The organism is Paenibacillus sp. NAIST15-1, from assembly GCF_001894745.1.
GTDB lineage: Bacteria > Bacillota > Bacilli > Paenibacillales > Paenibacillaceae > Paenibacillus_B > Paenibacillus_B suaedae.
In genome coordinates this window covers 57672-115342 of the sequence record NZ_BBYF01000018.1, presented here as the reverse complement: position 1 = coordinate 115342, position 57671 = coordinate 57672, and the positions used below count along the sequence as shown (strand labels likewise).

Genomic DNA, 57671 nt, shown 5'->3' with positions numbered 1-57671 from the left:
GATAAGAAACCAGAGGATTTCCTTGGCGGTATTGATATCATTCGTGTGAAGGATGCTTCGACCGGTGCGACCCTAGCTACCACAAATGAGAAGCAGGCGCTTACGGTTCAGTTGGCAAAAGCGTTGGGCAAGGATGAAGAAGTAACGTTAGAGCTTGAATATAAAACGAAAATTCCATTTGGTTCACAGCGCTTGTCCTACTATAAGGACATCATTAATGGGGCGCATTGGTTCCCGGTTATGTCTGTGTACGATGAAGCAGCACATAAGTGGAATAAGACCCCATATAGTAAGACATTCGAAACGGATTACTATGAGGTTGCCGACTATACGGTTGCAATGGATGTTCCAGACAAGCTGCAAATCGCGATGCCTGGACAAATGTCGGAGAAGTCTGGTGAAGCTGGCCGCAAAATCGTAACGACGAAATCGGACAAGACGCGCGAGCTCGTGTTCTTCTCCAGTGAGAAGTTCCATAAAGCCAGCAAAACCAAGAATGGCTTAACGATTGAATATGTATATTACAACGACAACAATGATCCGGCGAAGACAGCGGTTATCAATAAATATATTGATGAGGCATTTAAAGCGATTGAATTTTTTGGCGATAAATTCGGCAAGTACGAGTACCCCGATTTTCGGATCGTGGAATCCCATGTAGAAGGTGTTGCTGTTGAATTTGCTCGCCTTATTCAAATGGGGCGGGTAAGTCCAAATGCTGTTCCTGAAAAGGATTCCGTCTTTGTTCATGAGATTGCGCACCAGTGGTTCCATTCCATCATCGGCAACGATTCTGAAACCGAGTCGTTCTTGGATGAAGGGTTTGCTGATTTTTCCAGGGTGTATTACTATGATGCCCAGGGCGACAAAATGAATGGATTTGATAGTGCCCGCATCGAAACATTCTCATTGGATCGGGCTATCAATTCTCCGAATGACAAGGCTGGAGATTCCCCGGATGCGCTGTACTATAAAAAAGGTCGCCTTGCGATCTATGAATTGTATCGTACTGTTGGGCAAGAGAAGTTCGATGCCTTTATGAAGGAATATTTCAATCGCTATGCGTATCGAAACGCAACCGTAGCGGGACTGCTTCAAACGATTGAGGATCAGTTTGGCAAGGCTGTTCGTGATCGAATGGATGATAACTTAAACAAGCCTAATTATGAGCTCAAGCCGGAATACCAGATGACGGAAGCTGAAATGGCGGAGTATATGCGATTGTCGCTTGTGGGAATATATGATGGGATCGATCAGTCCTATCCTAAGTTGCCGAAAGAGACAATGTACAAGGTGCTTAACAAGGCGATGCATGGAGAACCGCTAGCGATCATATACAGTAGTCCTGTGAGCGCAGAAGCGAAAAAGCAGCAAGAGCAATTTTTCGAGAATATTTCCAATGTGTTGGACATGAGCGGCGTTAAGCCTGTGATCTTGAGTGAGAAGCAGGCTGTGAAAAAACAGTTGGAGACTTCTCTGGCAAAGAGCAATGTCATTGTAATCGGTAATCCGAAGTCCAATTCATTTATCCAAGCATTGAAGCCAGCGATTATTGCAAAGGCTGAACAAGCGGGCTTCCCTTGGAAGGAAGTAATGAACACAAAAGGGCTGCTGGGTGGCTACGGAATTATGCATCCGTACAATAAAGATCGTCTAGTGGTGCATTATTTCTGGACAGATGATCATATGACGCAGAAGTCAGCAGAGCAGTTGTTAGCGGGAATTGGCATGCAGAGCTTGTCGGTTATGAGCAATTTCCAACAGCATATTGTGAAAAAGGCCGACGGCTCTATTTATAAAGATAAGCATGTTGAAAATCCGATTGCCAAGTTTTTTGAACAAGCCGAGTAATCAACAGTAAGGAATAGCATATTGGATTAATCAATCCAAGACAAATGAAGCAAGAATGTAAGACTTGGGCTGCAGAATAATTCTGCAGTCTTTTTTTATTTATCATTATCTTCATGAATATTGTGTTAGATTATATTACATACAATTTGTATAACTTGACGCATTTCATGCATTTTATAACATAACCCATTGATTTGCACAATTTACCTTTATATAATTCCTCTAACAACAAGATTTTGTGTAATAAAATATAACATATAAATAGCGAGGAGTGTAGAGAAAATGAGGATGAACAGAGACAAGAGCCTTAATCGGAGTAGGAGCAGACGTTTTGCTTCGGCGACTGGTGTGCTTGGTGCTGGATTTGCATGTTTTAGCCTATTTCCGGATGCTGTCAATGCCGCGGGGGAGGCTTCTGTGCAATCACTGGAATCTGGTCTGAACGCACTGTGGGTAATGCTGTCGGCTATACTGGTGCTGCTTATGCAAGCGGGATTCATCCTGCTGGAAGCAGGGTCTGCACGAATGAAGAACGCAGGTCATATTGCCGTAAAAACGGTCATTACGGTTGGGCTTGGCTCTCTTGTATTTTGGGCAGTCGGCTATGGCTTGATTTTTGGTATGAATGGCAATTCGTTTATTGGTTGGGGTGATTTCTTTTTTACTCCTGCTTCCTCTACAGGGTTACCACCTTCCGTATTTTTTACCTTCCAATTAGCCTTTGCTGCTGTGTCACTCTCGATTGTGTGGGGTGGATTTGCCGAGCGCGCGCGATTGTCCGCTTACATTTGGTTTGCGATTCTGTTCACGGCATTGATTTACCCAGTGGTTGCTCACTGGATATGGGGAGGTGGCTGGCTTGCGATGCATGGGAAGCAGGATTTTGCCGGTTCTACGGTTGTGCATTTAACAGGGGCTATGGCTGCGCTGGCTGCGACATTGCTTTTGAAGCCGCGCATGAACAAATACGATTCAGACGGTTCGTCCAAGAAAATAAAAGGTCATAACCAAGTATATATAACGCTCGGTGTGCTTCTGCTGTGGGTGGGGTGGTTCGGTTTTAATGCAGGAAGTACGTTGTCGATCGGTGATGGATTTTTTGGATATGTCGCCATGAACACACAGCTTGGAGCTGCAGCGGGGGCTGTTGCGGCACTTGCTATTAGTTGGCTGCGCAGCGGCAAGGCAGATGTGCCTACCCTCTTGAATGGAATGCTGGCGGGCTTGGTTGCGATCACAGCTTCGTGTGCATTCGTGGAGCCTTGGGCGGCCATCGTAATTGGTTTGACGGCTGGTATTCTAGTGTACTACAGTGCGCTCTGGTTCGATCGTCTGCGAGTTGATGACCCAGTCTCAGCCTTGTCGGTACATGGGGTAGCAGGGGTATGGGGCACGCTGTCCAATGGGATATTCGCCACTTCAGCATTGGCGGAGAAGGTTGGTGTAGGCCAGGGAGGCTGGCTGGATACAGGCAGTCTGCATCAGTTATGGGTGCAAGCCTATGGGATTCTAGCGGCGGGCGGATTTGCATTTGTCTCTTCTTACGTGCTGTTGTATGCAGGGAAACGGTTGTTTGGCTTGCGTGTCAATGCGGAGCAAGAGCGTATCGGCTTGGATGTAAGTGAACATGGCGAGTATGGCTATCCTGAACATTTTGAACATGTTGATCAAGACATGCAAGAATCGCTCAGAACGGAGTCAGAAGAGGAAAGCGGGAAGCAGTATTCCGAAGGATTGAATGAAAGAATCTCTTGATCTAAAGGGGACTGAGTGCGAATAAAACTCTGTTGAACGTGGGGAGGAAGCTTAAAGAATCTCCCCTGAAGGGGGCTATCTTTACAACAGGTGTTTGCCCACAAAAAACAGCGACCAGGCTCATTTTGAGAACCCGGTCGCTAATCCTGCTGTGTTCAGCGTTCTTTCTGCTTCTATGTCGTTGCTTTTTCACCTTTGGAAGCATTATTGCGCAAATGTAGATAAACCGTATGTTTTGTGATTTTCAGCGCATTTGCCACAAGGGTGACCGCATCCCTTAGGTTGAATACGCCCCGTTCATGCAGCAGTCCGATAATATGCTTGTTCCGGTTCGCATAAGAGATGTTCGGAGAAGCATCAACCTCTTCGATCGTTCGCTCAATCGTTTCTTGAATCATATCCTCCACGGATGAAGCAAAATGCTCGGACTGCTCCCTTGCTTCCATATCCGGTTGCGGCAGGAAGGTTTGCAGCACATCAGCAAAAGATTCGTCAATATTCATGTTGATGCAAAGCAAGCCGATAATCTTGCCGCTATCACCCCGAATCGCGATCGTGCTGGACTTCATCTGACGATTATTCTTGCTTCTCGTAAAATAGCTGAGCGACTGCTTCCCATGGGATTGTTCAATTTCTTGCAGCATTTGCAAAGCAATATTGGTAATAGGCGCTCCCAGTTCCCTGCCTGTATGATGCCCATTTGCGATTTTGACGACCGAATGCTGATAATCTTCCAAACTATGAAGAACAATTTCCGAAGCAGGCCCCAAATAGTTGGCTAATCCCTCTACTACTGCATCGTATGATTCCAAAATTAAATGATCTCGCTCTGTAAATCTTGTATTCATTGCATCAAGTCCTTCCCTAGACAACCCGAATTTGACTAGAAGATTTCTTTGTCATTCGAGAAATATTATATTGCTTGATACAACACAATAATGAAGCTCTGACAATCTTACAATCAAAAATAGTTGATGGAATAAAATGAAGTTGATTATATCAACAATTAGTAATGATAAATTACTATTATCATAACGCGAACTTCAACCGCAATCAATCCCTGATTCATCTCTACTTTCCAAAATCATCCGTTAGACATTCGCTATGAGTTGTAGCTAAGTTACGATATGAAATAGGGAGACGTGCCGCACTTATAAAGATAGTAAAGCGTTTTCCTTTTCCATTCTGTTTCCGTATTTCTTGAATTATTAGTCATAGCAAACTGCTTAACAAAGGTAAATTGCGGCAATTCCAGAAAGTATGTATAAAAGAATTGTGTAAATATAGAAAAGTTGATACAATCAAATTGAAGTTGATAGACTCAATTATTTTTGAGTTTATTAACTAATAATCATTCATTCATTTAATATGTATTTCAATCAATCTTGTCGCAGTATAAATGTACTTTTAATGTTTTGTAAGCGGTTACTACACTTTGTACCCATGAAGGAGGAGCGTCACGTATGGACATCGTAATCGGTACAGCCCTACTATTGCTTGTATTGTCCCTTTTCTCCCTTTTCAGCTTCAAAGCACCTAACGGCATGAAGGCAATGGGAGCCCTAGCAAATGCGGCAGTTGCCAGTTTTTTGGTAGAAGCATTTCAAAGTTATGTAGGTGGCGATTTGTTCGGCTTCAGTCTTGCCAAGGAGGTTGGGCTCGCTTCCGGCAGTATGGGCGGTGTGGCCGCAGCTGCATTGGTAGCGCTTGCAATGGGCGTGTCCCCTGTCTATGCTCTGCTGCTTGGGGCAGCTTGTGCGGGATCAGGATTGCTGCCTGGTTTCATTGCTGGTTATCTCGTATCATTCCTTGTCAAACTGATTGAAAAGAAAGTCCCGGATGGACTTGATCTCATCGTCTGCATCATCGTTGCTGCACCGCTCGTTAGATTTGTAGCAAACATAGCAACACCAGTAGTCAATGCGACATTGCTTAATATTGGCGGCATCATTACGACGGCGGCTAATGATAATCCAATCGTGATGGGTATCGTGCTTGGTGGAGTCATAACCGTCGTGGCAACCGCACCGCTCAGCTCGATGGCACTTACTGCCATGCTGGGACTTACGGGCTTACCGATGGCCATCGGAGCCTTGTCCGTCATGGGATCATCCTTTATGAACTTCGTCTTTTTCCATCGTATGAAGTTCGGTGACCGAAAAGACACAATTGCGGTGGCGATTGAACCATTAACGCAAGCAGACATCATATCAGCCAATCCGATTCCGGTGTATGTAACCAACTTTCTAGGAGGGGCGATGGCTGGGGTCGTCGTGGCATTGTTCAATCTGACGAATAATGCGACAGGTACGGCAACCCCAATTGCGGGACTCATGGTCATGTACGGCTTCAACGACCCGCTTACGGTAACGATTGCGGCAGCCCTTTGTGCCCTTTGCGGCATCACGGCTGGTCTCATCGGGTCGCGAATCTTCAAAAACTACAAGATTCGCACAGTCGCCGAGATTCGCGGCACCGCGCCGGCTCCTAAGCCTGCAGCCACGGCGGGCGCTGAAGTAGCGTAAACCAGAACAAGATATAACGAAGTTAGTAGCATCAATCATTCATCAATTCTGTGTAAGAGGAGGATTGTTATGCCGTTCACATCTGTATTTGATATTATCGGCCCTATCATGATCGGTCCATCCAGTTCGCATACGGCAGGAGCCAACCGAATTGGACGTGCAGCCCGCAATCTGTTCGGACGGCTGCCAGAATCCGTCACGGTTACCTTATACGGTTCATTTGCGAAAACATACAAAGGGCATGGGACAGATATGGCAATCGTAAGCGGAATCCTGGACTTTGACACGTCAGACGAGCGAATTCCGAATGCCCTCAGCATCGCAGAAGAGCAGGGTGTTCGCATTACTTTCGTGACATCAGAGGAGGAGAGTGAGCATCCGAATACGGCACGCCTCACGTTGCGGGACAAGCGCGGAGCGATCGAAGTCGTCGGTGTGTCAATCGGTGGAGGCAGCATGGAAATCCGCGAAGTCAAGCAATTGGATCCGAACCCAGCTGGCAGAATCCCGGCCATGCTTGTCCTGCATGAGGACAAGCATGGTGCCGTGGCGAATGTAACCTCGCTGCTTGCACAGCATCATATTAACATCGGATATATGGAAGTGTCCCGTTCAGGTAAAGGCGAGAGCGCCTTGATGGCCATCGAGCTTGACCAAGCGGTTGATGTGACTGTAATCAATCGTATGCATTCGCTCCCTCATATTAAAGAAATATGGCAAGTGCAAACCTACCAGCGCACGAGCGCGGAAGGAGGACAATCATGTTCCATAGCGTAGCCGAGCTTGTCCGGTTGGCCGAAGAAAAGCAGTGTAAAATATCCCGCGCCATGCTGGAGAGAGAAGTAGCGCTTCGGCAGGTGTTGTTCCAGGTGTTTTGTTCGCCGTCAAGGAGAAGCTGAACCCTACGCGGGAGCAAATGCTTGAATTTCTATTTACGACAGGCGCATTTGGATTTGTTATTGCGAACAATGCCTTCATCGCGGGTGCGGCGGGCGGCTGCCAAGCGGAGGTTGGGTCCGCAACGGGAATGGCTGCTGCGGCAGTCGTGGAAATGGCAAGCGGAACACCACAGCAATCGGCAGATGCGATGGCGATTGCACTCAAGAATATGCTGGGATTAGTATGCGACCCGGTAGCAGGACTTGTAGAAGTCCCTTGCGTGAAGCGGAACGGAGTCGGTGCTTCGTCGGCGGTCGTTGCCGCGGATATGGCTTTAGCCGGCATCCAAAGCAGAATACCGGCCGATGAGGTGATTATGGCCATGTATGAAGTTGGACGTTCCATGCCAAGCTCCTTCCGCGAAACTGCCGAAGGCGGTCTGGCCAACACGCCGACAGGCCGCAAGCTGGAACAGCTCGTGCTGGACCAATAACGCGAACGCCAAAGTTCCCTTGATGCTTGTTTGGCTTATATGCCATGAGATGGAGTTCAACGTTACGTCAATTTAGGCAAAGGCAGGCAATCGCCTGCCTTTTTTCTGTCTTCGCATTTTAGTTCAGTTCCCCTATCATTACATATCGCTTAAGATTGCTCCCAACTTTCATTTCAGAATTTGTTCAGCGCCATTGAGTAGGATAGAAGGAAGTCGTTCGTGTGGGTAAAATTACCAAGTGGACGACTCAAACTTATTTATGGAAAGGAGAGGGAGCGATTTGAGGAGGACACTAAGAAGGGCACAGGCGTCAATATGGGCGCTGCTGCTCATCTTGAACATAGTGCTCCTGCCTGTTTCGGCGCATGCGAACGCAGATGGTAACGACTCACAAGGAATTCAATTGCGATTAAGCAGCAGTAAGGACACTGTGCTCACAGGAGCAACCTTTACCTACACAATTGATTACAGTCTATCGAGCACGACAGAGGACTATTCTAATGCGGAAATTGTGCTTCCCTTGCCTGAGGGCATCGTATTCGAGGAAGTGCAGGGATCTGAACATGTCGTAAGCAAACATGAGAATGTGGGCGGCGTGGATAAGGTAACGTTTACATTCAAAAATCCTACCCCATCCGGCGCGACGGGAAAACTGCAGGTGAAGGCCCATTTCCCTAACCACACAACGCCTGACGGGACTGCCGGAACGGCAACGGCAACATTCATCCACCATTCCGGAAGCTTGCAGGTAGAATCGAACCCTGTAACAGTTACAGGGAAGGCATCTGCGGAATGGATACTTACGAAGGAGCGAATCGTACCTGTTGAAGGTGTGAAGCCGCAGCCAGGAACGGAAGTTGTCTACGAAATTACGCTGAAGGACAACAAGAATCCGGCAGACAAAGACGGCAATCTCAACATTGACCATGTAGTGATTACCGACGTTCTGCCGCCTGAAGCCGAATTCTCCAAGGCGGCCCCCGCGCCTGATTCCATACAGGGACAGACTCTGACATGGAAGATTGATGCGAAGGAGCTAAATAAGGAGAAAATAACGGATCGTTCCAAAAGCATACTCGTTACGGTTTTGTATCCTAAAGATAAGGTGATTGATCTGAGCAGCGGCAACACGAAAGCGGTGGTGAATACGGCCAAAGCATCTTATCAACCTTTGGGAGATGCGGCCAAGGAACTGACTGCGAAGGCTGAACACGACTTTATCAAGCAGCCTGGCGGAGGAATATGGATTTACAAGCAAATCTGGAGCGGTCAGGAGAAGGAATTGTCGGAAGGCCAGGAAGTCAGCTTTTATATTGGCGGAATAGGCAATGCTGCCAATGTCCCTCTGGATAAAGCCGTCATGACAGATATGACACCGAAGGGCATGAAATTGCAGTATATCCGTATTCCAGCCTTTGACGGTGCAGATAAAGATAAGTACGAAATTCAGTACACGTCGAAAAGCACGCCTGATGAGAGCGACTGGAAACTCTGGAAGGAATTAAACTTTAAGACACAACACAAGCTGTTGGCAGCAGATCTGAACGCTGACATTCAAGGCATTCGCCTTGTTTTGGGAGATGTACCCGTTGCGTTCCGTCCGCATGATGTTTTAGAACTTCGTTACCAATTAACCTCTTATGATCGTGTCAAACATGATGATTATAAGTATGGCGATTTCCCTCGATTGACAGAAAAGTACCCGAACGATGACTTTACTTATCTGGACAAAAATAACGGCCTTCCTACGAACGAAGAAGCCAAGCAGCACCCGAAGCAGTGGAAACAAACGATTAACTATGCAAGCATGGAATACAGCTTCAATGGTGAGAAGACCGAGTATTTGACGGGGGTTAAGGTATTGGCGGTGGATAAGCGTCCGCTGCTGGAAGTGGATAAATCGGTTGTGAGTGGAAAAAGTACTTCCCCAGGAGGCACGGTAACTTATAGGATCGTTGTAACCAATGCCAGTCCGATTGATGTTCCGTTTCGCGATCCGGTTGTAACGGATCTGCTGCCGAAAGAATTGGAATATGTGCCGGACAGCTTGAAGCTAGGGTCGCTTAACGGCAAGCAGGTGCCTGCCCCTACGTTCTCAGAAGCCAAGAAGGATCAGCAAGGGCGTACGCCGATTACATGGGCGTGGGGTACAGAAGGCAGCAACTCCTTGACGCTGCAGAAGGGCGAAGCGCTCACCTTTACCTTCGAAGCGAGAGTGAAGCTGGATACCCCGACGGGCGAAGTTTACAATGAAGTTGAGGTCACATCAGAACGGCACAACTATATTAACGGGCTGACCAACTTCAAGAACCAGCGCTATAAGCAAGAAAACGGCAAGTGGTATGTATACAACGGAGATAAAATTGATGTGAACGGCATCGATAGCTTGGTCTCCGAAAAATGGGTTCAAGGGGATTTGGATAACGGGCAATGGTCTAAGTATCCAGATACCGGAAATGTTGCGCCAGGCGGAGAACTTAAGTATAAGATCTCTGTAACGAACCGGGGATCAATTGGCGTCAAAAACCTTTTGATCGTAGATGCCCTTCCGCATATCGGTGATCACGGGGTCATCGACAAATCGCCGCGAGGCAGCAAGTGGACCCCGATTCTGAAGGAGCCGATATCGCCTCCGAACGGTGTAACGGTATATTACAGCTTCGATGAAGAGATATCGATGACAGGTGGCAACTGGGATAAAGAGCCTCCGCAAGATATATCGAAGGTGCGAGCCTTAAAGTTCGAATTCGCTGGTGATGTCATACTGGCTCCTGGCCAATCCAAGGAATTGACATGGACAATGCGTGCGCCTGTTGACACGCCTGCAAGCGATGATCAGATCGCATGGAATTCCTTCGGATACACCGCGACTCCGGTCATTAGCGATAAGGCTATGCTCCCGGCAGAGCCGCTCAAGGTCGGCATTAAGATAAAGGGCGATCCAAAGGGAGAGATTGGGGATTACGTCTGGTACGATGAAAATGGCAATGGGATTCAGGATGAAGCACCGGATCATGGTGTTAACGGCGTTCGCGTCGACTTGCATCGCGAGAGTGACGGTAAGGTAATACAAAGCACTGTAACCGGCAATAATCACGAAGGTCAGCCTGGATACTATTTGTTTACTGGCTTGGATGCGGGCAAATACTACGTTACGTTCCACTTGCCGGAAGGCTATGATGCATTTACGGTGAAAGATGCGATAACGAATCCAGGGAAGAACTCCAAGGCGAATGTGGAAGGCAGAACAGATATCATTACACTGGAGCAGGGCGGCAAAAACCATAACATTGACGCAGGCCTAATTAAGAAGGATATTCCATCTATTCCGGGCAAGGGAGCCATCGGCAAATATGTATGGATCGACACGAACGGCAATGGGATTCAAGATGAGAATGGTACTGGATTAAATGGGGTTGTGGTCGAATTATATAACCACAATAATGAGAAGCTGACTACGACTGTCACTCATTCCGTGTATTACAGCTCGGTGACAAATTCGGTCTATGATCCGACTGTCACGGGATCGGTCTACGATCCTGCCGTGACCGATTACGTGTATCAGTCTGGTTACTACTTATTTAATGATTTGGATCTCAGTACTTATAAGATTCGATTCATTGCCCCAGAGGGGTATTCGTTCACGAAACGGTATCAGGGAGATGATCGCGTACTCGATTCTGATGCGGATCCGAATGGCTGGTCAGACAACATCGTACTTACGGCGGAACGACCACGGGATCTTACGATTGATGCGGGACTTATTATAAGAACGGTCAATCCAGATCCGGAACCGGGAACGGGGGGGCCTACTAATCCTGGAGGTGGAGGTTCTACCAATCCTGGAACGCCTGTAGAGCCAGGCAAACCGGGCAATCAGGAACGGCCGACGATTCCAGGTACAATCGTAGAAACCAAACCTGGGAATCCAGATGGCGATACGAATCCCGAACCAGGCGAAGCGACAGAGCCGGATAGCGATACGAAGCCAGATAAGGGTCAAGGTACTGATAAAGAGCCGGTTGAAGGAACGAATGAGGATGAAGCGGACGGTACCGATTTGGGTGGGAAGCAGGACGTTGATCGGCAGCCGAACCGCCCGAACGTCTTACCTCAGACTGGTGAGCAAGCGCCGATTGAACCAATCATCGGTTTGTTCTTGTGCGTCGCTGCTATCATAATGTGGAGATTAAGCAAAAGAGGGGCAGCAGATCGTTAACGAATCAGCCGTCGAGGAGTAAAGCTCCTTGACGGCTTTTGTTTGTGCATTGACGGACAAACATGCGTACAAATTTTCAAAATCATGCGATAAAAAAGTTGCTTTGTATTCAAATTTGAATATAATGAATTATGTTCGCGTTATTCAAATTTGAATATAGAGGTGGTAAGGATGGGTTCTTCTTCTCGTGCTCGCATAACGGTTATTGGTCTTCTGCTCGGGCTATTGATTGTGTCGCTGGATCAGACGATAATATCGACAGCCGTGCCGACGATTGTTGCCAAGCTTGGCGGCTTCGAACAGTATGTATGGTTGTTCTCGGCTTATCTGATTGCAAGCGTGGCGTGTATGCCGTTGTTCGGCAAGTTATCTGATATGTACGGACGCAAGCGATTCTTTATGCTCGGGATCATCGTATTCATGGTAGGCTCGGCACTATGTGGAATGGCAAGTTCGATGCAGGAATTAATTTGGTATCGTGCGATTCAGGGTATTGGCGGCGGTGCGCTTATGCCCGTTGTATTTACGATTCTGTTCGATATTTTTCCAGAGGGAAAACGAGCTAAGATGACAGGAATGTTCGGGGCAGTATTTGGTCTATCCAGTGTGTTTGGGCCCATGGCTGGAGCTTTTTTCTCCGACCACCTGCACTGGCGCTGGATCTTCTACGTGAATCTTCCATTAGGATTGATTGCGCTTCTACTTGTTATGCTTGGCTATCAGGAGACACTAAGCTTCAAGAAGCAGCAGATTGATTGGCTGGGAACATTCACGCTGGTTGCTGCAATATTGTGCTTCATGTTCGGATTGGAGATGGGGGGCAAGGATTATGCATGGTCTTCCCCGACGATCATCTCGCTTTTTGCAGGGGCATTCCTTATGTTTGTTCTATTTATCATTGTCGAGTTGAAGGTACAAGAGCCAGTCGTCCCGCTTGGTTTGTTCAAGAGTAAGCTGTTTACCGCGAGCATGGGGGCAGGGCTGCTAATTGGAATGCTGTTGATGGCAGGAGCGACCTTCATTCCGTTATTCATTCAAGGAGTTGTGGGCGGATCCGCGACGAATGCCAGTACAGTGCTGACGCCGATGATGCTGGCACTCGTCTGCAGCACCGTTACGGCAGGATTTCTGCTGAGAAAGATGTCGTTCCGCAATATTATGCTCATCTCGGGAACATTGCTGCTGCTGTCTGTTGTGCTTTTATCACAGGTAACGCCTGACACCTCCATGTCTACGATGGTTGTATATATGATCATGATGGGCTTGGGGATAGGTGCTTCCTTCCCCGTTACCTCGATCGCGGCACAGCATAAGGTGGATTATCAGCAGCGGGGCACAGTCAATTCGCTAGTGAGGTTCTTCCAAACACTTGGCAATACGCTCGGAATCAGTATATTAGGGAGTATACAGACCTCCTATTTACGGGATCGTTTCAGCGGTGTTCTGACTGATCCAAAGCTTGTGGAGCAGCTTGGCAATCCGCAGGTACTGCTGCAGGATCAAGTACGTTCATCCATTCCGGAACCAATTTTGAAACAGTTGACCAGTGTGCTGTCTGATTCCATTGCCCATGTTTATGCGTGGTCCATTCCGATCGCGGTGCTTTCCCTTTTGTTCATTTTGCTTATGGGACGTGTTACAATGGTGTCTAAACACTCTCATGGGAGTGCGGCAGCCGCAGAGCAAGGTGGAGAACCTGCGTGATTGCGAATGGCTGTCGTTTCATGAAGGAAGAGGTGGAACGCATGTCGATGAAGCTGGCCATACTTGGTTTGCTTATGGAGCAAGATCGCCATCCTTATGAGATGAGTCAGGCTATGAAAGAACGCGAAATGCATAATTATATGAAAATTCAATACGGGTCGCTGTATTATGCCATTGACCAGTTAAACAAAGGCGAATTTATAGAAAAGGCTGAATTCGTTAGCGGTGGCTCTCGCCCGGATAAGACGATTTATCGCATTACGGAAAAAGGAAAGCGTGAGCTTGAAGAACTGCTCATTGAAGAAATGAAAAAGCTGCCTCATTTGAATCATCCCTTTTATGCGGCGCTATCCTTTGTGAAGTATGCGGATCAGTCAATAGTTATGGAGATTATTCAGAATCGCATTTCTTATTATGAGCAGGAAGCAGAACGAATGTGGGCCCTGTATGAAGAGCATATCTCATACGCTCCCCGTTCTGTTCTTTATATGTTGTATGGAGGCTATAAATATACAGTAACGGAACTGAATTGGCTGAAAAGCCTTCACGAGGATGCGCTGGCTGGCAAATTAGGCAGTAAAGGCGAACCCTTGCCAGTACAGAAGCTGCATTAATGGAAGTTGTCGAAAGAACGTCTCGGAATGTCGGGGATGTTCTTTTTTTGTTGAATATGAATAAAAGCGAAATGAGCAGGACATCCTTCCCACTAAGGGAGGGGTAACCATATGTTTACAATATCGACTACAAGTTCGGAACGGAAGGGAAACATGACATCGAGATCGGATAAGCGCGCTATCGTATTCACAAGGTTGTCGTTAGGTATTGCAGGAGCGATGCTATGTGTAGCAGCGGGTATGCTTATAGCTCCAATGTCTGTCCAAGCGTGGACGACAGAGACGGGTGCATATCAACAAGGGGCGTTAACACAAGCATCGTTGTCCACCCATGCTTCCTCACAGGTGCAGCAAACGCAGAAATTGACCTGGACCTCGAACGCCACAACTGAAGCACTGCCGCTCGTGTATGTGCAGCCTTTGCCGACAGTAAAGCAGAAGGTGAAGGAAGAGCAGGAACGTCCACATGTTGCGGTTGCAGCGGCCAAACTGACATTCACGGCTGCTGAGCTTGCTCCTCAACAAGAGCGCATCATTCGCTCGGTAAAGGTAGTTGCTACTGGCTATACGGCAGGAGCTGAATCAACTGGCAAGGAGCCGGGGCATCCAGAGTACGGGATTACCTATTCCGGTGTTAAAGTGCGTCGAGACTATGTGTCCACGATCGCAGCGGATTTATCCGTATTTCCATTAGGAAGCATCCTCTATATTCCGGGATATGGATATGGGATTGTAACGGATATTGGTGGCAAAATTAAGGGCAAGAAGCTTGATCTATTCTTCCATACAAAGAAGCAGGTATACGGGCAGTGGGGCAAGAAAGAAGTGGAAGTCAAGCTAATTAAACGCGGCAATGGAAAAGTATCGGAACAAATGCTGGATGAATTGAATGCAGCTGTCTTTAAAAATAAAGGGATTCCGGAGTCCATGCTCTAATTGGGGCTTTGTTTCATGATGAGCGCTAGGGGTGTGCATTCGAATAATCGAGTGCTGCGCTAAGCATAATATCTCCTGTAGGAACGCAAGTTTCTGAATTTGACCCGCCGAAACGCGGAGATGCAGGAGGTGAATGGAAATGCCGAAGAACAACAAAGCGAACCGCATGCAACCTGCTAACGCGAAGTACACTTCTGGTGAGTTTGCAGCCCAAAGCAACGCTGCTGACATTGAGTTTGGCCAAGAGGTTGCTCCTACAGCAGGTGCTGTAAAAGGAACAGAAAAAGGCATCGTGCAAAAAGTGCAGGAAGCTGATCAACAACAATAATACACCAAGATGCAGTGGCGAGTTATAGACTCAGCCAAGCATCGTAACGAATGGCTGCCCTTGCTTGGGCAGTCATTTTCATTTCATTTGGGATTTATAAATAGCATTAGTAATTGATTTCCAGCTCCTCGGTCTCGAGACTGAGACAAACTTCCTTCCTCCGTCGCTGGTAGATGGACATGATTTCTCTTACAATTACTACATCATGAATGAAATGACTGTAGAGAAATGGAGGGAACCGTATGAATAATCAGCGTGGCAGATGGTCGGGAGGGTTGTTTCTAATTGCGATCGGCGCTTTCTTCATGCTTAACCAACTCGGTTATATTGATATGGATTTTGGGGAATTGATACGCACATTTTGGCCGGTGATCCTCATCTTAACGGGATTCAATGCGCTTATACAGGGGGCGTTCTGGGGGCTTATCCTTTTAGCCATCGGTGGCTACTTCCAGTTATCGAATTTAGGAGTTCTGACGGTGGATATTGGTTCAGCTATGAGGATGCTCGTTCCATTTATCCTCATTATGGTCGGTGTAGGGATGTTGATTCGTCCGCGAAAAAATCGGCATAGAGACAAGTATCGTGATCGTAAGCGTTGGGATGAAGGGTACTGGCATGAACATGGTGGACAACATGATCGACCGTATAGTGAACCACGTCCGCTTGATGATGACTTTGATCAGACCTTTAATAAGCATTTTAACAAAGACGGTGTATCCGATGTTCCTCCGCCTCCGGGATATGATGAGACTGGTTCGGCAGTAGGCGGGGATAGCGACAGACGCTATAAAGAACCGTTTGGACGCAATCAAAGCCAATCATCTGATTATGATCCGTTTTCGTATAAGGGATCAGTACCACCGCCACCACCGCCGCCTCCGCCAATGGGCTCGGGATCGAAGTTCGACACGGTGAACAAGTCAGGCTTTATCGGTGATATTCATTTAGGCTCTGATTATTGGGAATTGAAGCCGATGAACATCTCGCATTTCATTGGTGACACGGTAATCGACTTGACGAAGGCGCAAGTGTCGTACGGCGAGACGAAGATCAATGTTTCTTCTTTTATAGGAGATGTGAAAGTATATGTTCCGAATGATATGGATCTTGGTGTAGTGGTAAGTTCAAGCTCCTTCCTTGGCGATGTGAGAGTATTCAATCAGGAGAAGGAAGGGTTCATGAATAATCTGCAAGTGGAGACTCCCTATTATTATGAAGCAGGCAAGAAAGTGAAAATCTCCGTCAGTACCTTCATAGGGGATGTAAAGGTCATGAAAGTGGGGTAGTGCAATCATGGTGTCACGCTGGTTTCGCAGCACGAAGAGTGTCAAGTGGGAGCTGCTTCTCACCTTTGTGATTTCAGGCTGTATTATCATGAGTGTGTTCTGGATTGGCTTCGTCTATGGAGGTTCCTGGTATAGTGGGATGAACTGGTGGCTGTTCGGTATTGTGACGGTCATCATCGTATCGGTCATTATGGGTTATGTCGCAGGCGTGCGCCTTCAGCGCCGCCTTGACGTGCTTCACGATAGCATGATGCAGGTGATGAAGGGCAATTGGGCAGAGCGGATTCCGCTTGGCGATGAAGAGTCATTTGCTCGCTTGTATGAAGACTTCAATACGATGGTAAGCGGGATGGAACAGAAGCTTCGCATCTTGCAGAAGTTGTCCGAGCAGCAAGTGATGGATCGGGAGCGGGAATGCGAAGCTGTTGTGCTGGAGGAACGAAGACGTCTAGCAAGGGATTTGCATGATACAGTCAGTCAGCAGTTATTTGCGCTTCATATGGCTTCCTCTTCCTTGACGAAGGTTATGGACATGGATATGGATCGGGCGAAGAAGGTGGTTGGCCATCTTGTTGAGATGTCCCATACCGCACAGCGCCAAATGCGCGGCTTGATTGCGCAGCTGCGGCCGCTTGAGCTTGACGGTAAGACATTGCAAGAAGCGTTGGGACGCTGGTTCCCTGACTATTGCCGGCAGAATGGCTTGCAAGGTAAAATTGACATTGAATTAAATTGTGAATTGTCGGAAGCCAAAGAGCATCAGTGCTTCTTAATGATTCAGGAAGCTATGGCCAATGTAGTTAAGCACGCGAAGGCGACGAAGGTTACCTTGACTCTGCAGGAGACGCCGAATCAGATTATTCTTGCTGTAGCAGATGATGGTCAAGGGTTCGATCTTCAGAGTGCGTCATTCAAGGCAGGGAGCTATGGACTGACGACGATGCGAGAACGGGTGGATAAGCTTGGCGGTCACATGGATCTCATTAGTCGTCCGGGAGCGGGAACGACAATACGCGTACATATCCCTCGATTTGAAGAAATAGAAGAGCAGTCAAATGACGGAGGTCATTCCAATACAGAAATGTATAAGTAACGGAGAACGGACGGGAGGCGAATCGGTTGGGGGATAGGACATCTGTATTTCTTGTGGACGATCATGAAATGGTGCGGCTAGGTCTTCAAACTTACTTAATGCTCGATCCGGAGATTGAAGTAATTGGTGAGGCTAGCGGTGGTAGAGAAGCGATTGCTGCCATACAAGCGATGGCTGGTCGGAATGAGCCATTGCCTGATTTAATCCTTATGGACTTAATGATGCCTGACTTGAACGGGGTAGAGACGACAAGAGAGCTTATCGCTCAGTTTCCGAATTTGCGAATTGTCATGCTGACCAGCTTCATGGAAGATGAGCAGGTTGTCGAAGCGATTCAGGCGGGGGCAGTCAGTTATGTGCTCAAGACGGTGTCGGCTGAAGAACTGGTATACGCGATTCGTGGCGCGCTGCAGGGCAGACCGGTCATGAGTGGTGAAGTATCGCAGGCATTGACCCGTGGACTGCGCAAGCGTGCAGCTCAGCCGGATGACGAGGGACTGACGGAGCGGGAGAAGGAAGTGCTGCTGCTTATTGCTGATGGCAAGACGAACAAGGATATTGCAGATGAGCTCCATATCAGCATCAAGACGGTTAAGACACATGTATCGAACCTACTTATGAAGTGTGAGCTGCAGGATCGTACACAGCTTGCAGTGTTCGCTCATCGTAAAGGGTGGGTTAAAAACGAATAATTTCGTCTATCCTGTAAATAGACGTAGTAGTTGTGAACGTGATGGTCTCAGTTGTCTAGATATATGATATTCTAGGTCTAGACACTAACAGATTTGAACTGTGCTGTTTATTGCGTCGACAGGAATTGCAGAACAGGCCGAAGGGCCTGTTTTTTTGTCGAACTTTTGTATTATCATCTTTTATGGTGTTTTATATTGTTTTTAAGCTAGGATTAAGGTTTATCGTCCATTATATAAACATATCATTACGATACTTCATTTGATACGAGTACATTAGGAGGTAGGCAAAATGGACGAACAAAAACGCAATTTATTTGGTGCATCCGACAAGGATTCTCATACATCAGCATCAGACGACAGCGCTGCTCGACAAGAGCGCGATGACAGCCTGAGTGAAGAACAGGAACTGGGCAAGCAAAATGAACGTTACTACTACGCCTACGGCCCTTATCAATCCGTAAAACAAGAAGAACCTTCGAGAACCACAACTTCGACAGATCCGACTGGACGTATGAATGATGTGCAGGTAACGCCGCCGAATCCGGTTAAGCCGCTTCCGTTCTCCAGTGCTACGCAGCAGGGAGGGGCTCAAGCGAGTGGATATACGGCTCCGAATATGCGTGGTGACGGGGGAGGCCAATCTGCTCCGCCACAAGGTGATTGGAACTTCAAGGATTCGAAGCGCAAGAGAGGGACTTCCTTCAAGGCAATATTTGCTTCCTTCATGGCAGGAGCACTCGTCATTACGGCGCTTATGATTACGGCTGACAAGACGAACCTGTTTACAGGAGGAACGGCGCTTGCTGGCGAGGGGGCTGGAAGCAGTGCGGCAGGTGCGAATGCGGTGCAGACCAATGGGCCTGGAACTACGCTGCCGAACGGCTCGAACAGTGTAGCGGATGTATTTAAAAAAGCTAGTCCTGCTGTCGTGAAGATCGAGACATTCGGAACGACAAGAGGGCAAAGCGGTGGTGGCAGCAATCCGTGGATGGATGACCCGTTCTTCCGCCAATTCTTCGGAGACGGCTATGGGAATGACAATTCCCGCCAGGATGTGAAGCCGAAGCTGCAGCCTCTTGGAATCGGTACAGGGTTCATTTTTGATAAAGACGGTTATATATTGACGAATCAGCACGTGATTGAAGGTGCGGAGGCGATTCAGGTACAGGTGGAAGGAAACAAGGAGCCGATTAAGGCAGAACTGCTTGGACATAGCAAAGACTTGGATTTGGCTGTACTGAAGATTGAAAGCAAGGGCGATCTTCCTACTGTTAGCCTTGGCAATTCTGATGCAACTCAAATCGGAGATTGGCTTGTTGCAATCGGCAACCCGTCTGGATTCGATCATACGGTTACTGTTGGTGTACTTAGTGCACGCGAACGCAAAATCAATGTTGACGATAACGGCAGCGCTCGTGAATACCAACACTTGCTTCAGACAGATGCATCGATCAACCCTGGTAACTCTGGCGGTCCGTTGTTGAACATGCAGGGCGAAGTTATCGGCATGAATGTAGCGGTAAGTCGCCAGGCGCAAGGAATTGGATTCGCGATTCCATCGAATGTGATGAGTAAGGTTGTCGAGGATTTGAAGAATAAACGCGAGATTGCGAAGGAGCCTCTGCCGTTTATCGGTGCAACACTCATTACGATGACAGATGATATTGCAGACCGATTAGGTATGAATTTAATTAAGGGGTCTCTCGTGAGCGAAGTGTTGTTCGGCACCCCTTCTTATGAGGCAGATTTGCGCGCATATGATATCATTACCGGTATGGATGGGACTAAATATACAACCAAGGAAGAGCTAATTGAACAGATTAGCAAGAAGAAGGTTGGCGATACCGTTAAGCTTCAAGTCGTACGCAACGGCAAGTCGATTGATGTAAGTGTGAAGATTGGCGATAAGAACAAATTCACGAAACAATTGCAGCAATAAGGGGAAGGGAGTGCGTCACGACATGAGCAATGGCACTTGAAGGACGCATCCCCCCAAGGATAAAGATAGGAAGCACAGAATGGCTTATGCGATTTCTGGCTTCCTTTTCGCTTTATTGGCAGAATAACAAATGATTTGCATATTTGATGGAAATCGGAAAAAGGGGATGAGTATGATGCGATCAACGATACTGGTAATTGATGATGATGAGAAAATTACCTCCATGCTTCGAAGGGGGTTGGTGTTCGAAGGGTACGAGGTACGTACGGCTTCGAATGGATCGGAAGGGCTGCGGGACATGATGCTGCATGAACCAGACATGGTCATATTGGACGTCATGATGCCCGAAGTTGATGGATGGGAAGTATGCCGCCGCATGCGAGAAGGGGGCAGCAGTGTGCCTGTGCTCATGCTGACGGCTAAGGATGAGGTGCAGGATCGCGTGAAGGGGCTTGATAACGGGGCGGATGATTACTTGGTCAAGCCGTTTGCACTTGAAGAGCTGCTTGCACGTGTCCGTGCCCTGTTGCGGCGTCGCAGTGATAGTGAAGGGGGATCGCATCGCCTAACATTCGAGGATATTGTGCTGGACTTACATACACGTGAAGTACAGCGGGACGGCAAGGCGATCGAGCTTACAGCGAAGGAATTTGAACTGCTCCATCTATTCATGCAGAACCCGAAGCGGGTACTGCCGCGCGATATGATTATGGAGAAGATATGGGGATATGATTACAGCGGTGAATCCAATGTGTTGGAAGTATATATTGCCATGCTTCGTCAGAAGACAGAGGAGCATGGAGGCAAACGCATCATATTAACGATCCGTGGGACGGGCTATGTACTGAGAGGGGACAGTTAGATCGATGTCAATTCGCTTGCGGCTTACAGTCTGGTATTCGGCTTTGCTTGCCTTTACCTTATTTTTGTTCGGGATTGCGATTTATACATTTGTCGACTACAACATCTATAAAGATATTAAGACCCGCATTTCCAACCAGATGGATCAATTGTATATCCTCCCCTCTATCGATTGGGAACGTTCCCAGCTGAATTGGGATGTTCAGCAGTCTAATCGGTTAAATAATGAGGAAGTGTTTTTTCAGACGATTAACTTCAGTTCAGGCAAGCTAATTCGTTCTGATAACTTGAAGTCCCTTAATCTGAAGCTGCCTGTTCCGTCGAATCCAAGCCAAATTAAAGCAGGCATACGAAAGGTTGAGGTGCAATCGTTTCAATTTCTCGTGTATGAGAAGCTGCTGAAGCTGGAGAACAATGATACGATCATCGGAGCTGTACAGGTCGCTGCCTTTACCGGACATGAGGCTCGATTTATGCGTGAACTGAGGAGTATTCTCGTTGTTGCGTCCATGGTTACCGTTGTACTGGCGTTCTCACTAGGGCTCTTCTTGGCGCAGAAATCTTTACGTCCGATTGAGAACATTATTAAAGCGACAGACCGGGTTCAGAAGGGTGCGGATCTCAGTGTAAGAATTCCGCGTGTCGGGCCGCCGGATGATGAGGTTGGTCAATTGACTGACCGTATTAACAGCATGCTTGGGCGAATGGAAGCCTTCTATAATGAGCTTGACGAGGCATACCGGGCACAGCGGAGATTCGTATCTGATGCATCGCATGAACTGCGCACTCCGCTGACTACGATTCGGGGAAATGTTGATCTGCTTGAGAAGATGTGGCTGCAAGAAAGCGGGACACTGGCGTTAACAGAAGTAGACAAGCAGCAAATGTCTATGGAGGCGTTAAGCGACATAGCAGATGAATCGCGTCGAATGAGCAGGCTCATCAATGATATGCTGTCACTGGCTCGGGCGGATGCCGGTTATGTGATGGAGAAGTCGATGATTGAATTGAAGTCGCTCGTTGAGGAAGTTGTGCGCAGAGCGCAATTCTTGCCGCGCAAGGCCGAATGGATTCTAGGAGATATAGCAGCAATCGAACAGAAAGTGGTATACGGCAACAAAGATTATTTGCAGCAGATGCTGTTCATCTTCATCGAGAATGCATTCAAATACACGGATGGCGGGTTTGTGCGTCTGGATGCGATTATTCAGGACGAGCAAATTGGCTTGAAGGTGCAAGATACGGGAATGGGCATGAATCAGAAGGAAGTTCCGTATATCTTTGAGCGATTCTATCGTGCTGACGTATCTCGCGGCGTTACTTCCGGAACGGGACTCGGTCTGTCGATCGCGAAATGGATCATTGATGAGCACCGCGGTTCTGTGGAAGTAGTCACGAAGCCAAATGAGGGGACGACGTTCATCATTTGGCTGCCGCTTGCTTCGGTCGACGAATGCGAGGGAGTTCCGGTATAATGAAGAAGCCGGATGCTTGTGGTGCAGTTTCATTGCAGCTCTTATAGCAGACGAAGCGATTGGAAGGGAAGCAGGTGTACTTGTGGAAGTAATGAAAATAACACCGCGCGGTTATTGCTATGGTGTTGTTGATGCAATGGTCATTGCACAGCAAACCGCACGCAATCTGGATTTGCCGCGGCCTATCTATATATTGGGCATGATTGTGCACAACAGTCATGTGACGAACGCATTCGAGGATGAGGGCATCATTACGCTTGATGGCCCGAACCGGATGGAAATCCTGGATCAAGTAGAGTCGGGGACGATTATCTTCACGGCGCATGGTGTATCGCCAGAGGTTCGCCGCAAGGCTCGTGAGAAGGGGCTTACGACTGTCGATGCTACCTGCCCGGATGTAACGCGTACGCATGATCTCATTCGCGAGAAGACGGCGGAAGGTTACCAGGTTATTTACATCGGGAAGAAAGGACATCCGGAGCCTGAAGGGGCAATCGGTGTCGCGCCGGACAGCGTTCATTTGATTGAGCGGGAAGAAGAAGTTCAGTCGCTTCAATTGGCGACAGACAAGATCATTATTACGAACCAGACGACGATGAGCCAATGGGACATTAAGCATATTATGAATCGATTGGTTGAGAAATTCCCATCAGCCGAAATCCATAACGAAATTTGCATGGCGACACAGGTTCGTCAAGCGGCAGTGGCGGAGCAAGCGGGAGAATGTGATCTCGTTATCGTTGTCGGCGACCCGCGCAGCAATAACTCGAACCGTCTTGCTCAGGTGTCAGAGGAGATTGCGGGTACGACGGCGTACCGTATTGGAGACTTGTCTGAGCTGGATGTGGAATGGCTGCGTGGCGTTAAGAAGGTTGGGGTAACCTCCGGCGCTTCGACGCCGACGCCAATTACAAAGGAAGTCATTGCGTTCTTGGAACAGTTCGACGAGGCGGATCCAGAGACATGGGAGAAGACGCGGACGGTAAATATGAAGAAGCTGCTTCCTCCTGTTAGAACGAAGTCGAAATCGTGAAGATGAAACAAAGGGACTAGCTGGTACGTAGAAATTAAGAAGAACAGGTTGGGTCAGAGAGGAGCAATCACGCATGAATATATCGATAAAGACAGTAATTGCAACACTCAGCAGTATTTGGCTGTGGGGCTCATTGAATCCTGTTGAGGAAGCGGGCTTCGGTCCAAAGTAATGTAACTTCATTTCATGAAGTGCTGTATGTGTAAATATATAGGAAAATGTGAATTGGCTCCCTCAAAGGAACTTAAATGCTAAGTTCTTTTGGGGGAGTTTTTTATTTTTTTACATGAAATTATTGGAAGTCTGTCACAATTGAATCATGGAGATTGTTATATACATGATAAAATGTTTCATAAATTGTACAAAAAAGGGGAATCATCCAATGAAAACAACGATGAAATTAGTAATTGCTACACTAAGCGGTATCCTGATGTTCGGTTCTATGAGCTTCGCAGTTCAGGCGGATCCATCCCAGACAGCGAGTGACACTGCGGCTGCCACATCGACTGATCAGGAGCTAACATTAGAAGAACAGAATAAGATATATGAAAAGGAAGTAAGAAGAATAGGGCAAGAGGCTAAAAATCCGGGTGACGTGTATGTTGCTTTTATTAGCAATAAAAAATTGATGTCCGGAATGGAATTCCTCTATATAGTCAATCCGCTTACGTTCAAAACATACGAAGAATATATAAAAAAGGCTGCTACGTATCAAGGGCCAGTATTGCAGAAGCCAACCAACCTGCCGAAGGGATATAAGTTAGTCAAAGCGGAAATCGAGTATCTGAAAAGTAAGGAATTCGAAGAAGAAGTAAAAAAAGAAGCCGCCATTGAGGGACAAGGCAAATTGCTTTATGCGAAGAAGTATGATTGGAAGGTACCGGGCGAAATCAAGCTTGAGTTTGTGAATGGGAAGAACACGTTTCTGTTTGATATGTACACCATCGACCCGAAAACAGCGAAAAAGCAAACAGGCTATGTCTATGAACCTGCTAGCGAAAAGGCAAAATACAATTTCCTGTCTTGGAGGGTGAAAGACAAAGCAATTACTATTCAAACGAACACGGATATGTCCAAGGAAGATCTAATCAAGCTTTCGAAAACGATGGTGCTTGAGAAAAAATAATAAGAGAAGCAGGGTTTCGTAATCGGACGAAGTATATCGAGTAACTCCCGGAGAAGCTGTGAAGGATTAGCAGTTTTTCTGGGGGTTATTTTTTCTTGTTTTTCAGGGATGATTTGAAAATGATGTCACGAAAGGCATGGTGAGAATTGTTATATAAGATGAGGCGATAAAACGTTAAAAGACTAGCGAGAGAGGGGCACTTGAATATGAAAATGACGATGAAAATAGCAATCGCAACGATAAGCGGTATCCTATTATTTGGTTCGATAAATCTCGCGGCAGAGGCAGCGTCTTCTCGTTCGATAAGCGATATTACGTTGAAGACGGCAGCTGCTAAACCAAAGACTATGACTGAGGGCGAGAAGTTGGAAAAAGCAGAGAGGGAGAGAATCAAAAAGTTGCTCGAAAAAAATCCGGATGATACCTATATCTTATATGTCAGTAATGAATTGACTAAAGTTAAAGGCAAAGCAGAGGTCGACATGTTGGGCAACAGCATGCCGAAATTTAGCAAGTATGAGGACTATCTAAAGAAGGCAGCCAGTTTGAAGGAAGCAACGCTGCAACAACCTGCTAACTTGCCCAAGGGATATGTCTTCTCCGCGGCAGAGATTATAGGTCCATATACCGCTGATTTTGCTGCAGAATTGAAAGCAGAAGCAAAAAAATTAAACAAACAGATTTACTCTAAAAAACTGAATTGGACGACTACAAACGAAACCAAATTAGAATTTAAAAATGGAGACAATTTTATCAAAATAAGCAGCCGTAAGCCTGATGCGGTGGATAAGAAAAATTTTAGTCAAGAGTATACCTATACAACCGCGGAAAAAATGAAAAAAGATAATCCATATGTAGGCGAGAAATATCTAGTAAATTCGTTGGTTTGGATCCAACACGGCAAGCTGCTTTCCATTCATGCGAATCCAAAGAATCCAATGACGAAGGAAGATATGATCAAGTTGGCGAAAACGATGGTCAAAAAGTAAGAATCGCCATGTTATTGATGCGAAATGTAAGATAGTCCGATATTGAAACCCTCGGGAAAGACGTAGATCAGCATGTCTAACCTGGGGGTATTTGCGTTTCTTTAATTAAAAGTTATGTCACAAACCAGACGGTTGAAATTGTTATATGAATGGTAGATATTACATGTCAAACAGGAAAGGTGCGATTTTATATGAATACGAAGATGAAAATAGCAATTGCTTCACAATGCAGCATTCTATTGTTCGGATCCATGCACCTCATGTCAGGCACAGCGTCAGATCATGCTATAAGCGGCATCAGCTTGAAGGCAGCAGCAACGAAACCAATGACTGCAAATGAAGGCGAGAAGTTGGAGCAAGCCGAGAAGGCTAAACTTGACAAACTGTTGGAAAAAAATCCGTGTGATATGTATCTGATATACAGCAGTTATCAGCCAAAGGGATTTGAGGTTTTTGGTTATGGCAATTTTAATCCGCGCTATGAGAAATACGAGGACTATGAGAAGTTGTTGCGTGTTATGAAAGAGCCGGCTCCGCAGAAGCCTGATGATCTGTCGAAGAGCTATACGTTCGACGGGGTTATTGTTGCTGCGCCATATACAAATGAGTATGCGGCGGCCATGCAGGCTGAGGCGAAAAAGCTCGGCAAAAAGGTGTATTCAAAGAAGCTTGAATGGAAGGATACGAATATGATCCAGTTGCGTTTTGTGAACGGCAAAGATTATATTCAGTTCTCTAGTTATCGGATTGAAGAGATGGATAAGAAACAACAAGGATATGTCTATATCGCTGCTGCGGATGTGAAAAAGAAAAATCCAAAACTTGATCCTAAATTTATTACGACCACATTAAATTGGTATGAACAGGGTAAGGGGTTCTCGATTTCAACCAATGCTGAAAATCCGTTGACGAAGGAAGACCTGATTAAGCTAACGAAAACGATGGTCAAAAAGTAGAACTACTGAGAATCATGTCACGGAAGGCATGATGAAATTTGTTATATATGATGAGACGATCAGAAGAATAACTAGAGAGGGGCAATTAGAAATGAAAATGACGATGAAACTAGCAATCGCAACGATAGGCGGCATCTTATTAATTGGTTCGATGAATCTCGCAGCAGAGGCAGCGTCTTCTCGTTCCACAAGCGATATAGCGTTGAAGACAGCAGCAGCTGAACCAAAGGCTATGAGTGAAGGCGACAAGCTGGAAAAAGCAGAGCAGGAGAGAATCAGAAAATTGATTGAAAAAAATCCGGATGATACGTATATCGTATATGTCAGCGGTGGGATCAATCAACGTAAAAAAGCTAGTACATATTTTATGGGAAACGTCCAGCCACATTTTGAAAAGTATGAAGATTATCGTAAAAAAGCATCAACCTTGAAGGAGGCAGTACTACAGCAACCGGTCGACCTTCCGGATGGTTATCAACTCATGAATGGAGTAATCATAGGTCCATTCAACAATGAATATGTTAAAGAAATTGAGACCGAGGCCAAGAAGTTAGGGAAGACGATCTATTCCAAGAAAATCAACTGGACAGCTTCGAACGGGATACGACTAGAGTACAAAAATGGAGACGATTATATTACATTAGGAAGCAGAAATCTTGATTCGGTGGATTTGAAGCAAAATAAACAAGGATATACCTATGTAAGTGCAGCAGAAACAAAAAAGAAAAATCCTAAACTCGAAACTAAGAATTTATGGAACGAGCTGAACTGGAGAGAAAATGGGAAGTTGTACTATATCCTAACCAATGCTGAAAATCCGTTGACGAAGGAAGATTTGATTAAGCTGGCGAAAACGATGGTGAAAAAATAGCTTGTGTCCAAGCCCATGCAGTCCGAATAGGATGTGTGGGCTATTTTTTGAGTGTGATCAACGTAATCCTTAGATTAATAGGCGTCAAATTTTTGCGTGTATGATTAAGGAGATTCAGAAGAGAAACTTGTTGACATTAATTAACTACAGACGTAGTATGGAATATAACTACATATGTAGTATAAAGAATAAATTTTTTTGGGGGTTTCATGCATGAATCACATACCACCAATTACAGATGCGGAATTGGAAGTCATGCGCGTCTTGTGGGAAAAACCAAATTGTCCTTCCAGCGAGATCGTAAAACGGATGACGGAGCGCATGGAATGGAGTCCGAATACGAGCCGTACGCTTCTGAATCGATTAGTGCAGAAGAAAGCGGCGGGAGTGAAGCTGGAAGAGGGTTCGAAGCGCAGTCAGCTATTTTTTTCAATCATTAGCGAGCAGGAATACTTGCGATCTGAGACGACCTCCTTTATGAAAAAGCTGTATGGCGGGGCATTGAAGCCGATGCTGGCCCATTTTCTAGAGGACAAGAAGCTGAACGCGCAGGAAATCGAGGATCTCAAGGCTTTATTTGATGATAAACGCGGTGACGAACTGGAAAAGAGAGATAACGAATGAGTCCAACCTTGCATGAATGTTTATTATCGTTTTTCGGCTGGGTGCTCCGCGGATCTTTTATGGCCAGTATTCTTATCGTGCTGGTTCTTATCCTGCAATTTTTATTTAAGAACAAGCTTGAAGTGAGGTGGAAGTATCTGCTCTGGGTACCTGTAGCGATTCGTCTGCTGCTGCCTTGGGCGCCGGAATCTTCACTCAGCCTATACAATGTTTTTTCGTTGGAGGCCATCGTTCCCGTTAGTCAAGAACAATCACAAGCTCAACTTCCATCGGCTTGGAACAGCTTGTGGGAAGGTGCAGGGGCAAGGAGCGAAGCAAAGGCTCAAGCAGAGAATGCTGCTGATTCGGATAAAAGCGTCCTCTTAGAAAGAAAAATAGAGGTATCCAACTCGTCTCTTGAATCAGATACCACATGGGACATGGGCTTTTGGTGGAGTGGGTTCAAGCAAATGGGCTTCACCAATATGCTGATGTCAGTTTGGTTCTTGGGTGTCCTGCTTTTTGCTGCGAAAACCGTTGTTGACCAGTTTCAATTGAAGCGAGCCCTTCGTGAGGGCAGAACAATTGAGACACCTTATTTATCGACCGTGTTCCGCGAAACAAAATTGCTAATGGGCGTACAAAGTGCTGTGCGGTTTGTAGCCAGTGAGCGCATTCCTGGGCCTGCGGTAGTCGGTTTTCACAAGCCGGCGATTGTAATTTCGCCGAGTCTGCTCGTCACGCTGCGAGGGGAACAGCTTCAGTGTATTTTAGCGCACGAGTTTGGGCACATCCAGCGGCGGGATGTGGCGGTGAACTGGATGATGCACATTCTGCTCATTATCCATTGGTTTAATCCGTTGTTGTGGCTTGCTGTACATAAAGCAAGGCAGGATCAGGAGATGGCCTGCGATGCATGCGTGCTGGATCGTTTGAGTTTACAGCCAAATCCACAACATAACCATACATACGGGCAAACCATTATCCATGTGCTAGAGCATTTTCATTTGTCAGGAAAACAACATCACCCAGGGATTGCCGGATTATCCGCAACGCATAAACAAATGAAGAGAAGATTGCTAATGATCAAGCGATTTCATAAAAAATCCTACCATTTGTCCATTTTAGGGGTGGCACTTATTGTTGCGCTTGGCAGTGTGTCGCTGGTAAATGCGAAGGGTAACGATGTTGATGTTGCCTCATCCCCTACTGTAAACGAGATCGCTTTGAAAACGCCGGCAGCTAAACCTAAAGCTGAAGGGAAGAAGCTGGAGGAAGAGGAGAAGGAGAGAATCGCCAAATTGCTAGAAAAAAATTCGGATGATACGTATATCGTATATGCCAGCAATGAAGTAAAAGGCGGTCTCCCCGTTGAGGGTTTTTCTCTTTCTGAATTTTATCTAATGGGAAGTCCTTCTCCTAGCTTCGATACCTATGAGGCTTATCTCAAAAGAGCATCAGCTTTGAAAGAGGCGGTACCGCAGCAGCCGGCTGACTTGCCGGATGGTTATATCTTTAGCAGAGCGGAAATTGATAACGTGTTCACTTCAAAGGATTTTGCACCAGTGAAGGCCGAGGCTAAAAAGCTGGGCAAACAGGTATATTCCAAGAAAATGAATATAACAAATAGCGATCATATTTCGCTAACGTACACGAATGGTGAAGACTTTATCAATATAACGAGTTTCCATTGGAAGGAGAAAGATTTAGAAGAATATAAAAGTAGGAAGGAAAAGGAATACAAGTATATATCTGCTAAAGAGGTGGAAAAGAAACATCCAAATCACGAAGGCAGAAATTATCTTAGTTGGCTAGATCGTGGGAAGAGCTTCCAGATTGTAACCAATCCGAGTAATCCATTGACGAAGGATGAGCTGATCCAGTTAGCGAAAACGGCAGTATTAGAATAGCCTTGTAATCAACCTATTTTTTAGAAATGGCCTATAGAAACCGTATCCGAGCTTGTAAAAAGCCCATGCAGTCAGAATCGATTGCATGGGTTATCTTTTTACGTGTAACCCACAAATTGATATAAAGGTGAAAAATGTAGATAAATCGGGTTGACATTTATAAACTACAGATGTAGTATCAATATAAACTACAAATGTAGTTTTAAATGGATCAAAAATGAGAGGAGTTCTGCAAAATGAAAGTAGCATCAAAAGTGGCAATCACAGCACTAAGCAGCGTGTTAATGTTGGGTTCTTCTTCCGTAAATCTCATGGCAGAGGCAGCCCCATCTCGTACTTCAAGCAATATGACCGTAAAGACAGCAGCCGCCAAACCGGAGCTGATAAGTGAAGGTGCAAGGTTAGTGGAAGAAGAGAAGGATAAGATTAACAAATTGTTGGAAAAAAATCCGAATGATACGTACATGTTATATGTCAGCAGTGAATTGAAGAAAGAAAAAGAAAATATTCCGGAAGGGTGGATTTCATTCTCAGAAGTATCCTTTATGGGAAGCCCCCGAACTCAAAGCTTCGATACCTATGAGGCCTATATCAAAAGAGCATCGGCCTTGAAAGAGGCGGTGCCGCAGCAGCCAGCCGACTTGCCAGAGGGTTATCGTTTAAGTAAAGCGGATATTTATTCTGTGTTCACTCCCAAGGATTTGGCAGCCATAAAAGCCGAGGCTAAAAAGCTGGGCAAACAGGTATATTCGAAGAAGATGAACATGATCAAAAGCGACCATATCTCACTAACGTACACAAAAGGACAAGACTTTATTAATATAGCGAGTTTTCATTGGGACGAGAACGATTTAGAAGAATATAAGAAGAAGAAGGAAAAGGAATATAGCTATACATCAGCGAAAGACATGGAAAAGAAAAATCCGAATCACGAAGGAAGAAATTATCTTAGTTGGAGAGAAGACGGAAAAAGCTTCCAAGTGGAAACCAACAAGAACAATCCGTTGACGAAGGAAGAGTTGATCATGTTAGCAAAAACGGTAGTAAAAAAATAGATATATAGACGGAATTACTGTACAAGCCCATGCAGCTAAATAGAATACATGAACCAAGTCCACCCCCATAAACTTCAATTGTAGGTTATGAGGGTGGCTCAAAATGAGAGGAGCGCTATAGCATGAAAACAGTATCAAAAGTAGCAATCACAGCACTGAGTAGTATTTTTTTGTTGGGTTCTTCGGTGAACCTTAAGGTAGAGGCGGCCCCATCTCAACCTTCAAGCAATATCTTACAGACGGCAGCTGCTAAACCAGCGGCGATTAGCAAAGGTGAAAAGTTAGTAAATGAAGAGAAGGAGAAGATAAATAAATTATTGGAAAAAAATCCGAATGATTCGTACATTTTATATGTCAGCAAGGAATTAAAGAAAGAAAAAGACAGTCTTCCAGCTGGAAAGATTTCCTTCCCAGAATTCACCTTCATGGGAAGCCCCCGAACTCAAAGCTTCGATACGTATGAGGCTTACATCAAAAGAGCATCGGCCTTGAAAGAGGCGGTGCCGCAGCAGCCGGCTGACTTGCCGGAGGGTTATCGTTTAAGTAAAGCGGATATTATTTCTGTATTCACTCCTAAGGATTCAGCAGCAATAAGAGCCGAGGCTAAAAAACTGGGCAAACAGGTATATTCGAAGAAGCTGAATGTGATCAAAAGCGACCATATCGCGCTAACGTACACGAAGGGAGAAGACTATATCAATATATCGAGTTTTCATTGGGACGAGAAAGATTTAGAAGAATATAAAAAGAAGAAAGAAAAGGAATATCTGTATACATCCGCGATAGAAATGGAAAAGAAAGATCCGAATCACGAAGGAAGTAATTATCTTAGTTGGAGAGATGGTGGAAAGAGCTTTCAAATTGTAACCAATAAGGATAATCCGTTGACGAAAGAAGATCTGATCAAGCTGGCGAAAACGACATTGAAAAAATAGCTATATATATTCATATTCGTTCATACGTAAAAGCCCATGCAATCTAAATAGAATGCATGGGCTTTTATAAGGTTAAAAACACAAAACAGGTTGACATTGTAAAGGTACAATTATAGCATGAGTATAACTACATGCGTGGTCTTGAACGATTGAGTTTGGAGGTTTCATGAATGAATAAAGTACCGCCTATTACGGATGCTGAACTGGAGGTTATGCGCGTATTGTGGGCGCGTCCCGATTGTCCTTCCATTGAGGTAGTCAATCAAATGACGGATTTGATGGAGTGGAGCCCGAATACGACTCGGACGCTCCTGAGCCGATTGGTTCAGAAGGAAGCAGCCGGTGCAAAGCTGGAGAAGGGGTCGAAACGAAACTATTTGTACTACCCGCTTATCAGCGAGCAGGAGTACCTGCGATCCGAAACCAAATCCTTCATGAAAAAGCTGTATGGCGGAGCTTTGAAGCCGATGCTGGCCAACTTTTTGCAGGATAAAAAGCTAAATGCACAGGAAATCGAGGATTTAAAATCGTTATTTGACGAGAACCGTGATGACGGTGGATCAAAAAAGAGCGATGCGTAAATTCGAATTCATGCGCTACTACAACCCTTGGAGAAGACGGCGATACAGCCAGTCTTATTCCAAGGGATTTTTTTATTTATTTGATAAAAAGTCGATCCGTGTCACAATTCTCGTTTTTAAGTTGTTCATATAGATGAGAAGAAAATTTCCATAATAGAGGTACAGGGGAGAATTGTCTTTATGAAAATGACGTCAAAACTAGTAATTGCAGCAATATGCGGGTTGCTAATGTTCAGCCATATGAACAATGGCGCGGAGGCGGCGCCAGCCAAGAGTACAATTGACTATACCGTGAAAGGCCCTTCGGGAGAGCCGAAGGTCTTTGAAGATGAGTTGGCAAGACTGCACAAGCTGGTTGAGCAAAATCCGGGTGATGCTTATGCCGTATTTATCGACAATGAAAAGACGAAAAGCAAGGGGCAGGAAATTATCTTCACCGGACATGTCGCCCCTTCATTTGAAACCTATGAGAATTATTTGAAGAAGGCCACTGATTTGAAAGGAACCGTATTAGTAGAGCCTACAAATCTGCCAGAAGGGTATTCCTTAACGAAAGCAGAAATACGGTGCCCATATAGTCCGCAATTTAAGAACGATTTGCGAGTAGAAGCCAAAAAGAAAGGTGCAGCGGTGTTGTCTAAGAAATATGAATGGACGGAAGCGGGGCAAATTATACTGAAATATATGAACGGTGAGGATACGTTGCTTTTGGAATATATTGCACTTGGTTCGAAAGCATCCCCTGCCCAGAAAGGGTATCATTATCAAACTGCTGAAGAGGCAAGACAAAAGTTGCAGCCAGAATATCGGGATAGCCCGCAGCAAAACACACTTCTATGGACGGAACAAGGCAAGCAATTTCGAATTATAACCAATGAAGGAAATGCATTGACTCAGGAAGACTTAATCAAACTTGCGGAAACGATGGTCAGAAAATAATGTCACAAATGAGGAGGTTGAAGTTGTTATATATAATAGGTGATTCAAGAATGAAGGAGGAAATGTGGAAGTGAGCACATATAAACAATCATTATTGAAGAAGATGATAGCAGTAACTTGTATGGCAGCTATATTGGGTACAGGAGCAGGAATGGCTGTCGTTGATTTGCCTACCGCAAGTGCAGCGGCATCCGGATCAAGTGTGTTACAGGAATGGGGGGACTCAGGGGCAAAGGCAGCCAGCAAAAAAGGCTTGACCACAGTGAAAAATGCGAAGGCAACAAAAGATGGAGTTACATTGATCGTGCCTGAGCTTATGTACGACGGTGCTCGCTTTGTGATGGTGTTGAAGTCCGAAGGCGGAGAGAATCCGCTATATGCTAGTAAGAGCTATCTGCTGAATGGACAGCCGCTTCAGGTGGACAAGCTGGCGATGATGGCAAGTTCAGTTCCTGTGGAAAATGGAAAAGAGAATAATATGAGCATGGTTGAGTTTACAAATGCCATCGATCCGAAAACGGGAGAGCCTATTCTTCCGAATGAGTTCGAATTGACAATTAATGCGAAGTTTGAGGCAGCAGAGGTGTCCCTAGTCATTCCGGTGAAAAACATCTCCAAACGGGATATTAACATACAGCCGAATGCAAAGAAAAATACGCAGAAATTCAGTTATGAGGTAACCAATCTGCGAATGACCGATGCAACGACAATGCTTCAAATTCACAGCAAGGGAGAAATTCCAAGCAGCAGCACGAAGCGGCCGAATAAGTATCATCAATCCAAAATGTATTACGAAATCGTAGACGATAAAGGCAACGAGTTAGTTCAGTTCAGACTGGGCACGTATGCGAAAAAGCCGGATAAAGAATATAATGAAAAAATCATGTATGCTCCATCTGTTTCTGGGACTAAATTTATTACTGTAAAACCATTTACGCTTTTTGTCGATAAGAACGGGCTGCCTCTTGAGGATAAAAAACGAAACATGATAAAGGACTACCACAAAGCACTGGAAATGAAAATTCCGGTTACTTCATAAAAAGTCATAAAAAATAATAGGAAGGAACTTATCACGAAAAGCCCGAGAAAAAACCGCGTACATCGCGGTTTTTTTTATTTTTTTACACGCACTTATTGACAACATGAAAGCTGAGGGTTATATTTCACTTATTAAGTACTTAGTAAATTAAATGATAAGCTAATGTCTTTACATCTTAAAAGGGTCAAGGAGGTTCGAAATTTATGGATGTCCGATTGGAAAATGACTTGGTGCTTTGGATTCATCATGTGGGAAAAGGAGACATCTCTCTGGTTGGAGGAAAGGGGGCGAATCTCGGGGAAATGATCCGGGCAGGATTTCCGATTCCGCGAGCTTTTAGTATATCGGCTTTGGCATATAAGCGTCAGATTGAGCAAACGATTATCGCAAGTAAGCTGGAGGAATTGGAAAGAGAACATAGCCATGATCCGGAATATCAAAGCCATTCTTCCAGAAAATTGTTTTTGGAAACACCAATGCTTCCAGAGATTGAGGAGCGCATTCGCGAATATTATCGCCAATTGGGCAACGAAGTCAGGGTGGCAGTGCGATCCTCGGCTACCGCTGAAGATTTGCCTGAGGCGTCTTTTGCCGGACAACAAGAGACCTTTCTGGGCGTTCATGGAGAAGAGGCTTTGCTCCACTCCGTTCGGGAATGTTGGGCTTCCTTGTGGGGAGAGAGAGCTGTACATTACCGCAATCAACAGGGATTTACCCACAGCTCCGTTGCATTGAGTGTCGTTGTACAAGAAATGGTGGACTCCGATGCTGCGGGCGTTCTGTTCACAGTCAATCCCTTGAATAGTTGCCACGATCAGATGTTAATCACGGCGAGCTTAGGTCTCGGTGAAGCTGTAGTGTCTGGAATTGTTACCCCAGATACCTATCGGATTGCGAAGGAAACCCTTGAAATCATTGATTGCGAAATTGGAAAAAAGGAAGAGATGGTAGTCCAACAGGAGCAGGGAAGTGTCGTCGTGCCGGTTCCACCCCAGTTACAGACGAGACCTTGTTTGTCGGATTCGATGGTTATAGATCTTTGTCGCATAGCCAAAAAAGTGGAGGAGCATTATGGTTCGCCGCAGGATATCGAGTGGGCCGTGAAACATGACCGAATTTACTTGCTTCAGTCCCGTCCTATAACAACATTGCACAGCTTGCAGCATGCAACAGATGGAGCGATCCGTCTTCCCGATGAAGACGAGCAGGTGTACGCTGGTTGGATTTATCTCGGACGAATTCCTCGTTTTGCTCGTAAGCGGTTTTTACCCGTACTCGTTGACCATTTTCCTGAGCCGCTGCGTCCGCTAGATTTTGATAGTAGTCTTACTCCAGCTCTTGCCGGAGTAAGGAGGGCAGCAAAAGAATTAGGTATAGAAATGCCTGAAGATATTTCCTATCAGCATCCGACTGGACTAATTTTATTCAATCCGCCGGTTCCAGCCAACTTGCGAACGATAGCTGCTCTTCCGGTTGCCTGGTTGAAGCTGAAAGGCTGGATCAAGTATGACCCGCTGCAAGAGTGGCTGCAGGTAGACCAACCGTATTTGCGTTCCCTGCTTCCTGTTGAATCCGTCCATCTGGATTCCTCACCGCAAGATTTGGTTAGGGAGATTAAGAAATTGGAAGGGGTGATAAGTGAGCTTATGTATCGCCGTTTCCGAAAATATATGGCCGCTGGCGTCGCGGCCCAGAGCAAGCTGGACAAGATGCTTCATCGTGCGAATGTAAAGCAAGTCTATTTAATGAAGCAAAAATTGCTGCAGGCTCTGGATTATAAAACGGCTGTTGCAAACCGGGACATGAAGGAGTTAGCTAGAGTTGCGGTTGCCAGTCCTGTTGTTTTGGACATATTGGAGAAGCAGCCGTTTGGCAGAATGTACGAGACGATTATGAATAGTGATGGCTGTAGGGCATTCAAGGAAGCGATTGGACGCTTCTTGAGCAAACACGGATGCCGATGTGCATCAGGAATGGAACCGCAGCCGAGCTATCCGTCATGGAGAGATGAGCCTGACAACGTCTTAAGCATGGTCCAAGCTCTGATTCAACATCCAGAGGGGCTGATTGATGATGAGAAGGAACGAACAGAAGAATATCATAATGCCCGTGCGGAAATCGTACGACGATTGAAAAAGCCGCAATGGATTGAAACGTTCGAAAAGGCGCTGGATATGACTAGGGGATTTTGGGTCGCTCGCGAGGCTACGTTGTATATGTACGAAGAGATTGTTGCGATTCTCCGCGACCGTATCAAGCAAGTTGCTGCGTGGCTCATAGCAGAAGAGAAAATACGGGATGAACGGGATCTGGATTTTGTTACGTTCAATGAATTGGAGAGCATGATTGCTGACAAACATGAAGCGGAAATGGCGGAACTCGCACTTCAGCGCCGAGAAGTATGGAACCGAATGAATAATTACAGAAGTTCCGATGCCATCAATAAGTCAGAAATTGAAGAAAAAGTACTCACTGGAGCCGGGGCAAGCCAAGGAGAAGCTCAAGGTGTCGTTAAGGTGATTCGAGGGCCTCAAGAGTTCCATAAACTGAAGCGGGGAGATATTCTCGTATGCGTGAATACGAATCCAGCTTGGACACCACTTTTCTCTGTAGCTGCAGCTGTTGTAACGGATACAGGTGGCGTATTGTCACACTCGGCAATTGTAGCCAGAGAATATGGCATTCCTGCGGTCATGGCATGCGAAAATGCTACGAAATTCCTTTCTGATGGTGATCGGGTTATCGTGAACGGAACAACAGGCATGGTACAACTGTTGCGATGAAGGCGGGGGCGACATGAGGCATAACTTTACTATCATTTGTATGATTATTGGAACATTTGTGGTTCCGCTCAATTCATCCATGGTTGCATTAGCTCTGGAACCAATAGCGAACGAGTTCCAAGTGCCGCTTTCCCAAGGGGCATGGGTAGTCACGATATATCTAATAGGGATGGCTGTCTTTCAAATCTTCGCAGGACGATTCGTGGATCGATTCGGCAGCAGGCCAATTCTTTTTAGCGGTACAGTCATGTTTGCGTTAGGAACAATAATATGTTGGCTTGCCCCGACCTTTATGGGCTTGTTAATAGGCAGACTCATCCAAGCGAGTGGGGGCGCTGCACTCGTGCCAGCTAGTTCTGTACGATTGCGTGAGATGACGCCGACTGAAAGACAAGGGAGAATGTTTGGATTGTTAGGGGCTGCAGCTGGGATAGGAGCTGCACTAGGACCGCCGCTAGGTGGCTTATTTATTCATTATTATCATTGGCGTTTCCAATTTATAGTTACATTAATACTGATGCTTTTTCCTATTACGTTATTAGCGAACAAGAACCTAATATGCCGAGCTAGAAAGACGCAAAAGAAAATAAGGCAAACGAATGATTTTGTACTTCTTCGATTAGTAAGAGAGCTGTTTAAAATTCGCTCCTTTCGAGCTGCTGCTGCATCGGTATTCTTAAACAATTTCATGGTGTATCTGTTGCTGATGTGCGTGCCTTTGCTTGTAAAAGAAAAGTGGTATTTTAATTATGCAGGAAGTGGAACGGTAATGCTTGTCTTCTCCGTCGCTATGATCGCAGCTACAGCAGCAGGAGGTGCAATGAGCGATCGATTTGGAAAGCGCCCAGCTGTTCTCGCCGGATGTATACTCGCTGCCATTGCGGGTGGACTACTCTTGATAGCAAGCTCAAGCCAACTATTAGCACTGTTTATTGTTGGTGTCGGTTTGGCTGGGCTTAGCCTCGGAAGTGGAAATGCAGCAATACAGGCAACGGCATTGGAAGCTGGAGAAGCACAAGGAGCAGGAATAGCGGCTGGAATTTATTATGTCATACGATACCTAGGTTCGATTGCATCTACGTTATGGCTATCCATAGCATCTATCGATGGGTTAGCAGTAAACTTCTCCTTGCTGTTGGCGGGATTTATGGTCAGCGCTATCGCGGCAATACCTTGTACTATTGGTATACCTATGAAAACGAGCACTGCTTCGGAGAAAAATTGACATGTATAGATTGATTTGTTAGTTTGATAGTAAATCAGTCTAAAGGTTGTTCTAAAAGCCCAGCCAGACTTTTTGAACATGAAATATTCGTTAAATGGAGCCGCAAATGACAAAAATCACTCTTCGTCAACAAAAAGCACTTGAAACCAAGAACAAATTAATCGATTCTGCGTTAAGAGTTTTTTCTGAAAAGGGATATGACTCAAGCACGACCAAAGATATCGCTCGTGAAGCAGAGGTCACGGACGGATTAATCTATCATTATTTCAATTCCAAGGAAGAATTGCTCTGGGCAATTTTAGAGAAGCACACCCTTAATCATGAATTGAAGAATACAGCAACTATGGATCCCTTGCAAAATCAACCATTAGATGTGATGCTAAATATGTATTTTGCAAATTTGATGGATATGCTGCATGAAAAAAAAGAGCTAATTGTTATGTTTTTCGGAGAAGCGCAACGAAATCAAGAAGTACGGAATCGGCTTGTTATGACGATAGAAGAGGGAATACAGCCTTTGTATCAATTATTGAAACAGCATGTGAGTAGGGATGATGAATACCTCTTCTCTGCAATACGTAATGTCCAGATGACATTGGTCATGTACTTCTTATTATATGATAGATTTCAAACCGAACCCGTGGAGAGAACTCGTTATATTCATATAACTGTTCAGCAGTTCATGCAAGTGATTTCGCAATGAGAAGAGCCATATATGGTTGTACGAAAGTTTTAATAGCTGCCTCAATGAAAATGAGGATGCGAAGGAATCGTGCCTATTCAGCACGGTTCTCTTTTTATATATGACGAATTGTCAAAACTCCGATTGTGACAACTTACTCGAAAAATAGTTGCATCAAAAGGGTTGACGATCCGGTGGTTGTTCTGTATAGTTTCTTTAATAGTTAAAAGCATAAAAGCTTATACGCATTAAAGTATTAAAGTGAATGTCAAAGTAAAACTACAATAAGAAGTGTCATTGATGAACGCATTTCTGCTTTAAGGGGTTAACTGGCACTGCGCATAGAAAGGGTGTACAATCATGATTGTTATTGTAAATAATGAGACATCTGAAGAACAGATCGCGAATATAGCCAGCATCATTGAAGGGCAAGGCAATCAAGTTCATATATCCCGTGGCACGGCTCATACGGTAATTGGGATCATTGGACATGCGGAGCCGAAGCTGGCAGAACATCTTAGACAAATGAAGGGCGTAGAGAACGTGGTTAAAATTACGAAATCATACAAACTGGCAAGTCGTGACTTCCATCCGGAAGATACGGTAATTGAAATACGCGGCGTGAAAATCGGCGGCGGCAATTTGGTAGTTATGGGAGGGCCGTGTGCGGTTGAATCACCTGCTCAAATCAATGAGATTGCACGGCTGGTGAAGGCAGCAGGCGGACAAATTCTGCGCGGAGGAGCGTTCAAGCCGCGTACGGGGCCTTACAGCTTCCAAGGCATAGGCGTAGAAGGACTTGAGATGATGAAGGAAGCAGGCGAGAAGTACGGCCTTCTTACCATTACAGAAGTGATGACGCCAGAGTATGTAGATATTTGTGCGGAGCATGCGGATATTTTGCAGGTTGGCACACGGAATATGCAGAACTTCGATCTGCTGCGCAAACTTGGAAAATGCGGCAAACCGGTATTGCTCAAGCGCGGCTTCAGCGCAACTTATGACGAGTGGCTTAATGCTGCGGAATATATATTGGCAGGCGGCAATCCGAATGTCATGCTGTGTGAACGCGGTATTCGCACATTCGAGACGTATACACGGAATACATTTGATTTGACTGCAATTCCGGTTATGAAGCAGCTTAGCCACTTGCCGGTCATTGCCGATCCAAGCCATGCGACAGGACGCCGCGAGCTGGTAGAGACGATGTCAAAGGCATCTGTGGCTGCTGGTGCGGACGGTCTTATTATTGAAATGCATACTGATCCAGACAATTCGATGACAGGCGATGGGGTGCAGTCCCTCTTCCCGGATCAATTCGCTGGCCTGCTGCGCGAGCTGGAGCAGCTTGCTCCACTGTGCGGCAAAACATTCGAGACGAAGAAGATGGATCCAGCCTTTTTTGATACGTGGGAAAAATAAAAATGGCGCAAAATAAGAGGTAAGCCTAAACAATTAGGTTTACCTCTTTTTCTATATACTTTCAAAACAAAAACTATATACTTTTTAATTTAAACATATATAATAAACAAAGAAATAATTTTAGAAAAAGGAAGTTGAAGAACATGACATTAACCATGGGCTTTATCGGGTTTGGGAAGTCAGCCAACCGGTATCATTTGCCTTACGTGAATACGCGTAAGCATATAAAAGTAAAAACAATTTATGTCCGGCACGTTAACGAACAATTAGCGGCTCCATATCGCGAAAAGGGTGTTGCCTTCACCACTGATTTGGATGAACTATTGAACGACAAAGAAATTCAATTGGTGACGATCTGTACGCCAGCACACACGCACTACGAATTGGCGAAACGAGTTATACTTGCAGGGAAATCAGTTATCGTTGAAAAACCATTCTGCGATACCGTTGAACACGCGAAAGAATTATTAGCTTTAGGCCGCGAAAAGGGTGTAGTCGTGATGCCTTACCAAAACCGTCGCTTCGATGGTGATTTCTTAGCTGTCAAGCAGGTCGTTGAACAAGGCTTCCTTGGCGACATTATGGAAGTTGAATCGCATATTGATTATTTCCGTCCTGGTTCAATCAGCCGCGAAGGTGCGAAAGAAGAAGGTTCATTCTATGGATTGGGTATTCACATGATGGATCGCATGGTTTCGCTATTCGGACGTCCAGATGTGGTGACCTACGATATTCGCAATAATGAAGTGGAGGGTGCGGTTGATAACTATTTCGATGTGGATCTTCATTACGGACACCAATTGAAAGTTAAACTGAAAACCAACCATGTCGTAGCAAAAGATTATCCACGCTTTATCGTTCACGGAACAAATGGCTCATTCATCAAGTACGGTGAAGATCAGCAGGAAAATGATCTGAAAGCAGGCATTATGCCTGAGAGTGCAGGCTTTGGTGAAGATTCACCGATGTACTATGGCATTGCAAAATACCGGAACGCGAACGGTGATTGGATTGAAAAACAAATCAAAACTCCGCTTGGCGATTACGGTCGTTTCTATGATGCAGCGTATGAAACCATCGTACATGGCGCAGCAAAGCTTGTAAAAGACGAAGAGGCGATAACAAGCATGGAAATCTTGGAGAACGGATTTGCAGCACCATCCCCTTCCGTTTATAAGCTTGAGGCATTGCATTTGAATGAATAGAAGGTGTCTAAGCAGAACATCCAGCACATAGGAGGCGAGGAAATGGCAAGCGGGTCTACGCAAATAAAATACCTCGCCATTTACCAAAAAATCAAACAGCAGATTCTAGACGGTGAGTATAAAGTCAATGAGAAAATCCCAAGCAGCCCGATCCTTGCTGAAGAATTCGGTGTGTCGGTTCTCACCATCAAAAAGGCGTTGGATCTGTTAGTTCGTGACGGCTACATCATCCGCCGACGGGGCAGTGGAACGGTGGTACAGGATTGGCATCAGCAGGAGAAGGCGCGAATGATTCAGACCTTAACCGGTACGAAAGCTGTATACGGCAGTGAGGTTGAAAGCAAGATCATCGAGTTTGTGATTGTCGGCGCAGATGAAACCATTGCCGGAAAATTGGGGATTGCAGCCGGCGATTTTGTCTATAAAATCATCCGTCTCCGCATCATTCACGGTATTCCAACGATTATGGAGCATACATGGATGCCGATTTCGGTCATACCAGGTGTTGAAGCATCGGTTCTAGAGCAATCAATATACTCGCACATACAAAACAAGCTTGGTCTTGAAGTGGGGACATCGATTGTCCGGGTCAAAGGAATTCGCCCAGATGAAAGGGAAAAGCAGTTTATGGACGTGCAGGATCAGGATTTCCTGATGCGGGTCGAACAGGTAGCCTACCTGACTGACGGACGCACCTTTGAGTACTCTTACGCCGACCATCTGCCAGAAACCTTTGAATTTGAAACTGTCATTACCGCGAAGAATTATAAAGAATCATAGACGTAACAGGATGGAGCGATTTATTTGCCCATCCTGTTTTTATTTATCCTCAATTAAGCGTTAACCTCAGAATCACTTTTGTAGCCCGGTTTCCTTTGGAAATCTCGAATGCGTTCAGGAATGAAGATTGATCGATGAACCTCCAGGTGTAAAAGTTGATGCTGGTGTAGGCATGAAAGAATACGGATATAAAAGATGATTTCTTAGACGAGTAAGTAATTGACGCAGCTGAAATTTTTAATGATAAAACTTATCTATATGTGTGATTGTGCAAATAAAATGAATGATAGGTTATGTACCAAAACGTAGTGCGCTGATAAAAATGAGTTCAAACGATCAGGTATTGATGAAGTTAGTCTAAAATATACCGGAATGATCATGAATATTTAAGGTGTGTAGGGAATGAAATCGATTTTAGTGTTAGATAACCTTACATACAATAAAAAAATACCTTACATGAGTATTGACGAAAGAGCATCCTGCTACATATAATAATTTCAACAAATAATACAAAGTGAACATTCGGATGAAAAGAATATGAAATGTTCGGATTGGGGAGGAATCGAGATGTCAGTCAATACCGTGTTGGAGTTAATGAAAGAGAAACAAATTGAGTATGTGGATTTTCGTTTTATTGATCTGTTAGGTCGTGCGCATCATATCAGCTTGCCTGCATCCGAAGTGGATGAGAGCACGTTCGAGAACGGCGTTGCGTTTGACGGTTCCTCGATTACTGGTTTCCGTGGAATTGAAGAATCCGATATGGTCATGATGCCAGATACGGAGAGCAGTTATGTCGATCCATTTACGGCACGTCCGACGCTCATTATTATGTGCAACATCTTCACGCCTGACGGCGAGCGTTATGAGCGTGATCCTCGCAGCATTGCACAGAAGGCGGAAGAGTATTTGGCAACCACAGGAGTAGGCACGGATGCTTACTTTGCGCCAGAATCTGAATTTTTCATCTTCGATGATGTTCGTTATGAGAATACAATGAACAGTTCTTCCTTCTTCGTCGATTCCGAAGAGGCTTCTTGGAACACGAACCGTAAGGAAGAGGGAGGGAACCTGGGCTTCAAGATTCATACAAAAGGCGGATATGTACCCGTAGCGCCGATCGATACACAACAAGACTTGCGCAGTGAGATGTGCAGCCTGCTGCAAGAAGCAGGACTTCGCATTGAACGTCACCACCATGAGGTTGCAACGGCAGGGCAAGGCGAGATCAACTTCCGCTTTGATTCACTGACGCGTACTGCAGATAACCTGATGAAGTATAAATATATTGTGCACAACACGGCACGCCGCTTCGGGAAAGTAGCGACCTTCATGCCGAAGCCGCTGTTCGGGGATAACGGAAGCGGGATGCACGTGCATCAATCGATCTTTAACGGCGATACACCGTTGTTCTATGAAAAGGGCGGCTATGCGAACTTGAGCGAGATGGCACTGCATTATATCGGCGGAATTTTGCACCACGCGCCAGCGCTTATCGCATTGACGAATCCGAGCACGAACTCCTTTAAGCGACTTGTGCCGGGATATGAAGCGCCTGTAAATCTTGTGTTCTCGAAAGGCAATCGTTCTGCGGCTGTACGTATTCCGGTAGCGGCTGTTACACCGAAGGGATGCCGGATTGAGTTCCGTACACCGGATTCTACGGCGAATCCATACCTGGCCTTCGCTGCAATGTTGATGGCAGGTCTCGACGGAATCAAGCGCAAGCTGGATCCTACAGAGCTTGGTTATGGTCCATATGACCGCAATATTTATGAACTGTCGGATGCGGAGAAGCGTGAGATTCGCAGCGTTCCAGCGACGATGGAAGAGTCACTTGATGCGCTTGAAGCTGACTATGAATTCTTGCTTGAAGGCGGCGTATTTACCAAAGCATTTATCGAAAATTATTTGCATATCAAACGCAAGGAAGCCAAATCCGTAGCGATCCGCATCCATCCGCAAGAATATAGCTTGTATTTTGATTGCTAATACCCACATTCATATCGTCATAGCCCTCGTGTCCCTAGCGGATATGGGGGTTTTTGTTTTTGGAACTTACTACGAACAGCAGCTTATTTTCTTCATGTTGTCCCTGGTTCCACAATTTTTATTTGACGGCATCGGGCATTAGAAGTTATCATGTTACTGAAATTACTTAAACGTTTAAGTTAACAACAACTAATAGATGGGATGGGAGGGGAAGAAAGTGTCTAAACGCTTCTTCATTTCAATGTTGATGGTCTCATTGTGCATCATGATGCTGCTCTCGGCTTGCGGCGTACAGCATGCGACCTCAACATCTCCGGAAGCTGAAGGGAAGAATGCACATCAGGGAGAAGGGGAAACCGGATCGCAGCCGGAGAAGGGAGCCCATTTGCTCGTATGGGAATCGAAGGGGCCTGAACTGGATTTTTTGAAAGCGGTCGCAGAAGATTTCGAACAGGAATATGGGATTGGTGTAAAAGTAGTGGCGGTTCCGTCAATCGACGCTGTCACGAAGCTGACGACAGATGGACCAGCCGGAATCGGGGCCGATGTGTTTTCCGCGCCGCATGATCATTTGGGGAATGCCGTCATGGCAGGGCTCGTGCTGCAAAATGATGTATACGACGAACAAATGAAACATCAAATTATGGATTCCGCCCTAGAAGGTGTCACCTATGATGGGGTGTTCTACGGTTTTCCAACTGCGATCGATACGTATGCGCTGTACTACAATAAAAAACTGCTGAGTAAAGCTCCTGCCACTTACCAAGAGCTCATTCGGTTCGCTGAAACGTATAACGATCCAAAAAACAAACAGTACGCCTTTATGTGGAATGTAGGTCAGTTATATCAATCTTACTCGTTTCTAGCAGGCTATGGAGGATACATATTTGGAAGCGGAGGGAAGGATGCTGGCGATATCGGGTTGAGCAATGCGGAATCGATTGCAGGAGCCGAGTTCTTTCAATCTTTGAAAAAAATACTGCCTGTCAACAGCAACGATATGAACGACAATATCATTACCGGATTTTTTATGGAAGGGAAAACAGCTGCTATCATAGGCGGACCTTGGCTCATGACGGACGTGAAGAACGCGGGCATCGATTTCGGAGTGGCACCGCTTCCACTGCTGCCTAACGGGGAACATCCACTGAGCATGTCTGGTATCCGGGCACTATATGTCAGTTCCTATACCGAATATCCGGTTGCTGCGAAGCTGTTCGCGAGCTACGCGACCTCTCGCAAAAATCTCGTCAAGCGCTATGAAATGACAACACAACTGCCGCCGAGACAAGACATGATGGAGGAGCCGGTCATTAAGGGGAATGCGAATGCACTTGCGTTTCTGGAACAAACGAAGCATTCTGCTCCAATGCCGTCCATCCCGGAAATGGGCAACGTTTGGGTACCGGCAGGGGCTGCTCTTGCTGGGATATGGAATGACAATCAACAACCAGGCGAAGTTTTAAAGAAGGCAGTCGACCAGATCAAAACTGCGATTCAGACAAAAAAATAGCTACATCCTGAATCACATCGTGATCAAAATCGGACTTTTTGAACTACATCTATTATTCTCGCGTTCAGAAAGGCTGGTTTTCAGCACCGAGAAGGTTGCGGGTACTCGAAGCTTATGCTTCCGTAGAGAGCTTTGCCCCGCAAAGCTTGTAAGGAGCAGCAGAGTGTAGCCAAAACTACATGAGCAGCGGACTTCGAGAGTGAGTGCAAGATTCGATGGCGAGCTACATCCTGAATCACATCGTGATCAAAATCAGACTTTGTGAACTACATCTAAAAAAATCGACGAAGGCGGTCTTCCGAATGGAACTGACAACAGGTGCCCGTCGGCATCGGACGAAAGCGGCTGTATTCTCCGCTGTGTGTATCGGATTAGGCCAGCTGTACAACAAGCAGTATATGAAGGGCTTGCTGTGGATGATCGCGGCACAGTTATTCTTTTGGATCTACTATCCGATTGCTTATCGAGGAATAAGAGGGCTGATAACGTTAGGCGACGCGCCTACGAAGGTGGTTGCCGGACAAGTGTTCAAAGGCGATCATTCTATTTTCATGATGATTGAAGGACTTATTACGATGGTGCTCATTCTCTTGTTCGCCGGGTGCTATGTCCTGAATATTTATGACGCAAAGAGAAACGGAGCATTGCGGGATGAGGGACACCCTGCTCCGGGGTTCATCGAATCCATCAAGCAGACGAAGCTTCGGCATTTCCCATATCTGCTGCTGCTGCCTTCTATCTGCTTCGTGCTGTTCGTAACGGTAGTGCCGCTCATCTTCAATGTGCTGATTGCCTTCACGAACTATTCGGCTCCGAACCATATTCCCGACCGCAACCTAGTAGATTGGACGGGGCTAAGCTCGTTTTATGATTTATTTGCACAAGAAGCGTGGCGCAACACCTTCTTCGGCATTTCGGTGTGGAACATCATCTGGGCTGCGGCCTCTACGGTGTCCGTCTTTTTTAGTGGGCTTCTGCTAGCATTGATGGTGAACCATCCCAAAGTGAAATTCAAAAAGTTTTGGCGTACGATGTTCATTTTGCCGTGGGCGGTTCCGCAATTTATATCGATTCTGGTATTCAGGGTTCTGCTGAACGGTTCATTCGGGCCTGTGAACGATATGATCACCAAGCTCGGCTTCGCGCCAGTACCTTGGTTGTCTGATCCGACAATGGCCAAGTTTACGATTCTGCTCGTGAACTTGTGGTTCTCCACTCCGTTCCTGATGGCATTGATGTCAGGGGTATTAACGACAATGCCGAAGGACTTGTACGAAGCTGCCGCTGTGGATGGAGCTACTGGAACGCAGAGATTCGTCAAGCTGACGCTTCCGCTCGTGTTAGCGGCGACGGCACCGATTTTAATCATGCAATTTGCTTTTAACTTCAATAACTTCAATTTGATCTACATGCTAACGGACGGCAATCCGACCCAGCCTGATTATTATTACGCGGGCAGCACGGATATTTTAATCTCTTGGATATTCAAGATGACGTTGAATCAAAGCCAGTTCAATATGGCCTCTGCTGTCTCGATCATTATGTTCGTCTTTATCACCGTATTCTCCTTATGGAACTATCGGCGGATGAAGATAACTCAAGAAGAGGATATGGTCTAAATGTCTAAATTTTTGAACAACTTGGTCGTGGCGGGCATTTACGCGGTGTTTGCCGTGCTGCTCCTGACAACGGTATATCCGCTGATTTGGGTGATCGGAACTTCGCTTAACCCGGGCAATTCCTTAATGGTAAGCCGAATGTTTCCTGATCAGCCCACGCTCGCTCATTATACGGAACTGATTCGAAATACGGATTTCGTGCTATGGTTTTCGAACACAGTCACGATCGCTCTTGCGAATGCGGCATTGTCAACGACATTGGTGGCAGCGACGGCCTATGCATTTTCCCGTTTTCGATTCAAAGGGAGAAAGCAAGGGTTAATGACATTGCTCATTCTTCAAATGTTTCCGGGCTTTCTGTCCATCATGGCAATCTTCGTGCTGCTGATGCAGACGAAGCTGCTTGATACGCATTTGGGTCTCATTCTCATCTATGCGGGCGGTTCTATTTCGATGGGAACTTGGGTCATGAAGGGCCATTTCGACACGATTCCGAAAAGCTTGGAGGAAGCGGCCTATATTGATGGCGCGGGCCACCTTGAGACGATGTTCAAAATCATATTGCCATTGTCTTTGCCTGCAATTACGTTTGTTGCATTGAACAGCTTCATTACGCCATTCATGGATTTTATCCTGCCGCAAATCGTGCTCAGATCATCTGAGAAGATGACGCTAGCCCAAGGCTTGTACAACATGGTGGCGAACGAGACGAATTCAAGCTTTACGACCTTCGCTGCTGGCGCCGTTCTTGTAGCGCTGCCGATTACGTTTCTGTATATGTATTTCCAGAAGTATCTCATTCATGGGATGACGGCAGGTGCAGACAAAGGCTGACGACAGGGTACATCCTGAGCAATCTTCGTGATCAAAAGCGACCATAAATTAGTGTCTAAAAGTCGGTTTTCAGCACCGAGAAGGTTGCAAGAACTCGAAGAAAGAGCAGCGGAATGTAGGCGAGACTACATGAGCAGCGGAATTCGAGAGTGAATGCAAGATTCGACGTTGAGTTTACATCCTGAATAATCTTCGTGATCAAAAGCGACAAAAAGGAGTTTGTTATGTTACTGGAAGCGATTTACCACAGACCTGGAAATTCATATTGCTATTCTTACGATAACGACACGATCCATATCCGGCTGCGCGCGAAGAAAGGTGATCTTCGGTCAGTCACAGCTCTGTATGGTGATAAATACGATTGGGACAAGACCGTAAGGGAAGCTGCCATGTTCATCATGGGCAGTGACGAACTGTTCGATTATTGGCATGTGGAGGTAGCTCCTCCGCACAAGCGGCTTCGTTATGCCTTTGAATTAGCTGCGGGCGAGCAGACGATATGGTATACGGAAAAGGGATTCGTTGCCGAAAAGCCAGCAGATCCACTGACGTTTTTCGACTATCCGTTCTTATGGTCAAGCGAGGTGCTGCAGCCGCCGGCGTGGGTGAAGGATGCGGTGTTCTATCAGATTTTCCCTGATCGGTTTGCCAACGGGAACCCTGACAATGATCCTGAACAGGTGCGGCCTTGGACAGCCGACGATCCGGGGCAGGATGATTTCTACGGCGGTGATCTCCATGGGGTGTTGGATTGTCTGGATTACATCAGCGAGCTTGGCGTTAATGCCATTTACTTTACCCCGTTGTTCGAGGCAAAGACGAATCATAAATATGACACGACGGATTACTTGAAGGTGGATCCGCAGTTTGGCGACGTGGCCCTGTTGAAGAAACTGGTGAAGGCCTGCCACGACCGGGGGATTCGCGTTATCTTGGATGCGGTTTTCAATCATTGCGGCTATTGGTTCGCCCCGTTCCAGGATGTTATGAAGCATGGGGAAGCATCACGCTATCGGGACTGGTTCCATATCGAGCAATTTCCGCTCGTGCGGGAGCCGAGAGCATCTTACCGCTGCTTCGCCTTCGAATCTCACATGCCGAAGCTGAATACGGTCAATCCTGAGGTCAAAGCTTACTTGCTTGAAGTCGCACAATATTGGATTCGGGAATGCGATATCGATGGCTGGAGATTGGATGTTGCGAATGAGATCGACCATGATTTCTGGCGCGAGTTCCGCAGAACATGCAAAGGATTGAAGCCGGACTTTTATATTTTGGGTGAGATATGGCATGATGCGATGCCTTGGCTGCGCGGCGATCAGTTTGACGCGGTCATGAATTATCCGGCTACGGAGGCTATTCTTGATTTCTTTGCAAAAGGGACAATCGATGCGGAACAGTTCTCTTATCAAGTGAACAGGCTGTTGGCTGACTATCCGAAGCAAGTGGGTGAAGCTACCTTCACGATATTGGGCAGCCATGATACCCCGCGTTTGTTAACCATGGCTCAAGATGAACGCAAAATGAAGCTTGCAGCGCTGTTCCAGTTCACATTCCTCGGTGCCCCATGCATTTATTACGGGGACGAGGTGGGCATGACAGGCGGGCCGGATCCGGATTGCCGGAAGCCCATGGTATGGGAAGAGGAGAAGCAGAATGGCGGACTAGTGCGTTTTTATCGGGAACTGATCGCTTTGCGTACCACCCATCCAGCACTGCGGCAAGGCTCATTCCGATTCGTTTATGCATCCGGAGATCACTTGGTCATCCGAAGACAGTATGCTGATGAGCAAATGTATATTTGCTTCAATAATAGCGAGCAAGCAGGAGCGTTCTCCTTTTCGTTGGAGCAGGCCGATTCGTTGTCGTTATCACCTTCGATGCTCGGAGACGGATCATTTGCGTTGGAAAATAACAACGTTACAATTAACTTGCCTGCGTATGGCTGGATGGTATTGATGACTGAATCAAGATAAATGAAGCTAAATAAAGCTGCGACTAGATATGTTCTGCGGGAGACTAGGGCTAAATTGACACCCTATGGGCGGTATGTTTTAATTGGCTTAAACGTTTAAGTCTAAGCCAAGCGAGGTCGAATAAGATGAAGAAGACAACGATAAAAGATATCGCCCAAGCAGCGGGTGTGTCCATTGCTACTGTGTCCTATATATTGAATGACGTTAAGAATCAATCCATTTCGAATGAGACGCGCGTCAAGGTGTTAAAAATCGCGCAGCAGCTCAAATACGTGCCGAACCGAACAGCCCGCTCTTTAAAAGTAAAGAAGTCGGGCTTGATTGGAGTTCTGGTATTCAAGGACGATCAACAAAGCTTTGGCTCAGATTTGAAGTATGCCAAAACGATAAGCAAGATCGAACAGCAATGCAGTGCGCTTGGCTATCATGTTATTTATATGCAAATCGACAATACGGAACCGTCATACAAGGTTATTATGGAACGGAATTTGGACGGCGTATTTTTAATCAATGTGGATCAGGAGCGATTTGCGACGATTACGCCCTACTTTGGCTTCGGGATTCCCGTGTTTGTCGTGGACAGTTATATTGCAGACTCGCTTTTTCATAAAATTATGCCTGATGTGGAAGCGGGCTTTCAACGATCGCGCGATTTGCTGAATGAAGCTCCGCAGTTTCTTATCATGGATCGCTACAACAATAACCAATGGGCGGATGTTATCAAGCAGGCATCGGGTTTGCCGGAAGAACGGATTCATGTATATGAACACAGCCAGGGGATGGAGTCCTTCTTGACCAAGTTCGATGGCCAGCCGGGTATCGTACTGAACGAATTTATTGCCAATGAAGCCGCCAAAGTCCATCCCAACTTGATTCCATGGTGCACGTGCCACTGTCCCGAAATTCTCGGTCAAGATACGGAGAGGGTCACTTTCGACTTGAGTAGATACGATTCATTTGTAGGCGTTATGAACAGCTTTATTGATGATGTGGAGTATGTGCACGAGGAGAAGTTTTTGAAATTACCAGTCTCCTCGTAGATCAATATATGAGGAGAAATGTGTAGTGGATTCATCACGTCTTATTCAGATTGACGAATTTTATTCGAGCATCTTATCTAATAGAAGGAAAGTATTTATTTACTTGCCTCCGAGCTATCGAGAGAACGAACAGAAGCGGTATCCCGTGCTCTATATGCACGATGGGCAGCATGCCTTTTTCGCGGATCACAAGGGAGACTCATGGGATGTCCATCTTACGGTTGATCGTCTTGTAGCCGAAGGCAGGATGAAGGAAATCATCGTGGTGGCCATTTCCCATATCGAAGATGCACGGATTGCGGAGTACATGCATGCGAATCCGGATGGGCACAACCTATTCAACACAGCGAACCAAGGTGAGCGGTATGAGCAGTTTCTCGTAGAGGAAGTGAAGCCTTATATCGATCGAGAATACCGTACACTTCCAGGCAAGGAGCATACTGCCTTAATGGGGTCATCCGCTGGCGGCTTGGTGTCCTACAATATCGGATTTCGCCAATCGGATACGTTCGGCATGATCGGGGCATTATGTCCGTTCGTCGTTAGCGTAAATCCGGATACGATGGAGGATCGCTGGCTAAGTCATATCTATACGGAAAAGAAGGATCTCAAGATCTGGGTGGATGTCGGTGATGCGGAAGGCTTTACCGTTATGGAGAAGCATGTGCGGCAGGTCGTAGACACGCTCGTTCGGATCGGATATGAGCCGGGGAATGATCTGATGTATTACTATGCCGTCGGTTCCGGACACGCGCAGAAGGATTGGGCCGCAAGGGTTCATGCGCCACTCCTTTATTTCTTCGGAGATATCGGTACGCCTGTACATGCTGAACTGCACGGTTCCCATGTAGTCGGAATTCTGGGGCCGACGCTAAGGTTCAATGCGGTCGTTCATTACGACAGCGGCTTTGTCATGACGGATTTGAACGCTCGGTATGAAGTGGCCGATCCCCGCATCCTAGAAGTAACCGTGGATGGAACGCTCATTCCGAAGCGGTCGGGCAAGACGCGCGTCATCTATCATCATGATCAGCTCACAGCACATGCAGAAATTACAGTTATTCCGTATCTTTCGGAGACGGCTGCAGTTACGTTGGTCGTAAAGGTGCCCGAAAATACGCCGCCTACCGAAAGGCTGTATGCAGGGATCGAGCTGCCAATGATCGATGAAGGGCAATATGGAGGCACGTTCGAGGTGCCGCGGGATATGGCGTTCGAGTTCCGGATTTCCCGTGGCTTGGGCAAACATGAAACGGATCGTTACGGTCAAGAAGTGCCATATCGCAAATTCACGGTTATCGATGGTTTGGAGCTGTATTACGAAGTCGAGAATTGGATTGATCTAGCGTCGGAAAGGGTGGAGGAGCGATGAACACGAAGTACGGATCAAGCATACTGCGCGTTGAAACATTTCACTCGGAACATCTGAACAACGATAGAGAACTGTTCATTTATCTTCCTCCGAGCTACCAACAAGATTCGAACAAGCGGTATCCAGTCTTATACATGCATGACGGTCAAAATATTTTTCATCCGGCCTTCAACGGCTATTCATGGAACGTGCACTCTGCCGCCGATAAGCTGATTGCCGAACAGCGCATGGAAGAGATCATCATTGTCGGCATTCCGAATATGGGGATGGAGCGGGCAGATGAGTTCACGCATGACTTGGAGGGCGTTCGTTATCAGGACGACAAGTTTTCAGTCCAACCGCGAGGCCATCAGTATGAGCGCTTCCTGATTGAAGAGGTCAAGCCTTATGTGGATGCCTTATTCCGTACGCGACCAGAACCGGAGCATACGGCCTTAATGGGCTCTTCAAGAGGCGGACAGGTGACGTATCACATTGGGCTGCGGCGTCCTGACGTATTCAGCATGCTGGGGATTATCTCGCCTTACTTGTATTGCGTGTATCCTGAAACCTTGGAAGAAGTGCCGTTGTATCATACCTTCACCACGAAGCAGTCCATCAAAAAGATATGGATCGATGTCGGCAGCCGCGAAGGGCTTCTGGTCATGGAAAAGCATGTGCGGGAAGCGGCAGAGAAATTGCTTAGCATTGGCTACAAAGCAGATGACGAGCTTATCTACCTCTATGAGCCCGGAGCGGCGCACGTGGAGAAGGATTGGGCAGCGAGAGTGTCTGCGCCGCTTCTTCACTTCTTCGGCAAGCGCGGCAAGGCTTGCTCTCTTACGCTGCATGGCGATCAAGTTGTTGGGATCACAGGGCCTCTGTGCCGGCTGAATCCGATTATCGAGTTCGATTCCGGCTTCAAGATGTCAGCACTTCGTGCGGCGTACCGTGTGGAGGATGAGCAAATCGCGCAGGTTCGGGATGATGGTACGGTTATTCCGCTTCGCCCGGGCGTTACGGAAGTAACGGTGCAATTTGAAGGTTGTTGTGAAGCCTCGATGCCACTGCGAATCGTGGAGGAGCTCAGTACGCATGTTGACTTGGAGATCATTGTCCATGTGCCGCCTAGTACGCCGCAGGATCTCAAGCTGTACGCTTGGTTCCCATTGACGTACGATCCGAACACGGATGCATATGCGACACGCCTGCGCATCCCGCTGCATACAGATTGGCTGTTCCAAGTGAGTCGAGCAGACGGAATCGTGGAGGTAGATGGAGCGGGGGCTCGCGTCGAACGCAGCTATAAGGCAGAGCAGGATGAAACCTTAGTGATACATGTTGAGAGATGGAGCGGGCAATAAGGATAAACGGATGGAAGCACGATGTGAATGGTCGAATAAAAGAGTGATATGCGAATCGGCATCGGGAGAAGAAGAAAGAGACGAGGGGAACGATACAGCATGAAGACATGGAAAATAGGCTTCTTATGCGGCGCTTTCTTGTTTACGGGAATCGCATTCGGTACTTCAGCGATAATAGCCAATGCTGAGGAGTACGGACTTGACGAGGAAGGAAAGAAGCTGTCTGTATCGATAGATAATCAACTTCCAGTGCGAGAACTGTCGGGGGCAATGGGTAATCGAACGATGTCGCCGATGGATAAAGATATTCCAAAGAATGCCGGTACAGACGTTATCGATCATGGCGGCATGTCTAAGGGCAAGACTCATAATCGTAAGAAGCCGGGAGCGAATTCTGGCAGCAGCGACAAGAAGCTGGACGAGCTGCCAGTAACCTATACGGTGAACGATATAGAGGTTACGGTTCATTCGATTCGGGTTACGGAAAAGGCTACAGACTTCGAAGTAACGATTACAAACAATTCGGATAAAGACAAGGTTACACTTGATTTGCAAAAAGTAGCAACTAAAGCGAACATCGGCGTGAAAGGGAGAACGGCAGAAGCGGTCGAGATTGCATCGGATAATCCGGACTTTGTGAACAAGACGATTCGTCCGAAGAAGGAACTGCATGGCTGGATCCGCAATCAAGGCTTGCAGGATCGAGATATTGTCAATTTGTCGCTTGCATTATCCGTAAAAGGAGCCAAGGAGACAAGAACGTATTCGTTCCTTATCGATTGCACCAAGCTTAAGTTTCGTACTCTATAATCCAGCACTTGATTAATCCAGCATCTGATAGAGAAATGAACAAAGATGAAAAAGGCGTGTATGAGAAGAATTTTTTCTCTTGCACGCCTTTTGGTTTCTGTTCTTGCCATGCTCCGTCCGTGTATGCACGAAGCACGAGATGAGAACCTTCAATATGTTGCTTTCTTAATGCGCTGCTGCTTTTGAACTGTGTGAATCCGACGACGACGCAGGGCTTCATTAGCGATATAATCGAATACAAAGGACATTTTCAATTCGTCCGATTCGTCCCAACTCCCCTCAGCAGCCGATACTTTAGTAAAAACCCTGACCTACATCCAAAAAAATAGAAAAGTATCGAACCTTTTCAGATGATCGAGGCAATATAGGTTGTAAGCTTACCAAGGAGGGCCCTTTTTTCATGAAAGATATCAATATCGAGCACTGGATTGAACGGATGAAGGAAGGGGATTCGTCTGCTTTTCAGGTGATCTATGAATGGTCATTCCCCGAAGTCTACCGCTCCGTTGTCTTTTTGATGACGGAAAAAAATGAAATCGAAGATGTTATGAACGAGATATATTTTCAGCTCTGGCGATCCATCGACAATTACGATACGAACCGTCCCTTCCGATTCTGGATGCATGGAATCGTGCTGAAGCAAATGCAGAAGTGGCGAACCAAAAGATGGAGGAGACTCCGAATCTTCGAGAAGAAGCAGCTTTTGGAGGTGGAGGAGCCAATTTTCTCTGATCGTCAGATCCTTGAGGCCGAGACCCATCAGGAGCTGCTCACCATCGTTCATCAGTTATCCTATAAGCTTCGCGCAGTAATTATTCTGCGATATTATCATGATTATACATTCGATGAAATCGCTGAATTGCTGGACATCCCCGTAGGAACGGTCAAGTCCAGACATCACGCAGCACTGGGAAAACTTCGTAAACTTAGCCCATACTGTAAACCTGAAAAGGAGAAAGAACTTTATGTCCATTGAACAACAACTGCGCGATAAGCTTCAGGGTTGTGCGGAAGCAATGGAAAATCCATCTGACATGAAGAAGCGCATTCAAGAAGCTTCTTATGAGCGATATCGCAATGAAAAAAATAAAGAAACATCAAAATCAAATCTGAACATTCGTATGGTAGCATGCGTTCTTGCGGTTGTACTCCTCGCGCCAATTATCATTTATACCGGTCCTACCGTAGCGGCACAAATTCGCACCTTGCTCAATCTATCCGGGACAGAAGATGCGCGCAACTTCGTCACGAAGGATGGGGATTCAGATTATGTCATTACGAACTTATATGCGGATGAGATTAGCGGCAATAAGACCGCGCAAGAAGTGCTTGCGCGCATTTACAGTGGGTTCCCTGAGACGAAGAACTTCGACATCGCAAACGCGCAAATCACCAAGGGAATCAGAGCCGGAGAAAAGATCCATATCTTTAATATCATTTTAATGGAAAAAGGAAAGACATTTGCGGAGCCGCATCAAGAGATTGTAGTCAATGCTGATGTGGATACAGGGCAGATTCATTTTGTGCAAACGACTGGTTTAGAGCCATACGCTCCGCATGTTGCGAAATTGCAGGAATCAGAAGCGATTGCGATAGCCAATGCATTCTTGAAGCAATTGGATGTGCCTATTGATGGGTATGAGCCTGAAATGGCAGGAGCCCATTCGGGTGAAGCACAAGTAATAGGTAAACCCGTCATCATCTACAAGCGTGTAGAGGATGGCAAGGAAATGTTCCAAGTGAACCTCCAAGATGGAAGTACAATTGTTACATTCTTCCCTTCTGAGAAGTCATGAAGCGGAATCGTCTAAGCTGTAGAGAAGGGCTGGTAGCAGCAACATTCTTGCTGCCGAGCGCCATTGGTTTTGCTTTATTCTATCTCATCCCGTTTGGGATGGGGCTGGTCTACTCGGTATTGGATCGAACGGTTGGCGGTTCATTTGTTGGGCTCTCGAATTATCAGGAGCTGCTCAGCAGCGATTCCTTTCGCAAAGCTGCCTTGAATTCGTTCTGGTTCACGGCAGTGAATGTCCCGCTGATGCTAGTGCTGTCACTTGGAATTGCGCTCGTGCTGAACCGGAATCTCTATTTGCGTCAATTTCTTCGAATGGCTTATGTCCTGCCGCTGGTCGTGCCCGTTGCCTCCGTCGTAATGGTGTGGCAAGTGCTGTTTGATTGGAATGGATCACTTAACGCCTGGATGCACACTGCCGGGCTTGAACAAATAGATTGGATGAAATCGGACTGGGCGAGAGGCGTTATTTCCGTGTTCTACCTGTGGAAGCATATCGGCTACAACATCATCTTATTCCTTGCAGGGCTGCAGAGCATCCCGCGAGATTACTATGAGACGGCTGAATTGGAGGGGGCGGGCAAGTGGTTCCA

47 protein-coding genes and 1 pseudogene (2 of these 48 cut by a window edge) are annotated in these 57671 nt (G+C 46.2%); 47 read left to right on the top strand and 1 reads right to left on the bottom strand.

What is annotated here, in order from left to right; genetic code table 11:
- Positions 1-1851, top strand: partial view of a M1 family metallopeptidase gene (locus PBN151_RS25585; RefSeq protein WP_083545330.1) — the 3' portion only. It extends 408 nt beyond the left edge of the window; 1851 of the gene's 2259 nt are visible here — the last part of the coding sequence; its start codon lies beyond the left edge, outside the window; the stop codon is at positions 1849-1851.
- A gap of 282 nt (positions 1852-2133) precedes the next feature.
- Positions 2134-3606, top strand: coding sequence for an ammonium transporter (locus tag PBN151_RS25580; RefSeq protein WP_072731403.1), 1473 nt, complete (start codon positions 2134-2136; stop codon positions 3604-3606).
- A gap of 173 nt (positions 3607-3779) precedes the next feature.
- On the opposite strand, the gene PBN151_RS25575 is transcribed toward PBN151_RS25580, so the two are convergent.
- A complete protein-coding gene (locus tag PBN151_RS25575) occupies positions 3780-4454 on the bottom strand; it encodes a helix-turn-helix transcriptional regulator (RefSeq protein WP_072731402.1) in 675 nt (224 codons plus the stop codon).
- Between the two features lie 615 nt (positions 4455-5069).
- Here PBN151_RS25575 and PBN151_RS25570 point away from each other — a divergent pair.
- The 45 genes and pseudogenes from PBN151_RS25570 to PBN151_RS25355 form a co-directional block, all read left to right on the top strand.
- Positions 5070-6131, top strand: coding sequence for a PTS sugar transporter subunit IIC (locus PBN151_RS25570; protein WP_072731400.1), 1062 nt, complete (start codon positions 5070-5072; stop codon positions 6129-6131).
- 69 nt (positions 6132-6200) lie between these two features.
- Positions 6201-6908, top strand: a complete 708-nt coding sequence (sdaAB, locus tag PBN151_RS25565; RefSeq protein WP_072731399.1) for an L-serine ammonia-lyase, iron-sulfur-dependent subunit beta — start codon at positions 6201-6203, stop codon at positions 6906-6908.
- On the top strand, positions 6893-7030 hold the full coding sequence (locus tag PBN151_RS31530; protein WP_175560798.1) for a hypothetical protein: 138 nt from the start codon (positions 6893-6895) through the stop codon (positions 7028-7030). The genes sdaAB and PBN151_RS31530 overlap by 16 nt, the downstream gene beginning before the upstream one ends.
- Positions 6973-7503, top strand: a pseudogene (gene sdaAA / locus PBN151_RS25560) (L-serine ammonia-lyase, iron-sulfur-dependent, subunit alpha); the annotation flags it as partial. The gene PBN151_RS31530 and the pseudogene sdaAA, both read left to right, overlap by 58 nt.
- Before the next feature lie 280 nt (positions 7504-7783).
- Positions 7784-11722, top strand: coding sequence for an SdrD B-like domain-containing protein (locus tag PBN151_RS25555; protein WP_072731398.1), 3939 nt, complete (start codon positions 7784-7786; stop codon positions 11720-11722).
- A 171-nt stretch (positions 11723-11893) separates the two neighbouring features.
- Positions 11894-13426: an MDR family MFS transporter gene (locus PBN151_RS25550; RefSeq protein ID WP_072731397.1), complete on the top strand. Its 1533-nt coding sequence runs from the start codon at positions 11894-11896 to the stop codon at positions 13424-13426.
- On the top strand, positions 13423-14040 hold the full coding sequence (locus PBN151_RS25545; protein WP_227775077.1) for a PadR family transcriptional regulator: 618 nt from the start codon (positions 13423-13425) through the stop codon (positions 14038-14040). The genes PBN151_RS25550 and PBN151_RS25545 overlap by 4 nt, the downstream gene beginning before the upstream one ends.
- Before the next feature lie 111 nt (positions 14041-14151).
- Entirely contained in the window at positions 14152-14976 is an 825-nt protein-coding gene (locus PBN151_RS25540; protein ID WP_072731395.1) for a 3D domain-containing protein, read from the top strand.
- A gap of 139 nt (positions 14977-15115) precedes the next feature.
- Positions 15116-15304, top strand: a complete 189-nt coding sequence (locus PBN151_RS25535; RefSeq protein ID WP_021254005.1) for a hypothetical protein — start codon at positions 15116-15118, stop codon at positions 15302-15304.
- Positions 15305-15546: 242 nt separating this feature from the next.
- Positions 15547-16593 (top strand): cell wall-active antibiotics response protein LiaF, encoded by a 1047-nt coding sequence (liaF, locus tag PBN151_RS25530; protein WP_072731394.1) that lies wholly within the window; start codon positions 15547-15549, stop codon positions 16591-16593.
- Positions 16594-16600: 7 nt separating this feature from the next.
- Positions 16601-17686, top strand: a complete 1086-nt coding sequence (locus PBN151_RS25525; protein ID WP_072731392.1) for a HAMP domain-containing sensor histidine kinase — start codon at positions 16601-16603, stop codon at positions 17684-17686.
- Between the two features lie 26 nt (positions 17687-17712).
- Entirely contained in the window at positions 17713-18378 is a 666-nt protein-coding gene (locus tag PBN151_RS25520) for a response regulator (protein WP_072731391.1), read from the top strand.
- A 289-nt stretch (positions 18379-18667) separates the two neighbouring features.
- Positions 18668-20317: a S1C family serine protease gene (locus PBN151_RS25515; protein WP_072731390.1), complete on the top strand. Its 1650-nt coding sequence runs from the start codon at positions 18668-18670 to the stop codon at positions 20315-20317.
- Between the two features lie 175 nt (positions 20318-20492).
- A complete protein-coding gene (locus tag PBN151_RS25510; RefSeq protein WP_021261002.1) occupies positions 20493-21179 on the top strand; it encodes a response regulator transcription factor in 687 nt (228 codons plus the stop codon).
- A gap of 4 nt (positions 21180-21183) precedes the next feature.
- Positions 21184-22653: a sensor histidine kinase gene (locus tag PBN151_RS25505; RefSeq protein ID WP_072731387.1), complete on the top strand. Its 1470-nt coding sequence runs from the start codon at positions 21184-21186 to the stop codon at positions 22651-22653.
- Positions 22654-22735: 82 nt separating this feature from the next.
- Positions 22736-23686 (top strand): 4-hydroxy-3-methylbut-2-enyl diphosphate reductase, encoded by a 951-nt coding sequence (locus tag PBN151_RS25500; protein WP_072731431.1) that lies wholly within the window; start codon positions 22736-22738, stop codon positions 23684-23686.
- A gap of 382 nt (positions 23687-24068) precedes the next feature.
- Complete coding sequence (locus PBN151_RS25495) at positions 24069-24812, top strand: hypothetical protein (RefSeq protein WP_072731386.1); 744 nt, start codon at positions 24069-24071, stop codon at positions 24810-24812.
- Between the two features lie 206 nt (positions 24813-25018).
- Positions 25019-25801 carry a hypothetical protein gene (locus tag PBN151_RS25490; protein ID WP_072731384.1) on the top strand — a complete coding sequence of 261 codons (783 nt, stop codon included), beginning with the start codon at positions 25019-25021 and terminating at the stop codon, positions 25799-25801.
- Between the two features lie 191 nt (positions 25802-25992).
- Entirely contained in the window at positions 25993-26757 is a 765-nt protein-coding gene (locus tag PBN151_RS25485) for a hypothetical protein (protein WP_072731383.1), read from the top strand.
- 91 nt (positions 26758-26848) lie between these two features.
- On the top strand, positions 26849-27628 hold the full coding sequence (locus PBN151_RS30880) for a hypothetical protein (protein ID WP_072731381.1): 780 nt from the start codon (positions 26849-26851) through the stop codon (positions 27626-27628).
- Between the two features lie 213 nt (positions 27629-27841).
- Complete coding sequence (locus PBN151_RS25475) at positions 27842-28252, top strand: BlaI/MecI/CopY family transcriptional regulator (protein ID WP_072731380.1); 411 nt, start codon at positions 27842-27844, stop codon at positions 28250-28252.
- A complete protein-coding gene (locus tag PBN151_RS25470) occupies positions 28249-30141 on the top strand; it encodes a M56 family metallopeptidase (RefSeq protein ID WP_072731376.1) in 1893 nt (630 codons plus the stop codon). The genes PBN151_RS25475 and PBN151_RS25470 overlap by 4 nt, the downstream gene beginning before the upstream one ends.
- Before the next feature lie 236 nt (positions 30142-30377).
- Complete coding sequence (locus PBN151_RS25465) at positions 30378-31196, top strand: hypothetical protein (RefSeq protein WP_072731375.1); 819 nt, start codon at positions 30378-30380, stop codon at positions 31194-31196.
- Between the two features lie 122 nt (positions 31197-31318).
- A complete protein-coding gene (locus PBN151_RS25460) occupies positions 31319-32131 on the top strand; it encodes a hypothetical protein (RefSeq protein ID WP_072731374.1) in 813 nt (270 codons plus the stop codon).
- A 170-nt stretch (positions 32132-32301) separates the two neighbouring features.
- Complete coding sequence (locus PBN151_RS25455) at positions 32302-32712, top strand: BlaI/MecI/CopY family transcriptional regulator (RefSeq protein WP_072731373.1); 411 nt, start codon at positions 32302-32304, stop codon at positions 32710-32712.
- 180 nt (positions 32713-32892) lie between these two features.
- Positions 32893-33651, top strand: a complete 759-nt coding sequence (locus PBN151_RS25450; RefSeq protein ID WP_072731371.1) for a hypothetical protein — start codon at positions 32893-32895, stop codon at positions 33649-33651.
- A gap of 70 nt (positions 33652-33721) precedes the next feature.
- Positions 33722-34690, top strand: coding sequence for a DUF5643 domain-containing protein (locus tag PBN151_RS25445; RefSeq protein WP_072731370.1), 969 nt, complete (start codon positions 33722-33724; stop codon positions 34688-34690).
- Positions 34691-34893: 203 nt separating this feature from the next.
- On the top strand, positions 34894-37473 hold the full coding sequence (locus PBN151_RS25440) for a PEP/pyruvate-binding domain-containing protein (protein WP_072731368.1): 2580 nt from the start codon (positions 34894-34896) through the stop codon (positions 37471-37473).
- A 40-nt stretch (positions 37474-37513) separates the two neighbouring features.
- A complete protein-coding gene (locus tag PBN151_RS25435; RefSeq protein WP_175560797.1) occupies positions 37514-38698 on the top strand; it encodes an MFS transporter in 1185 nt (394 codons plus the stop codon).
- A gap of 106 nt (positions 38699-38804) precedes the next feature.
- Entirely contained in the window at positions 38805-39401 is a 597-nt protein-coding gene (locus tag PBN151_RS25430; protein ID WP_072731365.1) for a TetR/AcrR family transcriptional regulator, read from the top strand.
- 339 nt (positions 39402-39740) lie between these two features.
- Complete coding sequence (gene aroF / locus PBN151_RS25425; protein ID WP_072731363.1) at positions 39741-40802, top strand: 3-deoxy-7-phosphoheptulonate synthase; 1062 nt, start codon at positions 39741-39743, stop codon at positions 40800-40802.
- A gap of 143 nt (positions 40803-40945) precedes the next feature.
- Positions 40946-42007 carry an oxidoreductase gene (locus PBN151_RS25420; RefSeq protein ID WP_072731362.1) on the top strand — a complete coding sequence of 354 codons (1062 nt, stop codon included), beginning with the start codon at positions 40946-40948 and terminating at the stop codon, positions 42005-42007.
- Between the two features lie 42 nt (positions 42008-42049).
- Positions 42050-42787 carry a GntR family transcriptional regulator gene (locus tag PBN151_RS25415; protein WP_072731360.1) on the top strand — a complete coding sequence of 246 codons (738 nt, stop codon included), beginning with the start codon at positions 42050-42052 and terminating at the stop codon, positions 42785-42787.
- Positions 42788-43354: 567 nt separating this feature from the next.
- Entirely contained in the window at positions 43355-44779 is a 1425-nt protein-coding gene (gene glnA / locus PBN151_RS25410; protein WP_028531881.1) for a type I glutamate--ammonia ligase, read from the top strand.
- Positions 44780-44996: 217 nt separating this feature from the next.
- Positions 44997-46292 carry a sugar ABC transporter substrate-binding protein gene (locus PBN151_RS25405; RefSeq protein WP_072731359.1) on the top strand — a complete coding sequence of 432 codons (1296 nt, stop codon included), beginning with the start codon at positions 44997-44999 and terminating at the stop codon, positions 46290-46292.
- A 302-nt stretch (positions 46293-46594) separates the two neighbouring features.
- Positions 46595-47911: a sugar ABC transporter permease gene (locus tag PBN151_RS30875; protein WP_139295424.1), complete on the top strand. Its 1317-nt coding sequence runs from the start codon at positions 46595-46597 to the stop codon at positions 47909-47911.
- Positions 47912-48745, top strand: coding sequence for a sugar ABC transporter permease (locus PBN151_RS30870; RefSeq protein WP_021253980.1), 834 nt, complete (start codon positions 47912-47914; stop codon positions 48743-48745).
- A 224-nt stretch (positions 48746-48969) separates the two neighbouring features.
- Complete coding sequence (locus PBN151_RS25395; RefSeq protein ID WP_072731357.1) at positions 48970-50721, top strand: glycoside hydrolase family 13 protein; 1752 nt, start codon at positions 48970-48972, stop codon at positions 50719-50721.
- 125 nt (positions 50722-50846) lie between these two features.
- Positions 50847-51761 (top strand): LacI family DNA-binding transcriptional regulator, encoded by a 915-nt coding sequence (locus tag PBN151_RS25390; protein WP_072731356.1) that lies wholly within the window; start codon positions 50847-50849, stop codon positions 51759-51761.
- A 25-nt stretch (positions 51762-51786) separates the two neighbouring features.
- Positions 51787-53133, top strand: a complete 1347-nt coding sequence (locus tag PBN151_RS25385; protein ID WP_072731354.1) for an alpha/beta hydrolase — start codon at positions 51787-51789, stop codon at positions 53131-53133.
- Positions 53130-54476, top strand: coding sequence for an alpha/beta hydrolase (locus tag PBN151_RS25380; RefSeq protein WP_072731353.1), 1347 nt, complete (start codon positions 53130-53132; stop codon positions 54474-54476). Before PBN151_RS25385 ends, PBN151_RS25380 begins: the two co-directional genes overlap by 4 nt.
- Before the next feature lie 99 nt (positions 54477-54575).
- Entirely contained in the window at positions 54576-55286 is a 711-nt protein-coding gene (locus tag PBN151_RS25375; RefSeq protein ID WP_072731351.1) for a hypothetical protein, read from the top strand.
- A gap of 400 nt (positions 55287-55686) precedes the next feature.
- On the top strand, positions 55687-56262 hold the full coding sequence (locus PBN151_RS25365) for a sigma-70 family RNA polymerase sigma factor (RefSeq protein ID WP_072731348.1): 576 nt from the start codon (positions 55687-55689) through the stop codon (positions 56260-56262).
- On the top strand, positions 56252-57082 hold the full coding sequence (locus tag PBN151_RS25360) for a hypothetical protein (protein WP_072731347.1): 831 nt from the start codon (positions 56252-56254) through the stop codon (positions 57080-57082). The genes PBN151_RS25365 and PBN151_RS25360 overlap by 11 nt, the downstream gene beginning before the upstream one ends.
- On the top strand, positions 57079-57671 hold the 5' portion of the coding sequence (locus PBN151_RS25355) for a carbohydrate ABC transporter permease (RefSeq protein ID WP_072731346.1). 280 nt of this gene lie beyond the right edge of the window; 593 of the gene's 873 nt are visible here — the first part of the coding sequence; the start codon lies at positions 57079-57081; its stop codon lies beyond the right edge, outside the window. The genes PBN151_RS25360 and PBN151_RS25355 overlap by 4 nt, the downstream gene beginning before the upstream one ends.

Coding starts and splice junctions, on each gene's coding strand:
- sdaAB (WP_072731399.1), top strand. CDS start 6,201: ATGCCGTTCACATCTGTATTTGATATTATCGGCCCTATCATGATCGGT.
- PBN151_RS25435 (WP_175560797.1), top strand. CDS start 37,514: ATGATTATTGGAACATTTGTGGTTCCGCTCAATTCATCCATGGTTGCA.
- PBN151_RS25460 (WP_072731374.1), top strand. CDS start 31,319: ATGAAAACAGTATCAAAAGTAGCAATCACAGCACTGAGTAGTATTTTT.
- PBN151_RS25550 (WP_072731397.1), top strand. CDS start 11,894: ATGGGTTCTTCTTCTCGTGCTCGCATAACGGTTATTGGTCTTCTGCTC.
- glnA (WP_028531881.1), top strand. CDS start 43,355: ATGTCAGTCAATACCGTGTTGGAGTTAATGAAAGAGAAACAAATTGAG.
- PBN151_RS25570 (WP_072731400.1), top strand. CDS start 5,070: ATGGACATCGTAATCGGTACAGCCCTACTATTGCTTGTATTGTCCCTT.
- PBN151_RS25540 (WP_072731395.1), top strand. CDS start 14,152: ATGTTTACAATATCGACTACAAGTTCGGAACGGAAGGGAAACATGACA.
- aroF (WP_072731363.1), top strand. CDS start 39,741: ATGATTGTTATTGTAAATAATGAGACATCTGAAGAACAGATCGCGAAT.
- PBN151_RS25525 (WP_072731392.1), top strand. CDS start 16,601: ATGGTGTCACGCTGGTTTCGCAGCACGAAGAGTGTCAAGTGGGAGCTG.
- PBN151_RS25390 (WP_072731356.1), top strand. CDS start 50,847: ATGAAGAAGACAACGATAAAAGATATCGCCCAAGCAGCGGGTGTGTCC.
- PBN151_RS25475 (WP_072731380.1), top strand. CDS start 27,842: ATGAATCACATACCACCAATTACAGATGCGGAATTGGAAGTCATGCGC.
- PBN151_RS25505 (WP_072731387.1), top strand. CDS start 21,184: ATGTCAATTCGCTTGCGGCTTACAGTCTGGTATTCGGCTTTGCTTGCC.
- PBN151_RS25455 (WP_072731373.1), top strand. CDS start 32,302: ATGAATAAAGTACCGCCTATTACGGATGCTGAACTGGAGGTTATGCGC.
- PBN151_RS25440 (WP_072731368.1), top strand. CDS start 34,894: ATGGATGTCCGATTGGAAAATGACTTGGTGCTTTGGATTCATCATGTG.
- PBN151_RS25360 (WP_072731347.1), top strand. CDS start 56,252: ATGTCCATTGAACAACAACTGCGCGATAAGCTTCAGGGTTGTGCGGAA.
- PBN151_RS25420 (WP_072731362.1), top strand. CDS start 40,946: ATGACATTAACCATGGGCTTTATCGGGTTTGGGAAGTCAGCCAACCGG.
- PBN151_RS25575 (WP_072731402.1), bottom strand. CDS start 4,454: ATGAATACAAGATTTACAGAGCGAGATCATTTAATTTTGGAATCATAC.
- PBN151_RS25495 (WP_072731386.1), top strand. CDS start 24,069: ATGAAAACAACGATGAAATTAGTAATTGCTACACTAAGCGGTATCCTG.
- PBN151_RS25365 (WP_072731348.1), top strand. CDS start 55,687: ATGAAAGATATCAATATCGAGCACTGGATTGAACGGATGAAGGAAGGG.
- PBN151_RS25485 (WP_072731383.1), top strand. CDS start 25,993: ATGAATACGAAGATGAAAATAGCAATTGCTTCACAATGCAGCATTCTA.
- PBN151_RS31530 (WP_175560798.1), top strand. CDS start 6,893: ATGTTCCATAGCGTAGCCGAGCTTGTCCGGTTGGCCGAAGAAAAGCAG.
- PBN151_RS30880 (WP_072731381.1), top strand. CDS start 26,849: ATGAAAATGACGATGAAACTAGCAATCGCAACGATAGGCGGCATCTTA.
- PBN151_RS25450 (WP_072731371.1), top strand. CDS start 32,893: ATGAAAATGACGTCAAAACTAGTAATTGCAGCAATATGCGGGTTGCTA.
- PBN151_RS25490 (WP_072731384.1), top strand. CDS start 25,019: ATGAAAATGACGATGAAAATAGCAATCGCAACGATAAGCGGTATCCTA.
- PBN151_RS25515 (WP_072731390.1), top strand. CDS start 18,668: ATGGACGAACAAAAACGCAATTTATTTGGTGCATCCGACAAGGATTCT.
- PBN151_RS25535 (WP_021254005.1), top strand. CDS start 15,116: ATGCCGAAGAACAACAAAGCGAACCGCATGCAACCTGCTAACGCGAAG.
- PBN151_RS25395 (WP_072731357.1), top strand. CDS start 48,970: ATGTTACTGGAAGCGATTTACCACAGACCTGGAAATTCATATTGCTAT.
- PBN151_RS30870 (WP_021253980.1), top strand. CDS start 47,912: ATGTCTAAATTTTTGAACAACTTGGTCGTGGCGGGCATTTACGCGGTG.
- PBN151_RS25510 (WP_021261002.1), top strand. CDS start 20,493: ATGCGATCAACGATACTGGTAATTGATGATGATGAGAAAATTACCTCC.
- PBN151_RS25430 (WP_072731365.1), top strand. CDS start 38,805: ATGACAAAAATCACTCTTCGTCAACAAAAAGCACTTGAAACCAAGAAC.
- PBN151_RS25375 (WP_072731351.1), top strand. CDS start 54,576: ATGAAGACATGGAAAATAGGCTTCTTATGCGGCGCTTTCTTGTTTACG.
- PBN151_RS25415 (WP_072731360.1), top strand. CDS start 42,050: ATGGCAAGCGGGTCTACGCAAATAAAATACCTCGCCATTTACCAAAAA.
- PBN151_RS25380 (WP_072731353.1), top strand. CDS start 53,130: ATGAACACGAAGTACGGATCAAGCATACTGCGCGTTGAAACATTTCAC.
- liaF (WP_072731394.1), top strand. CDS start 15,547: ATGAATAATCAGCGTGGCAGATGGTCGGGAGGGTTGTTTCTAATTGCG.
- PBN151_RS25580 (WP_072731403.1), top strand. CDS start 2,134: ATGAGGATGAACAGAGACAAGAGCCTTAATCGGAGTAGGAGCAGACGT.
- PBN151_RS25465 (WP_072731375.1), top strand. CDS start 30,378: ATGAAAGTAGCATCAAAAGTGGCAATCACAGCACTAAGCAGCGTGTTA.
- PBN151_RS25470 (WP_072731376.1), top strand. CDS start 28,249: ATGAGTCCAACCTTGCATGAATGTTTATTATCGTTTTTCGGCTGGGTG.
- PBN151_RS30875 (WP_139295424.1), top strand. CDS start 46,595: ATGGAACTGACAACAGGTGCCCGTCGGCATCGGACGAAAGCGGCTGTA.